The 57,671-nt window shown below is 42.0% G+C and carries 55 protein-coding genes and 1 other annotated feature (1 of these 56 running past the window's edge); of the genes, 8 read left to right on the plus strand and 47 right to left on the minus strand.

Going from position 1 to position 57,671, the window contains the following annotated elements; translation table 11 throughout:
• The 5 genes from O0550_RS17415 to O0550_RS17435 form a co-directional block, all read right to left on the minus strand.
• Positions 1-907, minus strand: a 907-nt coding sequence (locus O0550_RS17415) for an HlyD family secretion protein (RefSeq protein ID WP_258426935.1), incomplete at its 3' end; no start/stop codon positions are given.
• Between the two features lie 744 nt (positions 908-1,651).
• A complete protein-coding gene (locus O0550_RS17420) occupies positions 1,652-3,523 on the minus strand; it encodes an acyltransferase family protein (RefSeq protein ID WP_258426936.1) in 1,872 nt (623 codons plus the stop codon).
• Positions 3,524-3,699: 176 nt separating this feature from the next.
• Positions 3,700-4,440 carry a P-loop NTPase family protein gene (locus O0550_RS17425; protein WP_258426937.1) on the minus strand — a complete coding sequence of 247 codons (741 nt, stop codon included), beginning with the start codon at positions 4,438-4,440 and terminating at the stop codon, positions 3,700-3,702.
• Positions 4,437-5,876 carry a sensor histidine kinase gene (locus O0550_RS17430; RefSeq protein WP_258426938.1) on the minus strand — a complete coding sequence of 480 codons (1,440 nt, stop codon included), beginning with the start codon at positions 5,874-5,876 and terminating at the stop codon, positions 4,437-4,439. Before O0550_RS17430 ends, O0550_RS17425 begins: the two co-directional genes overlap by 4 nt.
• A 3-nt stretch (positions 5,877-5,879) precedes the next feature.
• Positions 5,880-6,536: a response regulator transcription factor gene (locus O0550_RS17435; protein ID WP_003337857.1), complete on the minus strand. Its 657-nt coding sequence runs from the start codon at positions 6,534-6,536 to the stop codon at positions 5,880-5,882.
• Positions 6,537-6,877: 341 nt separating this feature from the next.
• Between O0550_RS17435 and O0550_RS17440 the strand changes: the two genes are divergently transcribed.
• Complete coding sequence (locus O0550_RS17440; protein ID WP_258426939.1) at positions 6,878-7,864, plus strand: LCP family protein; 987 nt, start codon at positions 6,878-6,880, stop codon at positions 7,862-7,864.
• A gap of 245 nt (positions 7,865-8,109) precedes the next feature.
• Positions 8,110-8,745, plus strand: coding sequence for a copper amine oxidase N-terminal domain-containing protein (locus tag O0550_RS17445; RefSeq protein WP_258426940.1), 636 nt, complete (start codon positions 8,110-8,112; stop codon positions 8,743-8,745).
• A 75-nt stretch (positions 8,746-8,820) separates the two neighbouring features.
• On the opposite strand, the gene O0550_RS17450 is transcribed toward O0550_RS17445, so the two are convergent.
• The 6 genes from O0550_RS17450 to O0550_RS17475 all read right to left on the minus strand — a co-directional run bounded on the left by O0550_RS17450 (position 8,821) and on the right by O0550_RS17475 (position 19,186).
• Positions 8,821-9,687, minus strand: a complete 867-nt coding sequence (locus tag O0550_RS17450) for a hypothetical protein (RefSeq protein WP_258426941.1) — start codon at positions 9,685-9,687, stop codon at positions 8,821-8,823.
• A gap of 184 nt (positions 9,688-9,871) precedes the next feature.
• Positions 9,872-10,867 (minus strand): tryptophan--tRNA ligase, encoded by a 996-nt coding sequence (gene trpS, locus O0550_RS17455; RefSeq protein WP_258426942.1) that lies wholly within the window; start codon positions 10,865-10,867, stop codon positions 9,872-9,874.
• Between the two features lie 196 nt (positions 10,868-11,063).
• Positions 11,064-11,347 (minus strand) — a binding site (T-box leader).
• 60 nt (positions 11,348-11,407) lie between these two features.
• The gene (locus O0550_RS17460; protein ID WP_003343884.1) at positions 11,408-12,085 is read right to left on the minus strand and encodes an MgtC/SapB family protein; all 678 of its coding nucleotides are present in this window, start codon (positions 12,083-12,085) and stop codon (positions 11,408-11,410) included.
• Positions 12,086-12,207: 122 nt separating this feature from the next.
• Positions 12,208-15,882 carry a non-ribosomal peptide synthetase family protein gene (locus O0550_RS17465; protein WP_258426943.1) on the minus strand — a complete coding sequence of 1,225 codons (3,675 nt, stop codon included), beginning with the start codon at positions 15,880-15,882 and terminating at the stop codon, positions 12,208-12,210.
• A gap of 130 nt (positions 15,883-16,012) precedes the next feature.
• On the minus strand, positions 16,013-17,752 hold the full coding sequence (locus tag O0550_RS17470; protein ID WP_258426944.1) for a methyl-accepting chemotaxis protein: 1,740 nt from the start codon (positions 17,750-17,752) through the stop codon (positions 16,013-16,015).
• Between the two features lie 444 nt (positions 17,753-18,196).
• Positions 18,197-19,186 carry a P1 family peptidase gene (locus O0550_RS17475; RefSeq protein WP_258426945.1) on the minus strand — a complete coding sequence of 330 codons (990 nt, stop codon included), beginning with the start codon at positions 19,184-19,186 and terminating at the stop codon, positions 18,197-18,199.
• Positions 19,187-19,404: 218 nt separating this feature from the next.
• On the opposite strand from O0550_RS17475, the gene O0550_RS17480 reads away from it, so the two are divergent.
• Complete coding sequence (locus O0550_RS17480; protein ID WP_276565044.1) at positions 19,405-22,593, plus strand: bifunctional cytochrome P450/NADPH--P450 reductase; 3,189 nt, start codon at positions 19,405-19,407, stop codon at positions 22,591-22,593.
• A gap of 915 nt (positions 22,594-23,508) precedes the next feature.
• Here the strand turns inward: O0550_RS17480 and O0550_RS17485 are convergent.
• Positions 23,509-24,489, minus strand: coding sequence for an HRDC domain-containing protein (locus tag O0550_RS17485; protein WP_258426946.1), 981 nt, complete (start codon positions 24,487-24,489; stop codon positions 23,509-23,511).
• 717 nt (positions 24,490-25,206) lie between these two features.
• On the opposite strand from O0550_RS17485, the gene O0550_RS17490 reads away from it, so the two are divergent.
• Complete coding sequence (locus O0550_RS17490) at positions 25,207-25,392, plus strand: hypothetical protein (RefSeq protein ID WP_003343892.1); 186 nt, start codon at positions 25,207-25,209, stop codon at positions 25,390-25,392.
• Between the two features lie 661 nt (positions 25,393-26,053).
• On the opposite strand, the gene spo0A is transcribed toward O0550_RS17490, so the two are convergent.
• The 29 genes from spo0A to O0550_RS17635 all read right to left on the minus strand — a co-directional run bounded on the left by spo0A (position 26,054) and on the right by O0550_RS17635 (position 49,916).
• Positions 26,054-26,836, minus strand: a complete 783-nt coding sequence (spo0A, locus tag O0550_RS17495; RefSeq protein ID WP_003337874.1) for a sporulation transcription factor Spo0A — start codon at positions 26,834-26,836, stop codon at positions 26,054-26,056.
• A 289-nt stretch (positions 26,837-27,125) separates the two neighbouring features.
• A complete protein-coding gene (gene spoIVB / locus O0550_RS17500; protein ID WP_003337875.1) occupies positions 27,126-28,451 on the minus strand; it encodes a SpoIVB peptidase in 1,326 nt (441 codons plus the stop codon).
• Positions 28,452-28,560: 109 nt separating this feature from the next.
• Positions 28,561-30,285: a DNA repair protein RecN gene (gene recN / locus O0550_RS17505; RefSeq protein ID WP_258426947.1), complete on the minus strand. Its 1,725-nt coding sequence runs from the start codon at positions 30,283-30,285 to the stop codon at positions 28,561-28,563.
• Between the two features lie 12 nt (positions 30,286-30,297).
• The gene (gene ahrC, locus O0550_RS17510) at positions 30,298-30,747 is read right to left on the minus strand and encodes a transcriptional regulator AhrC/ArgR (RefSeq protein ID WP_003337877.1); all 450 of its coding nucleotides are present in this window, start codon (positions 30,745-30,747) and stop codon (positions 30,298-30,300) included.
• A gap of 4 nt (positions 30,748-30,751) precedes the next feature.
• Positions 30,752-31,609 carry an NAD(+)/NADH kinase gene (locus O0550_RS17515; protein ID WP_258426948.1) on the minus strand — a complete coding sequence of 286 codons (858 nt, stop codon included), beginning with the start codon at positions 31,607-31,609 and terminating at the stop codon, positions 30,752-30,754.
• Between the two features lie 253 nt (positions 31,610-31,862).
• The gene (locus tag O0550_RS17520) at positions 31,863-32,165 is read right to left on the minus strand and encodes a hypothetical protein (RefSeq protein WP_254068538.1); all 303 of its coding nucleotides are present in this window, start codon (positions 32,163-32,165) and stop codon (positions 31,863-31,865) included.
• 184 nt (positions 32,166-32,349) lie between these two features.
• Positions 32,350-33,177: a TlyA family RNA methyltransferase gene (locus O0550_RS17525; RefSeq protein ID WP_003337880.1), complete on the minus strand. Its 828-nt coding sequence runs from the start codon at positions 33,175-33,177 to the stop codon at positions 32,350-32,352.
• 8 nt (positions 33,178-33,185) lie between these two features.
• Positions 33,186-35,072, minus strand: coding sequence for a 1-deoxy-D-xylulose-5-phosphate synthase (gene dxs, locus O0550_RS17530; RefSeq protein ID WP_035318886.1), 1,887 nt, complete (start codon positions 35,070-35,072; stop codon positions 33,186-33,188).
• Between the two features lie 154 nt (positions 35,073-35,226).
• Positions 35,227-36,123: a polyprenyl synthetase family protein gene (locus tag O0550_RS17535; protein ID WP_003343904.1), complete on the minus strand. Its 897-nt coding sequence runs from the start codon at positions 36,121-36,123 to the stop codon at positions 35,227-35,229.
• Between the two features lies 1 nt (position 36,124).
• Positions 36,125-36,376, minus strand: coding sequence for an exodeoxyribonuclease VII small subunit (xseB, locus tag O0550_RS17540; RefSeq protein ID WP_258426949.1), 252 nt, complete (start codon positions 36,374-36,376; stop codon positions 36,125-36,127).
• Positions 36,366-37,721, minus strand: coding sequence for an exodeoxyribonuclease VII large subunit (xseA, locus tag O0550_RS17545; RefSeq protein ID WP_258426950.1), 1,356 nt, complete (start codon positions 37,719-37,721; stop codon positions 36,366-36,368). Before xseA ends, xseB begins: the two co-directional genes overlap by 11 nt.
• 25 nt (positions 37,722-37,746) lie before the next feature.
• Positions 37,747-38,598 carry a bifunctional methylenetetrahydrofolate dehydrogenase/methenyltetrahydrofolate cyclohydrolase FolD gene (folD, locus tag O0550_RS17550; protein ID WP_003337886.1) on the minus strand — a complete coding sequence of 284 codons (852 nt, stop codon included), beginning with the start codon at positions 38,596-38,598 and terminating at the stop codon, positions 37,747-37,749.
• 95 nt (positions 38,599-38,693) lie between these two features.
• The gene (locus O0550_RS17555; protein ID WP_003337887.1) at positions 38,694-39,671 is read right to left on the minus strand and encodes a tRNA (adenosine(37)-N6)-threonylcarbamoyltransferase complex transferase subunit TsaD; all 978 of its coding nucleotides are present in this window, start codon (positions 39,669-39,671) and stop codon (positions 38,694-38,696) included.
• A 16-nt stretch (positions 39,672-39,687) separates the two neighbouring features.
• Positions 39,688-40,098, minus strand: a complete 411-nt coding sequence (nusB, locus tag O0550_RS17560; RefSeq protein WP_003337888.1) for a transcription antitermination factor NusB — start codon at positions 40,096-40,098, stop codon at positions 39,688-39,690.
• A gap of 15 nt (positions 40,099-40,113) precedes the next feature.
• A complete protein-coding gene (locus O0550_RS17565) occupies positions 40,114-40,326 on the minus strand; it encodes a DUF2273 domain-containing protein (protein WP_003337889.1) in 213 nt (70 codons plus the stop codon).
• A 12-nt stretch (positions 40,327-40,338) separates the two neighbouring features.
• Complete coding sequence (gene amaP / locus O0550_RS17570) at positions 40,339-40,908, minus strand: alkaline shock response membrane anchor protein AmaP (RefSeq protein ID WP_003337890.1); 570 nt, start codon at positions 40,906-40,908, stop codon at positions 40,339-40,341.
• A gap of 105 nt (positions 40,909-41,013) precedes the next feature.
• On the minus strand, positions 41,014-41,445 hold the full coding sequence (locus tag O0550_RS17575; protein ID WP_003337891.1) for an Asp23/Gls24 family envelope stress response protein: 432 nt from the start codon (positions 41,443-41,445) through the stop codon (positions 41,014-41,016).
• A gap of 65 nt (positions 41,446-41,510) precedes the next feature.
• Positions 41,511-42,866 (minus strand): acetyl-CoA carboxylase biotin carboxylase subunit, encoded by a 1,356-nt coding sequence (accC, locus tag O0550_RS17580; protein ID WP_003343914.1) that lies wholly within the window; start codon positions 42,864-42,866, stop codon positions 41,511-41,513.
• Between the two features lie 15 nt (positions 42,867-42,881).
• The gene (gene accB / locus O0550_RS17585) at positions 42,882-43,394 is read right to left on the minus strand and encodes an acetyl-CoA carboxylase biotin carboxyl carrier protein (RefSeq protein WP_003343916.1); all 513 of its coding nucleotides are present in this window, start codon (positions 43,392-43,394) and stop codon (positions 42,882-42,884) included.
• A gap of 178 nt (positions 43,395-43,572) precedes the next feature.
• Positions 43,573-44,259 carry a SpoIIIAH-like family protein gene (locus O0550_RS17590; RefSeq protein WP_003343917.1) on the minus strand — a complete coding sequence of 229 codons (687 nt, stop codon included), beginning with the start codon at positions 44,257-44,259 and terminating at the stop codon, positions 43,573-43,575.
• A 15-nt stretch (positions 44,260-44,274) separates the two neighbouring features.
• The gene (spoIIIAG, locus tag O0550_RS17595; RefSeq protein ID WP_003337895.1) at positions 44,275-44,913 is read right to left on the minus strand and encodes a stage III sporulation protein AG; all 639 of its coding nucleotides are present in this window, start codon (positions 44,911-44,913) and stop codon (positions 44,275-44,277) included.
• Between the two features lie 29 nt (positions 44,914-44,942).
• Complete coding sequence (gene spoIIIAF / locus O0550_RS17600) at positions 44,943-45,659, minus strand: stage III sporulation protein AF (protein ID WP_022585086.1); 717 nt, start codon at positions 45,657-45,659, stop codon at positions 44,943-44,945.
• Positions 45,660-45,669: 10 nt separating this feature from the next.
• Positions 45,670-46,854, minus strand: coding sequence for a stage III sporulation protein AE (gene spoIIIAE / locus O0550_RS17605; protein ID WP_003343920.1), 1,185 nt, complete (start codon positions 46,852-46,854; stop codon positions 45,670-45,672).
• A gap of 19 nt (positions 46,855-46,873) precedes the next feature.
• A complete protein-coding gene (gene spoIIIAD / locus O0550_RS17610) occupies positions 46,874-47,263 on the minus strand; it encodes a stage III sporulation protein AD (protein WP_003337898.1) in 390 nt (129 codons plus the stop codon).
• Between the two features lie 14 nt (positions 47,264-47,277).
• A complete protein-coding gene (gene spoIIIAC, locus O0550_RS17615) occupies positions 47,278-47,481 on the minus strand; it encodes a stage III sporulation protein AC (protein ID WP_258426986.1) in 204 nt (67 codons plus the stop codon).
• Positions 47,482-47,497: 16 nt separating this feature from the next.
• Positions 47,498-48,016 carry a stage III sporulation protein SpoIIIAB gene (gene spoIIIAB, locus O0550_RS17620; RefSeq protein ID WP_003343923.1) on the minus strand — a complete coding sequence of 173 codons (519 nt, stop codon included), beginning with the start codon at positions 48,014-48,016 and terminating at the stop codon, positions 47,498-47,500.
• Entirely contained in the window at positions 48,004-48,966 is a 963-nt protein-coding gene (gene spoIIIAA / locus O0550_RS17625; protein WP_258426951.1) for a stage III sporulation protein AA, read from the minus strand. The genes spoIIIAB and spoIIIAA overlap by 13 nt, the downstream gene beginning before the upstream one ends.
• Before the next feature lie 137 nt (positions 48,967-49,103).
• Positions 49,104-49,595, minus strand: a complete 492-nt coding sequence (locus O0550_RS17630; protein ID WP_003337903.1) for a CD1247 N-terminal domain-containing protein — start codon at positions 49,593-49,595, stop codon at positions 49,104-49,106.
• A 54-nt stretch (positions 49,596-49,649) separates the two neighbouring features.
• The gene (locus O0550_RS17635) at positions 49,650-49,916 is read right to left on the minus strand and encodes a YqhV family protein (RefSeq protein ID WP_003337904.1); all 267 of its coding nucleotides are present in this window, start codon (positions 49,914-49,916) and stop codon (positions 49,650-49,652) included.
• A 154-nt stretch (positions 49,917-50,070) separates the two neighbouring features.
• Here O0550_RS17635 and comA point away from each other — a divergent pair, with 154 nt between their 5' ends.
• The 3 genes from comA to O0550_RS17650 are packed head-to-tail and all read left to right on the plus strand — an operon-like array spanning position 50,071 to position 52,111.
• Positions 50,071-50,892, plus strand: a complete 822-nt coding sequence (gene comA, locus O0550_RS17640) for a phosphosulfolactate synthase (protein ID WP_163244278.1) — start codon at positions 50,071-50,073, stop codon at positions 50,890-50,892.
• Positions 50,883-51,602, plus strand: coding sequence for a 2-phosphosulfolactate phosphatase (locus tag O0550_RS17645; protein ID WP_258426952.1), 720 nt, complete (start codon positions 50,883-50,885; stop codon positions 51,600-51,602). The genes comA and O0550_RS17645 overlap by 10 nt, the downstream gene beginning before the upstream one ends.
• Positions 51,603-51,640: 38 nt before the next feature.
• The gene (locus O0550_RS17650; RefSeq protein WP_003337908.1) at positions 51,641-52,111 is read left to right on the plus strand and encodes a DUF441 domain-containing protein; all 471 of its coding nucleotides are present in this window, start codon (positions 51,641-51,643) and stop codon (positions 52,109-52,111) included.
• Positions 52,112-52,254: 143 nt separating this feature from the next.
• Here O0550_RS17650 and O0550_RS17655 read toward each other — a convergent pair whose 3' ends face one another.
• Both O0550_RS17655 and O0550_RS17660 read right to left on the minus strand, forming a co-directional pair.
• Positions 52,255-54,432 (minus strand): YcdB/YcdC domain-containing protein, encoded by a 2,178-nt coding sequence (locus O0550_RS17655; protein ID WP_258426953.1) that lies wholly within the window; start codon positions 54,430-54,432, stop codon positions 52,255-52,257.
• The gene (locus O0550_RS17660) at positions 54,423-54,992 is read right to left on the minus strand and encodes a sigma-70 family RNA polymerase sigma factor (protein WP_003343938.1); all 570 of its coding nucleotides are present in this window, start codon (positions 54,990-54,992) and stop codon (positions 54,423-54,425) included. The genes O0550_RS17655 and O0550_RS17660 overlap by 10 nt, the downstream gene beginning before the upstream one ends.
• A 109-nt stretch (positions 54,993-55,101) precedes the next feature.
• Here O0550_RS17660 and O0550_RS17665 point away from each other — a divergent pair, with 109 nt between their 5' ends.
• Positions 55,102-55,308: a DUF1349 domain-containing protein gene (locus tag O0550_RS17665; RefSeq protein ID WP_258426954.1), complete on the plus strand. Its 207-nt coding sequence runs from the start codon at positions 55,102-55,104 to the stop codon at positions 55,306-55,308.
• Positions 55,309-55,442: 134 nt separating this feature from the next.
• On the opposite strand, the gene efp is transcribed toward O0550_RS17665, so the two are convergent.
• The 4 genes from efp to O0550_RS17685 form a co-directional block, all read right to left on the minus strand.
• On the minus strand, positions 55,443-56,000 hold the full coding sequence (efp, locus tag O0550_RS17670; protein WP_003337912.1) for an elongation factor P: 558 nt from the start codon (positions 55,998-56,000) through the stop codon (positions 55,443-55,445).
• A 41-nt stretch (positions 56,001-56,041) separates the two neighbouring features.
• Entirely contained in the window at positions 56,042-57,115 is a 1,074-nt protein-coding gene (locus O0550_RS17675) for a M24 family metallopeptidase (RefSeq protein WP_035318889.1), read from the minus strand.
• Positions 57,116-57,142: 27 nt separating this feature from the next.
• Positions 57,143-57,592, minus strand: a complete 450-nt coding sequence (gene aroQ, locus O0550_RS17680; RefSeq protein WP_003337914.1) for a type II 3-dehydroquinate dehydratase — start codon at positions 57,590-57,592, stop codon at positions 57,143-57,145.
• Positions 57,593-57,666: 74 nt separating this feature from the next.
• Positions 57,667-57,671, minus strand: partial view of a YqhR family membrane protein gene (locus O0550_RS17685; protein WP_258426955.1) — the 3' end only. It continues 520 nt past the right edge of the window; 5 of the gene's 525 nt are visible here — the last part of the coding sequence; its start codon lies beyond the right edge, outside the window; its stop codon occupies positions 57,667-57,669.

The following is a 57,671-nucleotide window of genomic DNA, read 5'->3' on the forward strand; positions in this document are numbered from 1 at the left end:
GAATCTTTGTAGCCAGCGGCGAAATACGGGTTACCGTAGCTGCTACTTTTTCTTTGCCCATAGAAGTGCCGCTTACAAGTGCTTTTTGTCCCAATTGAAGCTCTTTTACATCTGATTCGTTAATATCAGCAACCACTTGTAATTTTGTCAAATCACCCATCGTAATGATTTCTGTACCCTTCGTCACGGCTTGACCATTCTTAGCATCCACCTTTAAAACAGTACCGGAGAAAGGAGCCACCACGGTGGATTGAGAGCTTTGCTTCGCTAGCTCCGCTTTTTTTACCTGTAGCTGGTTAATCTGTGCTTGAACGGAAGCAATATCTGTGCTTTTTGGACCTTTTTTATTGAGGGCTAATTCGCTCTGGGACATTTTAAGAGATGATTGCGCTTGGGATAATGAGTCCTTAGCCTTGTCCAAATCAGTGGCAGGAGAAGCACCAGCCTCTACCAATTGTTTGGTACGGTTGTATTCCTTCTCGGCAGAGTCAACCTTTTCTTTCTCTTGACGAACACGCTCTTCCTGTTGGGCAATCGTTTCAGGTTCTTTGCCTGATTTAACACGATTTAGTTCAGCATGCTGCGAAGCGATTTGCGCATCAATGGATGCCATTTCGCTTGATAGATCGGTAACATCTATACGAGCAATGACTTGATTTGCTGTAACCTTGTCCCCTTCTTGTACGTTAAATTGCAGCAAGGTCCCATTATTTGGGGAGAAAAGCGTAACCTCTTGCTTTGCTTTAACCATTCCTGATGCCATTACTTTGTTTTCAATGCTTCCTTTTACAACAGGAATGACGGAAACAGGAAGGCCTGTTGCGTCGACAGCGGTCAATTTCAAATAACCATAGGCGCCGGCGACTAGTACTCCAGCTGCAATAACACCCCACCAACGTTTCTTCATAATAGCCTCCTTACAAATATCTTTATAAAGGATTTACGTATAAATCTTGCAATAGTTCTATAGATTTTACTCATTTTTTCAAAAATCATCACCTCTCTACATCATTCATTTTTACATCATTTACTTGAACAACTTGTATTCTAGGCTAAAGGGAAAATGTTTACTATTTAATTAGGTGACACTAATATTACAAATTTGTAAGTTGAGGATTGTTTTGCGCTTCTATCTTGTTTTTACATACATCTCATTTGTGCCTGTGTAGTTGAAAATGGACTGGTTTTTGAACATTCGAAATTATAGGTCGTTAGGATGGGAGCGATTCGAGAAAATGCTAAAACGAAACAGCTGTCAGAAGGCCTGCTCTTTCGCTCATGTTATTTAGTAATAACGTTCTGCTGTCAACATCTGTATCAAAGGAACATAAAAAAGCGTAATTTGACATTATTATATTAAGGCTTATCCGTTTTACATAACGTTGTAATATTGACCATCCCATGCAACGTTTTAGAGCTAGTTTTCCCAAGATGAATTGTTTCGCTATGCGTAAGTTAAGCGAAAAGTGGAGCAGTTGCCGCGGCACGCTACTCCACTTACGTTCCGCTTTTGATAAGAAACTTGCTTAGAACTTGGAGTCTAGCTCCCCCTATCAGTAAACCAGTCAGCAAGCGTGCTATCTGTCCTTTCGCTGCTTCAAACAAGTAGCAGCATCTTGCATAGCCTTGTCCGATAAAGATACAGTCTGCCTTAATTACTGATCGTTTCGGCGACCAGCGAGGCGTATGCTTTTGCTCCTTCAGGTTGTAAATGAATTCCATCTTTAGTTAGCCAGCCCGATTGGTTCGCACTATAGGAATACCAATCGATTATCTTAACATTGGAACGCTCCTCACCTGCCCTGCTCAGCTCTTGGTTCACCTTATCCTGCCAATTCCGCGGAACTCGTGTATTAATAAGAATAATCTGTCGTTCTGCACCAAGGGAATCGAGTAGGTTAGTTAGCGTATCCGATGTAAAGGGACCATTCGTACCAAGCTCGACGATGACACACTTCCCAAGCCGGTTTTCAGATTCAAGCTGTTGTACAATAGCTAGTGCATCTTTCATTTGCCGGCTGACCTTCGCATCGATGATAATACCTGGTACAAGCTTCTCTATTTCTGGAGCAACACCGAGCAAGACCGAATCCCCAATAGCAGTTACCCCATCGGATAGTAAAGACGGTGTCTGGACATCCTGCGACTGTATCAGCAATTCATGTAGCTCTGGTTCTTCCTTCGGTTCCTCCTTAAGCTTGTCGGTAGTTTCGCCTTGGATCATTTCTTGTTTCACTTCTTTGGATGAAGCTCCCGTAGTCTCGCTCTCACGCTGGGCACAAGAGACGCATAAGAGAACAATCATGCCAATTGACAGTAATACAGATAATCTTCGACGTCGAATGAAGGCGGTCTGGTTTACCCTTTTCCGTAGTTCGATCTTACTTCGTTTCCAGCCTTCGATTAAAGTAGATGACTCTACAAAAGGTGACTCTACGAATTTATAAGACAGCGCTGCTAGCCATATCATCACCACGAGTAAAACAAGCTGAAGGAAAAAGCCGGCTTTCATATTAGGATTTGCAGGAGCTGTTAAAACGATAATCGGATAATGCAATAGGTAAATGCCATATGATCGCTGACCGACCCACCTAAGAGGTTTCCATGCAAGCAGTTTGCTCACAGTAGTGAACGGGCTTACAGCAGCGGCAATGACCAATGCCGCCGCGACTGAAAGGACAACCATGCCTCCCCTATACAGCCACTCGTCATATTCTCCGGTAAAGACAATCATGTAAGCGACAATAGCTCCACCGATAGCACCTACAACATCGAGGACAACGGTACCCTTACGTGACAAGGGTGTGGCAAGAATACGACTTGGCCATGCAAGCGCGAGTGCAGCTCCGATCAAAAATCCGAATGCTCGTGTATCCGTACCATAATACACCCTGCTCGGGTCCGTATTAGGATCGTATAGCAGTACCATCGTACCAAAAGATACTGCTGCACCGATCAACAAATACAGCGCAAGTTTTCCACACGTAGGGTTTGTGAATCTTATGATGCCAAACAGTAACAATGGTAGCAATAGATAGAATTGCTCCTCGACTGCCAGTGACCAGAGATGACCGAAAGGAGAAGCTGGACCAAAGCTCTCGAAGTATGACACATCGTGATAAATAAAGTACCAGTTACTCATGTACATGATCGCAGCCCAAATATCTCCCCGAATCGAGACGAATCGACTGCTATCCGATATAAACAGAATGACGGAAACAACAAGTAGCATAAGTAGCAGAGCTGGAAGTAGTCTGCGTGCGCGACGGAACCAGAATCGTTTCAGATCGATCCGCCCTTTGCTCCGATACTCTTCCACCAATAAATCCATGATGAGGTAACCGGACAGAACGAAGAACACATTAACTCCCAGTAGTCCTCCTGAGGCTCCTCTCCACCCAAAATGATATGCCACAACGACAAGGACAGCTAGTGCCCGTATCCCGTCCAATCCCGGCATATATCGTCGTTTGCCATCCTCTATATTTACATGCGATTTATTTAATCGATACGTTGCTTCCACTGAAACTTGACCTCCCTCTAATTATTTGTAACACACCATAACTTGGAGTATGCATTCAGTGTAGTACGGGATTATATGATAAGTGAGATGGACTTGTAATCAAGTTGTAAAATGTTGAGATGTAAGGTCGATACGCACAAAAAAAGACCAGCCACAACTAGCGGCCAGTCTTAGGATTATCGATAAGAGGTCGATCCTGAATAATAATTGAGTATTGCCATGATATCTTTGGTAAAGCCAATCACTTTCATTGTTCTTTGATTGATCATCACGTTATATTTCCACGTTTTGTTCGTCTTGCTCTTATAATAAACTTCCGTCTTGGTGCCAAACCGCACAGCATCCTGGTCCAATGTCAGATCGGACGCCAGCTCAGAATCTCCTTTTTCTTGGATAAACTGATCAGCAAGTTCAAACAGATTACGACCGGGAGATGTGTCACCAAAGAAGTTCGCTCCGTTTCCTTTCAAGATTTTAAGAACATCTCCGTCTCTGGCATTCAAGATGATATCGTAAATATCATTGGGACCGTTTGAAACCGTTAGCGTCATATAGTACAGGCCACTGGGAATTTTGTTTAGCTCCTTTTCGACATGTTCACTTACTTCCTGATTTAGTCCCTTGAATACTTTTTCGACTAGATCCTTCAGCTTGTTGTGGTCAATCACCGATAGCTCAAATTGGACATCGTCTACAGTAAGCTTCTCATTAAAATATTTGTTGACGGCATTTACGCTGAGCATCCTCACGGCATCTTGCGAAAGCGTACCTTCATATTTCACCTCGTTGCTCTTGTGCTCGCTATTTATTTTTTTAACCATGACAGTGTCCTTCTCGATAGCATTGTAAAATCCAGTGCAACCTGTCGTCATTAATAAAAACGCCATGCTTACAATAGAAAACAGATATTTTTTCATTGTTGCACCCCAGTCTTTTGACCCGTTCCATTAAAAATAACCTGAATTGTCGTACCTTGATTAACCTCGCTAATCACTTTGATACTGGCTTTATGAATGTCTGCAATACTGTGACATATGGAGAGACCTAAGCCCGCTCCATTATTGCTTCTCGTTCTTGCTATATCCGTCATGAAAAACGGTTCAAATATTTTATCCTGATGCTCTTTGGCAATCCCTATGCCCTGATCAATTATTTCGAGGATGTAATGGTTATCACTCCAGTAGGTACGAAGTGTAATGCTCTGCTGTTTGGCGGAAGCTTTAAGCGCATTATCTACAAGATTGAAAATTAAGCTTTTCATTACATCCTTATCCATAAGCAGAGACCCTTCTTCGCAATCAATAACGATGCTAATCTGCTTTTCTCTCGCTTTCATTTTCAGCACAGGTTCCATTTCGGCAATTGTGGCCTTAAGATCATGTTCCTCCATTTGAAAATGGTGCTCCTCTAGGAAAACCAAATCCATCAGCTTTAACGAAAAGGATTCTAGCCGCTTTCCTTCTGAATAAATGACATCCAGAGCATCTAAAAATATATCTTCTTTGTATTTAGTTGTTCTCAGAAAATTGGCGAATCCGATAATCGAGGTCAATGGTGTTTTTAATTCGTGAGTAAAGTTATTGATAAACCTTTGCTTCTGTTGGTTGTGTAGCTCCAAGTCATTGATTTTATCCTCGACCACCGAAGCCATTTCGTTAAAATTTTTGGCCAGCACGCCGATTTCATCCTTTGTTGTTATCTGAACTCGTTCTGAAAAATCCCCCTGTGCAATAACCCGAGCCGTTCGATTTAGACGATCGATCGGCTTCGTCAGGCCTTTGCTCACAACATACATAATAAGCATATAAAGAATGCAGGCGGCCACATCCACTTTGACGAAAAAGCTGTATTGATCTACGCGCTCCTGATACACCGGCGTAAGATCCTTCATGTAAGTGAATACGTAACTTTTATGATTAATGTACGTTATATTCGTTGCAAACAATATCGTACGTTCATCAATATCTCGTAAAATATATCTGATTTCATCCGTACCTAGCTTGTCCAGCTCCTTACGCTCAAATGGCATCTTGAAATCGGTATTGCTGAAAATCGCCTGATTGCTATCATTTAGAATCTGCAAATAGGTTCGTTGCTCGCTGTTCTTCTCGACAAATTCGTTGGCAATATTCGTTAATACTGTTTTTTCGTAATCGACGGAATCATAGATACGAAGAATTGGAAGGATCGCATTTACGCTAGAATGAATGCTGATGTACTGGCTTAATGCGCTATTGATTTCCTGTTCTAGCATTTTCATGTGATTCCGCTCGATGACCATTATCGAAAAAATATGAAAGATGAGAACGAATGCAAGAATGGAAAACAAGTATATTTTCTGCCAAAACTTCATCCATCAATCCTCCAGCCGGTACCCAATTTTATAAATCGTCTTGATTTGGTCATGTAGCTGGAGTTTTTTGCGTAGCGATTTGATGTGCATATCGACCGTTCTTGTTTCACCATAGAAATCGCAGCCCCATACTTTGTCAAGGAACTGCTCTCTGGATAGTGCTATGTTCTTGTTTTTCAGCAATACGACCAGCAAATCGTATTCCTTTGGAGTCAGCTCTACCGGTTGGCCCTGGATAGTCGCCTCTCGTTTGTCCAGAGCCACTTCAATGTTTTGAAACTTGATGATAGAGTCTTCTTTGCCATATCTACGTAGCACTGTTTCGATTCGAGCCAAGAGTTCAATTGCTTCGAAGGGCTTAACAATGTAATCATCCGCCCCTAGTTTAAGTCCGTTGACTTTATCATACACAGAGTTTTTCGCGCTCAGGAAAATCACTGGTATGTGGTAGGATTTCATTTTTTCCATCAGCGAAAAGCCGTCCAGCTTCGGAATCATAACGTCCAACAGGATAAGATCAAACTTCTCTCGCTTCACCGCCTCCAGTGCCGAAAGACCGTCATGTACCTCGGTCGTTAAAAAGTTCACGAGCGTAAGATTCATTTTAATAATTTTGGCTATATGAATATCGTCCTCGACAATCAGTATCTTCTTTTGCATCTTCGTAATCACCTAACATTTCATGAATGGTTTATATGTTTTGTTACTGATATTACATGATAAAAGAATATTTTTATAGAGATAATATATATCTTTGTGAAACATGCAACAAGTCAAATAGGAATTGGATTGTTTCTTGAACGACTCATTCCCCCTATCAACAGCTGCAAAAGAGTTAATCTATCACTGCTCATGTAATTTATATAAATTCGACAATTTACAACTTCATTACAAGTCCATCTTATTTATCATATATTCGCAGACTACACTGATTGCATCCCCAGACGCAAATAACAATGTGAACATTAACGAAAAATGGATGAGATTATTGGAGGAGCAACATGTCATGGATTTTGGAAAAAAAGCAAAAGAATCATAAAAAGAAAACATGGAGGTTCGTGCTGATCAGCTTCAGAGTTTTGCTTTTGAGCATCATCATTTTTTTCGGCTATCAGCTCATTGGCACCTACTATGTACTTGACAGTCTGGACAAACCAAAGGATACCATTCTAATCGACGAGCAGGAGAATGACGCGCTGAAGCCTGTCATATGGGAAGGCACCGAGCGCGTCAGCATTCTGCTTATGGGCGGCGACAATCGGGGGGTGAAGAAGAACGATCAAGCGCGTTCCGATTCCATGCTGGTAGTAACGATTGACCCCACCACGAAAAAAGCACATCTTATGTCTGTTCTTCGGGATACTTATGTCGAAATCGAAGGTCATGGCAAAGGAAGAATCAACACCGCACTCGCACTAGGGGGACCTAACCTTGCCATGAAAACGATAGGCGACTTGCTCGGTCTTGATATTCAATATTATGTATATACCGATTTCGAAGGATTCAAATCACTCATCGATGGAATTGGCGGCATTGATTTTTATGTCGAGAAAAACATGGACTACACCGACAAAACCGACGGTAACCAATACGACATCCATCTGCGAAAAGGGCAACAAATGCTGGATGGAGATAAAGCGCTGCAATACGTGCGTTTCCGCCATGACGCAATGAGCGATTTCACCCGGACCGAGCGACAACGTAACCTGTTGCTTGCCATCGCTGAAAAGCTGAAATCCGACTGGAACCTTTTGCGGATGAAGCAAATTTTGGAAAGTGTAGCACCTTACATCCAGACAAATCTGAATATCCCCGATATGCTGAAGCTGGCAAAGCTCGGTGTGGAAAGCCACATAGCCGGCTTAGCACAAGTACCGCCGATGGAATTAATTGATGGCACATCAGTGAAAGGGGCCTCTGTCCTGAGTGTGCGAGATAATAAGAAGCTTCGTGAATTCGTGCAGGAATTAGTGGTTCAGGATAGGTAAAATAAAAAAATGACTTGAGTCCTGCTTAAGGAAACTCGGGTCATTTTTCTTTTGCGTTGTATGTCGTGCTGGCTTGAGGAACCATTTGTATAGCCATGCTGAATAGACCAGATTTCGTGAGATGCAGGATATTAGGAAAATACAGCCAGATTTGATGTTTGCTTTTTCTCTTGAATATTCTGTATGCTTTAGATCTAAAAAGTTGTCAATAAACAGAGATTTACACTAAAGGAGACAGACACAACATGAAGATGATAGGGAAAAAAGGGATGTTTTGCGGCGTATTAGCTACAGCACTGCTCGTATCAGGCATGACTTACGCTGCTCCAGCCATCAAAGTGATGGTCGATGGGAAAGAAGTGAAAACGGACGCGCAAGCTCAAATCATTAATGGTCGGGTACTCGTACCTGCACGGGGTTTGGCAGAATCTCTCGGAGGAGAGGTGCAATGGGATCAAAAAAACAAGATCGTGAACGTAAAAAGCAAATCCTCTAGCCAAAATGGAGCAATAACTGGCAAGGATGCATATGTGATTGAGGATCAAAAGGCTCTGATCAGTCTCCCTTCTGAACGGAAGGATAAGATCAAAGTAGAAAAAAAAGCAAATGAAGTTATTTTTCAATATGTACCGAAAAATAAGGCAGTAAAACCTGAATTTTTCTTCAGAGTGCTCATCATTACTAAAACCGTATGGGATAAAGATGAGTATGCAGATACAGGACTCTTTACGATGTTAGGAATGCAGGATGGAAAGGTATATGCATTGCAAACACCGAGTGAAGCACCTTATTTGGAGAAACCAGAAAGCCCGGAATTTAAAGAAAGCGTGGACATGCTAAATCAGCTTAAGCAATCCATTCAGTTTATGTTCATAAAGTAAGTAAGTAAATAATAAAGAAAAAATCCTTGAAGCTTCTCTTCAAGGATTTTTTGTCAGGATATAATAGAGATAGAACTAATATCTTTCCAAAATCAAAGCGGTTTTCAATGAGTCTTTTGGCAAAAACCATCCCTTTTCTTCTAGGTAAGCCTTTAGCCTCTTTTGTTCCTCTGAAGCTTCTCTGCTGTTGGTAGTTTTAAAGGAAGCTTCTACAATATAATCCAAATTGCCTCCAGAAGCAGATTTAATCGGCCAAATTTCCACATCAATCTTCAGCCCATTCCATGTTCCTGTGTATCGTTCTGCCAGAACAGGACCGTATATTCTTGCTTGTCCTACTTTTTCACTCCCCCATCCAGGGTACAGCCATTTATCCAGCTTTCCAGGTATATTGGCGGTTAGTAGTTTAATGGAGTCTGAGAGAGACGGCAATTGTGTTCCTTGAAAACCTGATTGTTTTATTTTTTTCTTTCTGGAAATACTTAATGTTTTTTGCTTGTAGCCCCATTCCACCTGCGCTTCATAATTCGTGTCTGTAGCATCAAAGCCTTCCTTATTAGCCTTTGTTAAGGCAGCATCAATGTTATTGTTTTCAATAGGATATCTTTTTTTATAGGTGATTTCCATATGCTCTTTACTGTCCGACTTGCGGATGCGACTAATCCAGCCTGCATGATTCAAATCCTGGTCTTCTGTATCCAGAAACTGTACATTCATTTTTATGGCGGAGTCAGGCAGATTGAACGCTTTAAGCACATCAGGCAACAGCTTATGCTCAGAAGATAGCACCTTATTCGAATCCAGTAATAGCTTCACTTCATAATCCGGCTCTAAATTACCAGCCGCTTGTGCGGATTCGGAAAGACCAAAAAGAGAGGAACAAAGACCTAGACAGACAGCAAATGCCATAGTTGCATGCTTGAGCGCAGGGATCGTTTTCACGTAAACAGCTCCTTTGTATTACAAGTACAAAAATTAGTTATCTTTCTTATACATCTGTTTATACAAGCTGCACATTTTTAGTCGTTAACAAGCTGTCTTTTTTTCACTCCGGTTACAAGATGATTTCTAACAGGATAATTATACCATAATTGTAAATACAAAGAATATAAAATCATCCACAAATTTACACCATTAGAATTCCTATGGCATTTCGTACCTCCTGAAGAACCTTTTGTGCAGACAGCCGAGCTTTCTCGGCACCCTGTTGCAGGGTATCGATTATTTGTTCTTCTGTAAGTTGCTGTTTGCGGGTACGGAATGGCTCCACAATTTGTTCGATTTTTTCAGCTAGTCGCTGTTTACAAGCTACACACCCGATTGATGCCATGGAGCATTGCTCTCTAAGCTGCTGTTGACCCAGCTCATTCGTAAAATATGTGTGCAGATGATAAACATTACAGCCTTGTACACTCGGATGACCTGGTTGTTGCAGATAGATACGAGTTGGATCAGAGTATGCCTTTTTTACTTTCTGAGCGATCTGGCTTTGCTCATCCTGTAAACTAATATACGTATCTACTCCGTCTGATTTACTCATTTTACCCTGACCATGTAGTGCAGGAATACGAACAGCATTCTCTGCCAACGGTTGCGGGTATGCAAAAACCTCACCATACCTATTATTGAAACGCCTAGCAATTTGCCGTGCCATCTCCAAATGCACTAATTGATCTTCACCAACAGGAACTACTTCACCTTTATGCAGCAGGATATCTGCTGTCATCAGCACAGGGTATCCCACTAAACCATAATTCACATTATCAGGATGCTTCTTCGCCTTTTCTTTAAAGGTTGGACATCTCATCAGCTCACCTAAAGGCATGACCATTCCTAGATATAAGGATAATTCCGCAACCTCGGCTGACAGAGAAGATTGTGTATAAAACGTACAATGCTCAGGATTCAGTCCTGCAGCCAAATAACTGGCGGCCGCTTCTAGAGCATTTTTAGACATATGCTCGCGGCTAGGATGTGTGGTCAATGTATGCAAATCTGCTATAAAAAAATTAGCATCGTATGTGTTTACAAGCTTCTCAATGCCTTTCATTGCTCCATAATAGTTACCCAAATGTAATTCACCAGTAGAACGGATACCTGATACCAGTTTTTGATTTTTCATAGATAATCAGCCTCTTTCGTTTTGAGAGCGGAGATCGTGGGGTATGAAAGGCATTGATCTCCCTCTGTTTATTTATCTCATTCAGTTGATAAAGCCACCACCAACCATCTTCCATTCTCATCACGCTCCTTGTCCTGATTACCTCTATTTTGTTTACAAGAAATACAAAAAGGGCTTCCCATCCTTATCTTTATAAAATAAGGACGAGAAACCCGTGGTGCCACCTTTATTCGCTGTCTACACAGCGCGCTCAATTGTATCGGAGCAAGTGCTAGCTCTGCATGCCTTTGCTCGAATACTTGTCTCTTCTATCGGTGAGACGCTCCGCCAGAGCCTACCTGTGTGTTACCATGTTCTGGTTCACACTATCGGTCTGGACGCTCAAAAGTCCATTCTGCAAGCTTCCCGCACTGATTTTCACCAACCATCAGCTCTCTTAAGCATTCTTGCCTGCATACTCCTCTTCATCATTGCGCTTGTTATCATTATGATCATGTATAGATTCCTGTAAACTTATCAATCAGTATACGTAACCTCACACTAGCTGTCAATCTCTACACGTGCCACCCCGTTTAAATTATGGACCATCTCATAAATGTCAGTAATGTAAATATGATCGTACACGACTAGACGTAAATCCATCTGTACCCTTTGCTTATCAACATCCTTTAACCAGACATTCTTAATCTTCATATCTTCTTCTTTGAATTTCTGGATGATCCCTGTCATATGGGAATGCTCATCTAAGAACAGGCGAATTTTTAATTCTTTTCCTTGTAATTTTCGAACCCCAATCATATTTACTAAATAAGGAAGCAACTGTACAGAGAACAAAATCATCGCAGCTCCTAACGCTGCCTCATAATAAAAGCCCGAGCCAACCGCAATTCCAATCCCTGCACTAGACCAAATAATTGCAGCTGTGGTTAGACCAGAAATAACATCATTATTTCGGCGCAAAATGACCCCTGCACCCAAAAAGCCGATTCCACTAACGATCTGTGCAGCCAAACGCATGGGATCTGTTCGATTGTTCATAGACGTTTCCGCATAAAATTGGGCAGATTCAATCGAAACAATCGTCAGTAAGCAGCTACTAACCGATATGATTACGCTAGTTTTTAATCCTAGTGGCTTCTGTTTTAATTCACGCTCAATTCCAATTACGATTCCAAGGAAAGCAGAAAGCATCAACTTTGCTAAAATAATTAATTCCATGTTATTCCACCTCTAACCTGGTTTGTCTGACGACTTTTATTACCTGTAGCTTATTATAAATCCTGATGAGCTATTCTTAAACCAACTGATAAGTAGAGGATGATTGACGGAGCACAACCTTGTTAGCAAATCGGCTCTGCAAGTGTTGGCATTGGGAAATATCCATTTTCTATTGCATACCTCACCATCGCCTGGAAATATGCTTTCGTCGGTGTTGGGCATGTAATCTGGAGCTTTTGTAATAGGGCTGTTGTTTTAGGGCATGCAAATCGAACATTCGAATCACGTGCGCCATCTCCCTCCAGTTGCGTAATAGCTAGCTCCATCCCTTCCCGATTTTTTTTCGTTCCATCAAATAGCCATTGCTCATATTCTTGTTGGGAAACCAGACTCAGCTGATAGCCAAAAGACTGAAAATGCTCCAATAGCTCCACATACGGAATCTGTTCTGGATTAACAATATGGAAAACGGCTCCGACTGCTTCCTCTTGTAATGCAAGGTTAGCAATCGCCTTTCCTGCAAAATCAATAGGGGTGAAGTCTACTAGCCAATCAACATGTGGGGCAACTCCCAGCAAAAACATCGCCCGACACATCCGATACATCGCATTTGTTTCCATGTTTCGTTGAAATGCACCAGATAACGAATGGCTACTCAAATTACCAGCACGATAGATTGTCACTGGTATACCTTCCTGTTCAAAAGCTCTCATCACCAGCTTCTCTGACTCCCATTTGCTATTGATATAATGATTGTCTAGCACAATGGAATAGTCCACTTGGTCTGCATTGCGCAATGCGTGCCATTTCCCTGCATAAGACAGTTCTTCAGGAATACCGATCGTGGAAACATAGTGAAAATGAATACCCTGTTTTTCCCTGGCCAGATCAAGTAACGTCTCCGTGCTTTGTACATTTACTCGATAGAAATGCTGAGAGTCACCAAAGTGAGCTACATCCGCTCCGCAGTGCATGATGGCATCAATATTTTGAACAAGCTCATGCCAATCCTCTTTGCCTAATCCCAAGCGCACTTCCTGCAAATCACCTATCATCACCCTCACACGTGAATGAAGCTGTCTACTCAGCTTATCTCCAAAGTAAAAGGAATAATTTTGATATAAACGTTCTGTAGCACTCTGAACATCTTCCCCACGTACCAAGCAATAAATTGTGCCCGATGCTGTTTGCAGCAATTCATTTAACAAATGAGAACCAAGATAGCCTGTCGCCCCCGTTAGTAAAAATGTATGCTGACCGCGTCTTAGAACCTTTTTGGTCGTTTGTAAACGCTCTGGATATTCAGCAAGGACTTCTTCTGTTTGTAAATTACTCTCAAGCAGCCCAGAATCAGTGCGTTCTGTGTTCTGCTCTTCTTGACTCAGCTCTTCAATTCGATGCGCTAATGCTTGGACAGTTGGATGTGTGAAGAAGTCATTAATTTTTAGCAGTGGATATTTTGGCTTTATTTCAACTAATATCTCTATAATTTTAAGAGAATGTCCTCCTATTTCAAAAAAATTATCATTTGCACCTACACGCTCTACTCCTAATCCTATTTCCCATACTCGGGCAATTTCCTGCTCAACCTCCGTTTTGGGCGCGATATACGTTTGTGTTCTTATCACCGGTTTTAGCTCAATAGTAGCTAGCTTTTTTCGATCAATTTTACCGGTTGGTGCAATAGGCATAGACGATAGATAACCAAATTGCACTGGAATCATGTAAGGAGGCAGCTTCTGCGAGCAAAAAGCTTGTAAAAGCGCCGGATCAATCTCCTGCTGTGTATTTGTTGTGTAAAAAGCGACCAATGTATTCTGATTATCATGGTCCTTTTTCACAATAACTGTTACGCTTTGTATCTCAGGATACGTAGCTAATCGCTCCTCAATCTCTCCTATTTCAATTCGATGCCCACGAATTTTGACCTGAAAATCTTTACGTTCTAAATACTCTACCTCTCCATCTTCTAGCAAGCGTCCCAGGTCACCTGTTTTATAAAAGATTTTTCCTGATCCTGGTGTGAAGGGGTCTGAAATAAAGGCTTCCTTCGTTTTCTCAGGCATGTGCAGATAGCCGTGCGAAATTCCTACGCTGCTAATCAGAATTTCTCCTGGAACACCAATCGGGCACAGTTGATACGATTCGTTAACCAGATATATTTCATAGTTTGCAAGAGGCTTTCCAATCGGGATGCTGGTCGTATCAGCTTTCACTGGTTTAGTCACAGCATGATACGTAGATGTCACAGTGCATTCAGTCGGCCCGTACAAATTGTAAATGATCGTATCACTCGAAAATTTAGCCTGAAAGGAACGAACAACCTCGCCCGCTAGAAGCTCTCCGCCTACTCCTATGCTTTTTACTGTAGCGAAGCAGTCTGCTTCTGTGCTTGGCAACGTTTTAACTAATTGGTTAAAGAAGGCAGCAGGAATGCCGGGAATGCACGTAACTCCTACACGCTTGACTGCTCTTGCAAACGAAATCGAATCCATTCTTTCTTCTTTCGTTAAAAAATGTAAGGTAACGCCGTTTAATAAGCCTCCAAATAACTCATGAACGGATGCATCAAAGCTAAACGTGATGAATTGTGTGAAGATATCCTGCTCTGTTACGTTCATCATTTTTCTAACAGCAAGCCCGTAATTCACTACCCCCTGATGGTGCAAAATAACTCCCTTGGGCGTTCCTGTGGACCCCGAGGTAAAAATGACATAGGCTGGATGCAACGGCGTAATAGCCGGTTTTATCGCTGTATCAGAATATATTTCAATGTCTTCCATCCATAAGACCTGTGCTTTCGGAATAGCTTGTACCACTAAATCTCGATAGGCAAGACTAGAAAGAACTACATGAGAATTCGTTTCCTGAATAATATGGGCATTACGTTCTTGCGGATGATGCGGGTCTAATGGAACATAAGCTGCGCCCGCTTTTAATATCCCAAGTACGGCTATGGTGGCTTCGATACTTCGCTCCATAAATAAAGAAACATATTGCCCTGGCTTAATCCCATGCTGTTGTAGCATTGTAGCTACCCGATTAGATGCCGTATCTACTTGTTTATACGTATACCTAGTCTCATCAGTCTGTAAGGCAAGCCTCTCACCATGCGCTTCTACTACCTCTTGAAAGACATCCAGAATCGTCTTTTCTGCTGGAAATGCTTCTGTCGTCTGATTCATGGATTGATACAGTTTCTGTTCCATTTCAGATAGCATGGGATAAGCAGTAAAGCTTGTCTGCGGATGCAGCACAGCTTGTTCTGCTAAACATTCCATTTGTTCCATAAATCGATCAATTGTCTGTTGACGGAAGCTGTTGGAATCATAATACATTTCCCAGCTAGCTTTTGCTTTGTTTACGATGATCCCAGCATGTAGGGGAGCAGCTGTATGTGCTTCAATCTGCATGAGTGAGTCTTGTTGCAGACAAAACGTGCTTGGGAATTGATCGAACGAATAAGAAGCATCAGCATCTTCTGTTCCATGCTTCCAAGCTTGTTCAACCTGATCTAGTACATCATTATAGTTCATTCCTTGTTGAACATTTATAGCTACTGGTACCCATTTCTCCTGACTAAGAGTACCCAACGTAATCTGCTGGGTTCCGCTGACTCTGTGCAGCCACATGATGTACAAAGCCAATAGATGAATTTCCTGTCCCTTTTCCCATAACTTTGTCATATATGGAGTCAAATCATACGAGCTTCTTGTAGTCACCGTATCTGTGAACTGACCGAAGCGATTATTGTCTAGTGGGAACGTTATAGGTTCGTATCTTGGTGTATTGTGCATGATAAACTCCTGCCTCCTAATAAAATATGAAAAGGTGAAAAAAGAAGAGAGACCAGCATCTGATCTCTCCTCTTTTGTACTCCATATTAGCATTCTGCTGACGACCCAACACTCTCTTAGAAATGAAAACCTACTTGTGTTCTTCTAATTTAAGTTGGGATAGCGCGCTATCTAACTCCTGCGCTATTTTACTTAATCCGTCAACAGAAACTAAAATTTCTTGGTAAGAAGCTAACTGATTATCTGACTTGACCTGGATGTTTTCTGCTGATTTTGTGTTTTTACGTGCATTCTCCGATACTTGTTTTACCACAGAGGTAACCTCTTCTGTTTCAGCTGCCATTTGTTGCGTGGAAGCAGATACCTCTTGCATACGGTCGGATACCTCTGTACTCGCCTGAACCATATGGCGGAATATCTCACCTGTTTCTTGCACGATTTTCACACCATCCAACACGTGCGCAGAACCTTGGCGAATAGAGATTACTGCTGTATTTGTACGTTCCTGAATCTCTTTGATGAGCTGGCTGATTTCTTCTGCCGATTGCTTAGATTGTTCCGCTAGTTTTCGTACCTCATCTGCAACAACTGAGAAGCCTCGACCGTGTTCACCTGCTCGTTGGGCTTCAATAGCTGCATTTAAAGCAAGTAAATTCGTCTGGTTTGCAATTTCGGAAATCATTTTGACAATCTCACCAATTTTACCTGACTGAGATTGTAGAACATCAATAATATTTTCAGATTCCTCTACAGAGTACTGAATGAGCTGCATTTGATCTGCCACTTTAGTGACAGAGTATTGACCGGACTCTGCCTGATCTTTCATGTTCAAAGATGTGTGATGAACCTCTGTTGAATTATTGGCGATGCTTTCAACACTAACCACCATCTCATCCAACGATTTCACACATTCTGTTGTAGCTATATTTTGCAGATTGGTGTGCTGGAACATTTCTTGGATGTTATCTGTAATGGTTGTAGCATGCTGATTATTTTCTTCCATAATCGTATGTAATTGCTGTGAGTTTTTCACTAGCTGATTCGAGGATTCGCGGATCGTCATCATAATCGTGCGCATATTTTCTGCCATTTGATTAAATTTGTTATTTACCTGACCCAACTCGTCCTTTCCTTCGCGCAAACGAACATCTAAATTTCCTCTGCTCATTTCATTAATACCACGCATAAGCTCTTGAATGGGTTTAAAGGTACGATTCACAATCAAATATTGGAAAACTACATTGATAAGGAGCAAAAAGAACAGCAATATGGAAGAGTTCAGCAATAGCGCGTCCTGCCCATTGGTCACCATACTAGCATCAACATCCATACCAAAATAAGCAACAACGTTTCCACTGTTGTCCATGATTGGATGAAGAGCCGAGATCCAAGTACCTAACTCATCATCATAAATAGAAGTTATCGTATCTTGTTTGGCATTGACAAGATTCTGAACTCCCTTCACAATGACGTCTGGCTGAGGGAGCATATCTCCCAATTTAATTCCTTCTGATTTCATAAACTCGTGAATTGGAGTTGGCTGAGCAATAATAGAAGTCTGATTTCCCTCTTTCAATTCCACTCCAAAAACATACGCCTGTTTAATCTGAGGATGCTCTTTACTGATCTGGTCAAGCCCCTCTGTCAGTTTCTTCTGGATGGAAGCATTCAAATCAGGATTTCTAACAGCCTCATCTATGTCTTCCGCAGAAACATGTACAGATTGTGACTGTAACAAGGCTCGCGTATCTTTTTCTAGCATTTCAATAAGGACTTGCCCTTGAATAACGAAACTTGCTAGGATTAATACAGCACCGATCAACATAGTATTAAGAACTGTAAACAATAAATTCCTAGTAGATATTTTCATGTTGGAAAACAACTCTTTCCCCTCTCTTTCTTTTCCCTGCTTCTAGAAATATGTAAAATAGGGCGCTATCCCTAGTATCGGTATGAAATCACAAAAGCTTTAATTTCTATATGTTAAAAAAATCAAGTCTTTTTTCACTTACACGTACCATTTTTGCCATTGCATAAAAAATTCACTGGTAGGATGTATAGGACTAGCTATGGAGAAAAGAGCATAAAGGCTTATTTCATAACGATTTAGCTTGATGTAAAGCAAGCCAAATAGCACAAAGACAAAGTCAGTGTGCTTGGTTATTGAAGCTTTTCCTAAATGAAAGATTGATAACATTTCATAAAAATGACAAAATTACACTGCACTTTTTTAGTTACAGGTTACGATAGGTGATCCTTTTTTGGATAGGTTTAACATAAACCTTTCGCTCCTTTAATGAGTATTTTCATCTCATCAAAATATCATTTCTGCTTTCTCACCTTGTCGACTCCGGTAAGATGGAATCGTACCTGCTGGCTCCGCTGCCTTTATCGCTCTTACAACCGCTTCTGCCAGTACTTCTGCTGCTAATGCACCGATTACATCCACAGAAGCCTGTACTTCTCCTGTTCCAATCGCAAATATCGTATCCCCGTCATGCATGGTGTGAATGGGATAAATTGTGCGGGCTAGTCCATCATGTGCCATTTGAGCAACCTTATTCGCTTCTGATTTGGTTAAGGTAGCATTACAAGCTACTACGCCAATCGTGGTATTCGCTCCAGTTGGAATGAAATGAAAGCTAGCTTTTTCCATACAATCATAGATATCTAGTAACTCCTCGTTTTCCCCGCGCACACCTGCAAGTCTTTCTCCAGTTACAGGACACCGTACCTCTCCAACTGCATTCACAGCAACAATTGCTCCAATTACTAGCCCGTTACCCAGCTCACGGGACGCCGTGCCTAGCCCCCCTTTCATCGCGCGTTCAAAACCGGCCATTTTTCCAACAGTAGCTCCACAGCCCGCTCCAATATTTCCCTCAGCAAACACCTGTTCACTCGCCTGCTTTGCCGCTTCATAGCCCATAGCCATGGTAGGTCGGATCGAAGCATCCCCGATAGCAAGATCAAATAATACTGCTGCTGGTACAATCGGCACTTTTGCAACTTTCACATCAAGTCCAATTCCCTGCTCCTCTAAATAACGCATTACCCCACTAGCTGCATCCAAGCCAAACGCGCTTCCCCCAGACAAGCATATCGCATGGACTTGATCTACTTTATTGATCGGTGAAAGCAAATCAGTCTCACGGGTACCTGGAGCTGAGCCACGAACGTCGACTCCGCATACTGCACCTTCCTCCATTAGAAGTACGGTACAGCCTGTCAGTGCTTCCTCATCTTGTTGATGACCTACCTTGATTCCTTTTATATCGACAATTGAACCTATTGTAGCAGTCATAGCTTACATCTTCTCCCTTTGTATATGAAATAACTCTTAACAGACGAGTAAAAAGCCCGTTTCTTGCAGAGCTTTCGTTTCTCTAATTTTTTAGACGTTATTTTATTACTTGTAATCTTTCCTTACAAACCGAATAAAACCAGACAATCCTTGTAAAAATAAGGTAGAAATCTCTAAAGAGGATGCGAGAGTCATCAAGAAATATGTATTAGAGAGGATTGATTACGATTTCTCACTTACAAAACATTCCGCAACCAAAAACCTTTGGTCCCCTTGGAAATTTACCTTTAATCAATCCAGAGATGCCAATTCAATCCATCATGAAGCTAGCCAATGAACTTGGTCCTATCTTCCGGCTGGAATACCCTGGAGGCCGCGTTAGCATCTATATTTCCAATCATAAGTTGGTAGCAGAGGCTTGTGATGAATCCCGTTTTGATAAGAATGTATGGCCTCCCTTGCAAAAAGTAAGAACATTTGCAGGCGATGGTCTGTTTACTAGCTCAACGGATGAGCCCAATTGGCAAAAAGCTCATAATATCCTGCTCCCAAGCTTTAGCCAAAGAGCCATGCAAGGGTACCATTCCATGATGGTAGACATTGCTGTACAGCTTATCCAGAAATGGGCGCGCCTTAACCCGGATGAAAGCATTGACGTACCTGAGGATATGACAAGGCTTACTTTGGATACCATTGGGTTGTGCGGCTTTAATTATCGGTTTAATAGCTTTTATCGAGAACAACCGCATCCCTTTATTACCAGCATGGTTCGTGCGCTGGATGAAGCAATGAGCCAGCTACAGCGCCTAGAAATTAAAGATAAATTGATGGTTATTACAAAACGTCAATTTAAACATGATATACAAGCCATGTTTACCCTTGTGGATAAAATAATAGCAGAACGTAAAGAGCACGAGGATCATGATGCAAACGATTTACTTTCCCATATGCTAAAGGGAAAAGACCCCCAAACGGGCGAAGGCTTGGATGACGAAAATATTCGCTATCAGATTATTACTTTCTTAATTGCTGGTCATGAAACCACAAGCGGTCTCTTATCCTTTGCTTTATACTTTCTATTAAAGAACCCGGATAAGCTTCAAAAGGCATATGAAGAGGTAGACCGTGTCTTAACTGGTTCTACTCCAACTTATACTGAAGTGCGAAATCTTACGTACATATCGATGATTTTAAATGAGTCTCTTCGTCTGTGGCCAACAGCTCCTGCCTTCTCTCTTTACGCGAAGGAAGACACACTGCTGGATGGAAAATATCCTTTGAAAAAAGGCGAAAGTGTCAATGTACTCATTCCTACACTTCATCGGGATACAAGCGTCTGGGGAGATAATGTCGAGGAGTTTCGCCCTGAGCGCTTTGAAGACCCTAGTCAAATCCCCTATGATGCGTATAAACCATTTGGAAACGGGCAGCGAGCCTGCATAGGACAGCAATTCGCGCTTCAAGAGGCGACCTTAGTACTTGGTATGATTTTAAAGTACTTTGACATCATTGACCATAATCATTATCAGCTAAAAATTAAAGAAACACTAACTTTAAAACCTGAAGGCTTTTCCATACGTGTCCGTTTACGCACGAATGAACTCTCCTTTCAAATTACCGGAAAAGAGAAGGAACGCGAAAAAACACAAGCGCAGCCAACAACCTCTACCACCGTTGACGCACATAATACGCCCTTGCTAGTGCTATATGGTTCCAATCTTGGCACTGCAGAGGGGATTGCAAGAGAACTTGCAGAGGATGCACGTTTCCAAGGATTCAAGAGCAAGGTTGCTCCTTTAAATGATTATTTAGGTAAGCTACCCAAAGAAGGAGCCGTATTTATTATTACCTCCTCTTATAACGGAAAACCACCGAGTAATGCCAAAGACTTTGTACAATGGCTAAAAGAAGCAGAGCCTGGAGAATTTACAGGGGTCAACTATACTGTATTCGGATGTGGCGACCATAATTGGGCCAGCACATACCAGCAGGTTCCTCACCTGATTGATAAGCAGCTCGAAACAAAAGGTGCGACACGGCTAATGAAGCAGGGAGAGGGTGACGCTAGCGGAGATTTTGAGAAACAACTTGAGGATTGGCGTCATCAATTGTGGCCTAGTGTCATGAACGCTTTAGGGCTCAAGATCAACGAAAATCGGGAGCGAGAGCGCAGCACGCTTTCTGTTCAATATGTTAATGGAATTGCGGGAGTTCCACTCGCTGAGTCCTATGATGCTCTTCGTTCGTACGTTACAGAGAATAGAGAGCTTCAGGGAGAAACTAGCGAACGTAGCACTCGTCATATCGAGATAGCTATTCCAGCAGGAGTCCATTACCACGAGGGGGATCATTTAGGTGTTCTGCCCAAAAACTGTCCTCAGCTAGTGGAACGTATTGTACATCGGTTTGGTTTGAATGGTAACGATTATCTAATTCTTAGTGGCAGTGGACGCAGTGCAGCGCATCTTCCGCTGGATCGTCCGGTAAGTGTATATGATCTGCTAAGTCATAGCGTAGAATTACAGGAAGCAGCAACCCGTGCTCAACTACGCGAACTTGCTGCTTATACAACCTGCCCACCTCATAAACGGGAATTGGAAGCCTTACTTGAAGAGGATACCTACAAAACCAATATAATGAATAAACGCATATCCATGTTTAATCTTATGGAACAGTATCCCGCCTGTGAATTACCTTTCGAACGCTTTTTAGAGCTTCTTCCACCTTTAAAAGCTCGTTACTATTCCATTTCCAGCTCCCCTCATCTCTTGCCAGATCGTACTAGCATAACGGTGAGCGTAGTGCGCGGCCCAGCCTGGAGTGGGCATGGGGAGTATCGAGGTGTTGCCTCAAATTATCTAGCCGATCTAAAGCCAAATGATCCTGTTGTTATATTTGTACGCACACCAGAATCTCACTTCACGCTACCTACAAATACAGAAACACCTCTTATCATGATCGGACCTGGTACCGGGGTTGCACCATTCCGGGGATTTCTTCAGGCACGAAAGCACTATCAGCAACAAGGAAAACAGCTTGGTGAAGCCCATCTTTACTTTGGTGCCCGCCATCCGCAACAGGATTACTTGTATCAAGAAGAGTTTGCGCAATATGAAAAAGAAGGTATCGTGACCATTCATACCGCTTTTTCACGAGTAGAGGGCCAGCCGAAAACCTATGTTCAGCATCTCATGAAACAAAATGAACAAGAGTTGATTCGTCTTCTAGATCAGGGAGCTCGACTTTATGTATGTGGGGATGGGAGTCGAATGGCTCCTGATGTGGAAGCCACGCTGATTTCATCCTATCAAGCAATTCATTCGGTAAGCAAAGAAGAAGCCCAAGCTTGGCTCGATAAGCTTCAACGGGATGAACAATATGTAAAGGATGTTTGGACAGGTGCATGATAAGGGCTTTTAAATCCCTTCTTCCCATCAGATAAAAAGATAGACCATTAACACCCGTGAAAAGAAGCACTCAGCAAAAAGTAGCTGGGTGCTTTTCACATTGCATAGATATTCATTTGGGACTGGGATTAACTCAACTGAGTAACACCTACTCTTTTCGACCGAACAGAGATAAGCCCCCAAAAAAGGGATAAGATCTATAGATAGGACAGTGATAGTAGATCATGTAATACACAGAGCCTAGGCGAACGTCATCACTACAAGTATTTGGGTGAAACACCCCGTTAATTCGTTTAGTCAGGACAGGGCATAGCGTCATTTACTATAAAGAACATATTACTTCCAAAGTGGGGGGGTAAAAACATGAAAAGAAAAAGTAAGAAGCCAATTATTCAACAAGTATATTACGACGGGTATGTGAATCCATACGATGATCCGTATTTCCAATTTGACCCATTCGTACCACGGCATCCTGACCACCGTGAGAGATGTATCAGAGAATGGCGAAGATGCGAAAGACGCTGTCACCACATGTTCGGACACGATAATGTCCGATGCAACAGAAGATGTCATCGAGAATTTCGAGATTGTTTACATTTCCATCACAGAAGATAACTTATCCAAGTTTTATTGTCTATCAATATGAAGAAGAGGGCGGTCGTCAAGTAATTCCCGCCCTCTTTTCATCGTAAAATAGCGTGTAAGCGTCCACAAATTTAGTAGACGAAGTACAACGAGATGTCCGTCCAATATGTGTAACAAATGTGGAGCTGTTGTAAAACAATCCTTTTTGTAAATATTATACATAATCAAGTTTTCACCATCAGTAAACCATCAAAAAAAACAGTGTAATGTTTCTTTTTTAAATGAGCCTGATCTGGCTTTTGATAGTAAATTATTGTAATAATAATCCAATTAGCCATTAAAAATATTCAATATTCGCTCGCCGTATTTTTCAACTTTAACTTGTCCAAAGCCTTTAACAGTAAGTAGCTCTTCTTTGGTTCTCGGATATTTCGCTATCATATCTTCCATCTCATTATTATTGAAGATGTAGTAAGCCTTGATGTTCTCTTCTCTTGAAGTTTGAAGCCTGTACGATTTTAGTTCTTCACGAAGTAAAGTTTCATCCCTCTTTTGAAAATCCTCTTGCGAAAACCGATATTTTGCAACGAAATCCATCTGCTTTGGTGTATGTAGCCTGACTAGCAAATTTGAAATTGCATACATATCCTTCTCAGCTAAGTCATATGTATTTGATTTATCATTCTGGTATTTTTCCAGCGTTGCTTTAATTTGATCGTATTTGATAATTGAGTTTTCTATCTCAGCAGGGCAACTATATTTATTAATAATGGTTTTGGGATTAGCCATGACTACAAGAGATAAAATTGGTATATTGCTGATTTTCAATTCTTTTGACAAGACATGTTTTATAATATCGATATGCCTTGCATTTTGAGTTACAGGACTATAAATTCCCTCTACAATTTCTTTTCCATATCTAAGTTTTATGGTTCTTACAAAGTTACCTTCTTGGTCAATCGAGATATTTCCACTTAATTTCTTCGTTTCTAAAATACAGATAAACTTATTAGAAATGACAACGAAGTCAAGCTGAGCAACATAATCCTCATACTCTACCCTTACATCGTGTAAACACAAAATTGGCAGGAATGAATTTTTTAGTTCAAAGTAGACATTATTCTCGCCAGCAAGTCCATATGTAAGAGACTTAATATCCCTCTCAATGTAATCCTTCTTTTCTCCATCTGCAACCTTGTTTAAAAGCTCATTAAGGGCAGAAAGCTGAGGATTATCTTTTGAGAAATCCTTAACAAATGTCGGACTTTGGATTGTCCTTTTTTGACCAAATAATTTATTGAATATAGACATATACGCTTCCCCTTGAAAATTTGATTAATTTTAGGACAAAAGTAAAAGCATTATCCTTATTTGATAGTAAGATTATACCATATAATTACTAATTAAGTTTGTTATTCCCATCTTATATAAGCCTGCTGTACTAATTATTTCGTAGCATTTAAAATCGAAGGACTTCTCTTCTAATTGATTACCCTAATTTTGTCACACACATAGAACCTATGACTAAAAGGTATCAATCCCACAGAACCCTATAAAAGGATAGCTGAGGTTCTTTATTCTACTTGACTATTCCCTAAAACTGTAGCAACGATAAATAAGCGAGACTATTTAGCATGCTCTACCTCTTGGTAGGGCGTTTTATTCGCGTAAATCGTCGATGATCTCTATGACCTCTATATGTGTCCAATACTCTTACGGTTTTCCGTGGAGGTCAGTGATAAACGTTAATGCTTTATCTTTAGGCGCCCCGAAGCTTCGTTCAATCCGTTTACGATACAATCGTTCGTTCAGTTCGCTTTAATGCCGCTGTCTGCTTTGGGTCAAATAAAACGTAGGGTCTTCCGCATACTATAGTCATCGCGATACCTCCCACCCGATTTATCTTTTTTTAGATTTTATACTATTAAATTATTGCTCTTTTATTCGAAAAATTTGAAACACAGAAAATAATATAATAATATAAATAATGCTTAATACATAATTTAACAGCAGAGGAGATCATTTTTTATGAAGAAACTAATGGGTGTATTTCTTACAGCTACCTTAATCGTTGGAGGCTTGGTTACAATTTCTCCTAAGCCTACTTTTGCAACTTTGTGCAATCCTAATGGTAAGACGGATTGTCCAGTAGGTCCTCATCCTAAATGCCCACCAACTACTAGAGGGAATATGCAAGAGATTTGTGCATGGTAACCTTTTCTGAAAATTAAATCACTACACTTCTAAGAGGGATCGATTATATGAAAAAGATATTTACTATAGGAATTAGTGCCTTGATGATCTTATCAGTTTCTAGTGCCGCAATCGCTGCTGAACAACAAAGTTTCTGTCAGGTTGAGCAATGTGATCAAATAACTTAAGCTAATGCCTCCTTTAAAGGGAGGCTCTTTTATTCTTTTAGTTATTTACATTTATTTTTCTTTACTTACTATGGTCTCTCACTCCATTCATACGTACATAATCTGCATGCGGACTATAGCTCTCCATTTCCAGCCGTATCTCTTCTACAGTTTGAATGTAGATCAATAACCACTCTCACTAAATTCCCCAGTATAATCCAAATAAAAAACGCCAGCCCCGAAGGACTAGCGCAATGAAATCGTGAGTTTTATCCGCGAAGGTATTCTACTATTTTCTAACTTATCCTCCAGTTAAAGTTGATTCGCAATAAATATTCGGGGACACTTTGGGTCAAGCGATCTTTCCGACTAACTACGTAAAAAATACGGAGGTGAAAAGACCAACTTTATTGGAATGACGATGAAAAATTTATTGGAATCTCGACCGAGCCACAAGTAAAAATTGACGGGAACAGGACGCTTAGCTTAACGTGAAAACAGCGTAGGTATCGTCTTCAGCTAATCTTCGCCTCAATCCGCAGCTTATCCGCCACCATCGCGATAAATTCGCTGTTCGTAGGTTTTGCCTTGGTATTAGAAACCGTATAGCCAAACAAGCTAGAAATGGAATCCAGATTACCTCTTGACCAAGCCACCTCAATCGCATGACGGATTGCACGCTCTACACGACTGGCTGTTGTATTAAACTTTTTAGCAATATCCGGATATAGTACCTTTGTGATAGAACCCAATAGTTCAACATCGTTATAGACCATCGTAATCGCTTCTCGCAAATATAAATATCCTTTAATATGAGCAGGCACTCCGATCTCATGGATAATGCTGGTTATGTTGGCATCTAAATTACGTCCTTTATTTTGTATCATAGAAGAAGTTTTCATTACGGGGATAAAAGAGGTCTTGCTACCGATCATCTGACGAATTCGCTGTGCAAGAATGTCCATGTCAAAAGGCTTTAATATATAGTAAGATGCCCCAAGTTCTACCGCGCGCTTTGTAATCTCTTCTTGGCCAAATGCTGTCAGCATGATGATTTTAGGTTGAGGTGTTAGTCGCATCGCTTGAATTTGTTCTAATACAGCCAAGCCATCCAGATGAGGCATGATAATGTCCAAAATGATAATATCTGGAACGCGCTCTTGGACGATCTTTAATACATCATTTCCGTTATAAGCGACACCGCTTACGCTCATATCACTCTGAGTGTTAATATACTCTTCAAGAAGACCTACAAACTCACGATTGTCATCAGCTAATACTACGCTTATCTTACTCAAATTCGTTCCTCCTTACGCATTCGATCACAGTGCATGATCTAACACTTCTTTCCTGTGAAGAAGTACGTTTCTCTTGATTCCTTATGGTAAATTATTCGACAGGTCATTTTTAACTCCTGCCCATGACGAAAGATTGAATGATATCTCTGATGATTCGACAAATAAGAGTAAAAGGACCAATGATCAGATTTTTATAGAAGGGGTATCGTGTGATTTGCTGTAGAACTTTTGCTATCCTCCGTATTTGATTCATCAAAAACAAGAATGTAAAAAGGTCTCAAGCAAGCATTTAGCTCGCCTTGAGACCCATAGATTGTTGTTGTTTTATCGTCAAACCCGCATCCTGAAGCATCCATTCAATAAAACAACCATAGCCGGAAGTAGGATCATTGACGAATACATGCGTAACTGCTCCAACCACTTTCCCATCTTGAATAATAGGGCTGCCGCTCATACCTTGTACAATTCCACCTGTTTTTTCTAATAATCGCTTGTCATTAACCTTAATGATCATCCCTTTAGTTGCAGGAAAATGCTGTTTTACAACATTGACAATTTCAATCTCAAACTCTTCTACCTCTTGTCCATTCACGACTGTTAAAATTTTTGCTGGACCTTCTTTTACCTGCTCAGCTAATGCTACCGGCAATGGTTCATTTCGCTTTGCTCTTTTGGGTTTGTCATACATTTTTCCGAAAATGCCAAACGGGGTGTTTTTAGAAATGTTGCCTAACACTTCATTTTCATTGTAAAAGCGGGCGAATTTCTCACCTGGATTACCACTCTGCCCTTTCTCAATGGAAGTAACACTAGCCTGCACGATTTGTCCATCTCCCACAACGATAGGCTGTCCTGTATCTACATCTGAAATGACGTGACCAAGAGCTCCATATGCCTTTGATTCTGGCTCATAAAAAGTTAACGTACCCACACCTGCTGCGGAATCACGAATATAAAGTCCCATGCGATACTGATTATCTTTTTTGTCTTGTGCTGGTTTAAGTGTCAAAACGATCTTTTCTTTTCCACGTACAACCATGAGTTGAATAGATTGGTTCTTTGCACCAGCTTCATTTACAATCTTTTTGACTTCACTCATGTCATTAATGTACAGATCATTCATTTTGACAATCATATCTCCAACATGAATGCCAGATTTTTCACCAGGTGAAACTTTTTCTTTACCTGTATCAACCAAATGATGGCCAACTACAAGAACGCCAGCAGTCTGTAGCTTAACACCAATTGATTGTCCGCCAGGTATGACTTTCAGATCAGGGAGCACATTAACCTTAACTTCTTTAATGGGAAGCTTGCCAACTCGCCATTGCAGACGAGCCTGCCCTACTTTTTTGGGTGCCACTTGCAATGGTTGGCTAAAATCGACGTGTACTTCACGGGCTTCTATTCCGTTTACTTGCAAAATTTCGGGGTTACTGTTTACTAGTGTTCCCATTACAGGTACGGAAAGCTTTAATTGGCTAAGGGAACCTTCAAACAACCGTAGTTCTTTGGGTAAAGAGGTTACATCATGAAAGGGGGTTGAAGTAACAATAAACGCGGTCAAGAGTAAGAGCAGAGATCCAATCCATTTTCTTTTGTGATTTCGTATCACCCAGCAATCACTCCTAGCTTCCCTACCTACACCTACAGCTACACCTCACTTACTAATATTTAATGTTACCTGCACGCCACCTGTTTATAACACCAAAAAGCTGTCAATTTCAATTGACAGCTTTCCGCTCTTCTCCAAGGAGAATCATTTCCTTAGCATGTTCTTTTGTTTTCTCTGTAACTTCAGCTCCGCCAAGCATACGAGCAAGCTCGTTCACACGCTCTTCCGAAGACATGAGGACAACCGTTGTGCTGGTCTCCTGTTCATCCATCTGCTTTTGAATATAAAAATGGGCATCCGCCATAGAAGCTACTTGCGGTAAATGCGTAATACATAACACTTGACGATGTTTCGCTACTCGTGCCAATTTTTCCGCAATAGCTTGAGCAGCTCGACCGCTTACACCCGTATCTACCTCGTCAAAGATCAGAGTACCCACCTGCTCGGTAGTAGCTAGTATGCTTTTAATCGCGAGCATGACACGGGATAATTCCCCTCCAGACGCAATCTTAGTTAAGGGGCGCAGAGGTTCACCTGGGTTCGGCGCAATCAAAAATTCTATCTCATCAATCCCGCGAGAACTCACCCTAACTCGATTCCCCTCAACCTCAATACCTCGCTCGTCTGGAATATGCTTAATCTCAATTGCAAAACGTGCTCGCTCCATATGCAATTCTTTTAGCTCATGCTCAATTAGGTTAGCAAGCTCTACTGCTAACTCACGGCGCAGCGTACTTAATTCCAGCGCCTCAATAGCTACATCAGCTTCGGCTTCACGGAGTGTTTTTTCCATTTGTTGCAAACGATCATCATAATGCTGGATTTCATCTAGTTCATCCTGTATGCCTGCTGCATATTCCAAAATCTCATCTACGGACTTACCATACTTGCGCTTTAATCCAGATAATTGGTCTAATCTGCCTTCTACTTCAGCTAGGATAGCAGGATCAAAATCCAAACGGTCCTTTATATGACGCAATTGTTGAACAGTGTCCTCTACCTGATAATAGGCACTTTGAATCGTTTCTACGATCGGAACTAGCTGTTCATCATATTGTTGTACCCGCTCCAATTCTCCCATAGCGTGCCCAAGCCAATCTTGTCCCCTCTGATCTCCATAAAGGGACATGTAAGCATCCTGTACACCAGCAAATATTTTTTCAATATTAGCCCACTTCTTACGTTGCTGCATGAGCTTCTCATCTTCACCAGGGATTAATTTTGCCGCTTCAATTTCATTTAACTGATAGCTTAATAGGTCAATGCGCTGCATTAATTCGCGCTCGTTTTTAGCCATTCGTGATAAATCCTGCATGGCTTTGCGATATTTTTGATATAAATGACTGAATTCCTGCTTTGTTCCAGCCAAGCGAGATTCTCCATAAGCATCGAGCCAGCGAATATGCTTATCTGATTGCATAAGCGCCTGATGATCATGCTGACCGTGTACGTTTACCAGCCACGGTCCTAATTCTCGTAACATGGCTAACGTAATTAGCTGGCCATTAACGCGAATGATGCTTTTACCCGTAGAGGAAATATCCCGACGTACAACCAGGATACCATCCGGGTCAACCTGAATGCCGAAGCTCTCACAGACGGCGTAAGCAGGGTGCCCTGGCTTACATTCGAACAGACCTTCTATCTCTGCCCGTTTTTCTCCGTAACGGATAAGCTCTGCTGAACTGCGATCACCGAGCAATTGCCCTAGCGCATCGATAATAATAGATTTACCTGCCCCTGTCTCTCCTGTCAGGATATTAAGCCCATGCCCAAAAGAGATCGTGGTGTGTTTGATAATCGCAAAATTGCGGATGGTTAGTTCGTGGATCATGCATACCCTTCCTTATAGCATGTCTAAGAAGCGTTGGGACACTTCTTTTGCATTCTCTTTGGTTCGACAAATGATTAAAATCGTATCATCACCGCAAACACAACCCATTATCTCATTCCAATGTAAATTGTCAATCAGAACAGCAACGGAATTAGCATTTCCTGGCATTGTCTTTAGTACGATCAGATTTTCAGAAAAATCAATGCTCACAAAGGAATCCAATAGCACGCGCTTCATTTTTTGCAATGGATTAAACTTTTGGTCCGTTGGTACAGAATATTTGTAACGGCCGTCACTCATCGGGATTTTTATCAAATGCAGTTCTTTAATATCACGTGAAACAGTTGCCTGTGTTACACTGTACCCGTTTGAACGCAGGTATTCTACGAGCTCATCCTGTGTTTCTATATCATTATTCATGATGATCTCTTTGATTTTGATGTGTCGTTGGCCTTTATTCATACATTTACTCCCATTCACCTTGTAATTTAGTTCGAATTAATTCATAAAAATTGCCCTGTGTCCATTTGATCAGCGGTGTAACATGCTTGGATTGCTCAATAAAAATCTCATCTCCGCCCTCTAAACGAGAACCAAATTGACCATCGATCGAAAGTCCAATCTTATCATGCACAGCATCTACCTCAATTCGAAGGCGCTGGTCTGATGCCAGTACGATAGGTCTCGCCGTCAAAGAATGAGAAGCTATTGGTGTAAGCAAAAGCATGGCAACATTTGGAGCTACAATGGGACCACCCGCTGCTAACGAATAGGCCGTAGAGCCAGTCGGGCTGGAGACAATAATCCCATCTCCACTAAAAGTTCCTACATAAAATCCATTTGAATAAACGGAACACTTAATGATCCGACAGAATGATCCCTTGGTGATCCCAATATCATTCATAGCTGTATAAGTGGCAAGTCGTTCACCTTGTCGGTACAACTCAGTGGTGAGCATACTTCGTTCTTCTGTATAGTATTGCCCGGATAGTAGCTTCTCTACGGCATCGGTTAGATTATCTGGCTCTGCCTCTGACAAAAAGCCTAATGTACCAAGATTAATACCGAGCACTGGTAAATTATGACCTGCAAGCTGCCGAGCGATACCGAGTAAGGTGCCATCTCCCCCAAGCACGCAAAGAATCTCCACATATTTTGAAAAGTCATAAAGGGGTATAGCCACATCTTCTCGACCGATCACTCCTGCTAAATCTTGTTCCAAATAAACTTTTGCCCCACGCGCTTCCAACAAGTATAATAACTCACGGGCGACCACGCGGGCTTTAGGCTTGCCCTTGTTCGCGATAATTCCAATGGACTTCACAGTGTCACCCCAGTATCTTTGATCATCTGCTCCTAGCAGGGATATTACGCGAATCTGATCCCCATGAATTCTTGCTGATCATCTCAGATGAGGGTTACTCGTTTGATTAATTTGAAACGAAGGATTCGCTTTAACATTTGTTCATCTTTATACAATTATACATATTTTTTTGCATAATGGATAGGGGGAGTAAGGCTTCCTTCCCATATTCAACAAGCTAAACATCGCATAAACCTGTTTCTTATTATGCAGATTATAATCTTTCCACATATTCCTTTGCTTCTTTAAGAGACAGCCCCAGTTCTATTCTTGCCTCTTTGATCGCTTCTATTTGTTTGCCTTCAGCAAGTAACCTATGTAGCTTTGCATTTATCGGATGATTCAGAACGACATTGTTATTTGGTTTTGTACTCTCAGAATAATTTGTAACTCCAACCTGAGCAGCAATTTGCTGTAGGATAACATTCATTCTTTTTAATTGATTTTGTAGCCGATTAACCTTTTCGACTAACAGTAATACAATGCAAACTAAAACCATTATTATCGTAAGTTCCATAACCTTCTCTCCTATTTTCTTTTTTAAGGACAACACTTAGCATCCTTATAAACAATGTAACATGGACAAATCAAATTTTCTTGTAAGAAACGTCTTTCAAAATGATTTTTATGACTTGAGGATAAAGAAAAAACCCCAAACTCATTAGAAAATGATTTGAGGTTCTGTTATTCATTTGCTTAACCTAACTCAATTGCCTATGTGCTTCCGCGACAACTTCTTCAATACGTGAAAGCCACCACGGCTCATCCTGTTCTACTACACGTTCATCAGCTTGCGGTTTATAAAGATGGAGCAGAAACTCAATATTTCCCTCTCCTCCCGTAATTGGCGAATAGCTGACACCATTTACTTGGAAGCCTAATGTCGTAGCAAATCCGGCGATTTCTTCTACGACTTGACGATGCACACTGGCATCCCGAACGATTCCATTTTTACCCACTTTTTCTTTACCTGCTTCAAATTGTGGTTTTACCAATGCTAGTACATGTCCACCTTCTTGTAAAAACGTGTACAGCACTGGCAGAATCAGCCTTAATGAAATAAATGATACATCTATCGAAGCCATGTTTGGCATTTCGTGTTCAAAAGTAGCCGGGTCCATATGACGAAAGTTCGTACGTTCCATGACAACGACTCGTTCATCCTGACGTAATTTCCATGCTAGTTGGTTGTAGCCTACGTCAATGGCATAAACCTTTCGTGCCCCATTTTGCAGGGCACAGTCCGTAAAGCCTCCTGTGGATGAACCAATATCCATCATAATCCGATCGGTTAAGTCAATTTGAAACTCTTTAATAGCCTTTTCCAGCTTAAGCCCACCCCGGCTTACATAGGGATGAATATTACCTTTTACTTGAATAGCAACATCCTCTGGAAATTTTGTACCTGGTTTATCGCATCTTTCACCCGCAACAATAACAAGCCCTGCCATAACAGCTCGTTTTGCCTTTTCTCGGGTCTCATACAGACCTCGATCTGCAAGTAAGACATCTAATCGTTCTTTTTTCATAGTCGTTATTAAGCCCTCTGTTTATTTACTGGTAGCAAGGAGCGTACACGTGCAGCGATCGCTTCCGCTGTTAAACTGATTTCTTGTCGTTGCTCCTTAACACTTCCATGCTCAACAAAATAATCGGGAATCCCCATCGGTTCCACTACCATATTATGGTATCCTTGTTCAGCATAAAATTCCATGACTGCACTGCCAAAGCCGCCTTGTACACAGCCCTCTTCTACAGTAACAATATCCATATTTTCCTTAGCAAGACGCAAGAGCAATTCCTCGTCTAAGGGTTTACAAAAACGTGCATTGACAAACATCGGCATGATGCCATCCATTTGCAGTAGATTAATGGCTTTTTCAGCAACGTCATAAATATGCCCAAATGAAAGAACAGCTACGCCTTTCCCCTCTCTAACTACTTCCATCTGACCGATTGGAAGGGCCTTGAGCTCTTCATCCATTTTGACACCTAGACCGTTTCCGCGGGGATAGCGGAAGGAAATAGGGCCATCATATTCTGCCGCTGTTTTCATCATATGCTGCATTTCATTCTCATCTTTTGGAGCCATAATGACCATATTGGGAATAGCACGCATAAAAGCGATATCATAAACACCTTGGTGCGTCTCTCCATCAGCTCCAACCAAACCAGCACGGTCTACCGCAAAAACAACAGGTAGCTTCATTCGAGCAACATCATGGATTAACTGGTCATAGGCACGTTGCAAAAAGGTGGAATAAATTGCTAGGAACGGCTTTATTCCTTGTGTCGCCAGCCCAGCCGCGAATGTACAAGCATGTTGTTCAGCAATCCCTACATCAAACATTCGCTCAGGATATACGGAAGCATACTTTAAGAGACCAGAACCATCTGGCATAGCCGGTGTAATCGCTACAATACGATCGTCTTGCTGTGTTAGCTTAATTAACGTATCAGCAAATACACTCTTGTAGGCAGGCGCAGCAGCAACGGCTTTAATCATTTCACCAGATTCAATCTTATAGGTATCTGTTCCGTGCCATTTCATTGCGTTTTGTTCTGCTGGCAGATAGCCTTTTCCTTTTTTGGTGATCACATGTAATAAGACCGGTCCACGTGTATTCGCAGCTGTACGCAGTGAATCAATCACAAGCTCTAGGTTATGTCCATCAATAGGACCAATGTACGTAAAGCCCAGCTCTTCGAATAAAATACCGGATACAAGCATGTATTTCATGCTATCCTTGACCTTTTCAGCCAGTTGAGCCAATTTTCCCCCTACAGCGGGAATCGCCTTGAGTAGGCTTTCTACCTCATCCTTAGCTCTATTATAAATATGATCTGTACGTAATTTGCCCAGATAGTTATGCATAGCACCTACATTTGGCGCGATGGACATTTCATTATCATTTAAGACCACGATTACATTCTTCTTCTCATGACCAATGTGATTTAAGGCTTCAAAAGCCATACCACCTGTCAATGCACCGTCTCCAATGACACCTATCACATGGTAATTTTCCTTCTTCAAATCGCGGGCGCTCGCCATGCCCATGGCACCTGACAACGAAGTGCTGCTATGCCCTGTTTCCCAAACATCATGAGCACTCTCCGCCATTTTTGGAAAACCGCACAATCCCTTATATTGACGCAGTGTCGGAAAATCATCTTTTCGTCCAGTTAAAATTTTGTGTACATAGGCTTGATGACCAACATCCCATAAAATTTTATCCTTTGGACTGTTAAAGCAATAGTGTAGTGCGATCGTTAGCTCCACAACTCCTAGGTTAGGAGCTAAATGTCCCCCTGTTTTAGAGAGGTTTTCTATCAGGAACCGACGAATTTCTTCGGACAACTGCTGTAATTGGGAGATTGTCAAATGCTTGAGATCATCTGGGCTCTTCATGTTTTCAAGCAACACTGTAACCCCTCGCTTTCACTAAGTCGCAAAACCTTCCATACTAATCATACATCATGCTTCACAAAAAATTACACGTACACGCATTATATCCTTTTCTTATGTAAAAAACCATAAGAGAGTAATGATATCTCTCTTTAGGCAAAAATCCTTTATGCTAGCTTACACGCTCCATCACATACTCCGCTAGTGCAAAGAGAGCAGGATGATTAATCTTTACTGCTACAAGCTCAGCTTGAGCCTCCTTCACAAGTAAAGCTAGACGTCGTTTGGATTCAGCAAGTCCAAGTAACGCAGGATAGGTTGCTTTCTCTTTACTCGCATCACTTCCTACAGCTTTACCAAGCAATGCCGCATCTCCCTCAACGTTTAAAATGTCATCTTTAATCTGGAAGGCTAGTCCGATCTTAACAGCATAATTAGTTAGGGCCTGCAATTGCTTTGGTGTTGCTTCTGCCAAATATCCTCCGCCTCGCAAGGCCGCAATCAGCAGATCGCCTGTTTTATGTAAGTGGATATACTCTAATTGCTCAAGGGAAAGCTGTTTGCCCTCTCCCATAATATCAGCCATCTGACCACCTACCATCCCTCGTTCACCGGCACGTTGCCCAAGTTCAGCTATCAATTGGACAGTTGTTTCAGCTTTAACCTCAGGATGATGTACATAAGAGCTAGCCACTAGGCCAAACGCTCTTGTCAGTAGGGCATCTCCTGCTAAAATAGCAGTGGCTTCACCAAATACCTTATGATTAGTCGGTTTACCCCTACGTAAATCATCATCATCCATAGCAGGGAGATCGTCATGGATCAATGAGTAAGTGTGAATCATTTCTAAGGCTATCGCATATGGAAGGCCACGTTCAATTGGTTGTTGAAACGCTTCCAGTACCGCTAGAACAAGAATGGGACGTAACCGCTTCCCACCAGCCATCAATGAGTAGTGCATTGATTCGTACAGTTCGCTAGGAACGCCTTCTGTAGATAGTGCTCTTGGTAATTCAGCTTCCAGTAATGCAATTTTTTCATTTAAATAATCCTTCAAACGAAAACTCATGCTAGTCCTCCTCTACATGGAACGGACGCTCGGATATGCTGCCGTCTTGGTCTACAAGCTGAATTACCTTGGCTTCAATTGCATCTAGCTTTGTTGCACATTGACGAGATAATTGAATTCCTTCTTGGTACAACTCAATCGCTCTCTCTAAAGGAACATCGCCTTCTTCTAGCTGACGCACCACATCTTCCAGCCGTTGCATTGCTTCTTCAAATAAAAGCTCTGTTTCCTGTGCTGCTTTTTTACGAGCCATGGTTCTCTTCCTTTCGCTCTATGTCTGTTACCGTTGTCATGATCTTCCCATCTTGATATCGTATCATGAGCTGATCTCCCACTTCAATTCCTTCAACAGATTTGATTAATGTATCGTCTTTATAGGATAGGCTAAAGCCACGTTGCATAACCCTTAACGGACTCAAGGCATCCAAATGCTGGACCAAAGACAGCCATGCTTGCCTTGATCTTTCCGTTTTTTGTTTCATATACTGTGTTAATTGGCTCTCCATTCGATTGACTTGGCCTCGTCCTTCTGCCACCTGTCGCTCCAATCGAATTTGTTTTAACCGTTTTTTCACATGGCTGAGTTGCTCACGTTTACCGACTACTTTCATTTTCACCATAGCACTAAGACGTAGCGTTACTTCGTCAATTCGTTGTCGTCGCTCCTCTACTCGGCGCAATGGATTTATTAGTCCATACGATTGCTGTAATCGTTGTAAATGGGTGCGCTTCTCTTGAAGCTGAGTTTGGAGAGCACGAGCCAGTCGATGATCTAGCTGTTTAATTCTCTCCAGCCACTCTAAATAATGAGGTACGGCTAACTCGGCTGCCGCCGTCGGAGTGGCCGCTCGGATATCAGCAACAAAGTCTGCAATTGTATAATCTGTCTCATGGCCAACTGCTGAGATTATAGGTATTTGAGAAGCTACAATCGCTCTGGCAACGGCCTCGTCATTAAATGCCCAAAGCTCTTCAATTGAACCTCCTCCTCGACCCACGATCATAACATCTACTTGATACTGATTGATATGTCTGATGGCACGGATGATAGAAGCAGGGGCCTCAACACCTTGTACAATTGCTGGAGCAAGCATAATTTCTGCTTGAGGGTACCTGCGCTTAATTGTAGTAATAATATCTCGTATTGCTGCTCCTGTAGGTGAAGTAACCACTCCGATTGTTTTCGGAAACAGCGGTAAAGCCCGCTTTCTTTCAGAAGCAAACAGACCTTCCTGCTGTAGTTTTTCTTTTAATTGTTCAAAAGCAAGGAACAAAGCCCCTATCCCATCGGGTTGTAATTCCCTTGCATATAATTGATATGCTCCGTCCCTTTCAAATACAGAAATGGAACCACGCACAATCGCTTTGGTTCCATTCTTCGGTATAAATGTAAGGAAACGGTTATAGCTAGCAAACATCACGATTTTAAGCCGTGAATCCTTGTCTTTTAACGTGAAGTACATATGACCGCTGTGATGATGCGTAAAGTTGGATATCTCTCCACGAACCCAAACATCAGCTAGCCTAAGATCTCCCTCCATCATACGCTTCACATAGCGGTTTAACTCCGCAACAGACATGACCTCTGCTGGCTTCATAAACGATCCCTTCCTCTATCTACAATTATACAGTTAGTTTACGCCTTGCCGAGATGACCGTATTCTGCATGAGCATTGTAATTGTCATTGGACCAACGCCACCTGGAACTGGAGTGATATGACTCGCTACTTCCTTCACTTCATCAAACAAAACATCTCCAGTCAGCTTGCCATCTAGGCGATTCATTCCAACATCAATGACAATAGCGCCATCTTTTACATGCTCTTTCTTGATTAAGTGAGCGATTCCTACTGCAACCACCAATATGTCTGCCTGACGAGTATGTTCCTCTAGGTTTTTCGTACGAGAATGACACATAGTAACCGTAGCATTTTCATGTAACAGTAATAAAGAAACAGGTTTCCCTACAATATTACTGCGACCGACTACTACAGCATGCTTACCCTCCATACTAATTCCTGTACTTTTAATCAGCTCAATTACACCATGTGGCGTGCAAGGAAGAAATGTCTCTTTGCCAATACATAAGTTCCCTACGCTGATCGGATGAAAGCCATCTACATCCTTTTCCGGGGAAATCGTATCAATAATCGCTTCCTCGTTCATATGCTTTGGTAAAGGTAATTGTACCAAAATACCATGAATGTTCGGATCTTGATTTAATTCCTTTACTAAATCTACTACTTCCTGTTGTGTTACATTACTTTCAAGACGAAATGACTTAGAGTAAATCCCCGTTTCCTCACACGCTTTGATTTTACCGTTCACATACGTTTGAGAAGCAGGATCATCACCAACTAAAACAACAGCCAAACCAGGTTGAATCCCTTTATCAACTAGTTCTGCCACCTCTTGTTTGATTCGTTCACGATATGATTTTGCAAACTCTTTACCATTGATTACTTGGGCTGTCATATTTGTCACTCCTCCATATTCGTTCATCTGTATACAGTAAGTGTAGCGGAAAGAGGATACAGGTGTAAAGACGAATTTTTTTAACAAAAAGACTTTTAATGTTCGCCTTTAGCTTTCATCCACCCTAGCATAGCCACACCATAGGCATTATCACCTGTATAAGCAGGATCACAGAAAAAGAGTTTGCCCTTAACCGCTGGATGTTCGAGTCGCTTAATCAAGCGTTCACGTATGTATAGGTTAGCAGCCACACCGCCTACAATCAGAACTTCTCGACCGTGGCCAGCCTCCATCGCATTGCGCAAGGCTTTTTCTAAACTGTTAGCCACGCACTGCTCCGTTGCACGTGCAATCTGAGCTGGTGTTGCCATTTTCTCTTTGATTGCTCGTAATAAAGCATTTTCTGGACCAGAGAAGCTAAAGGTAAGTTCTTTTACAGAAGAGGATACCCTGAACTCCTCTGTTGAGGTCTCTGCGCGATCTACCTCTTTTGCCAGTTCCTCCAGATAAGGGCCTGCAGGGAAAGGCAGTTTCAAAGCTACTCCTATACGATCTACTAGTTGTCCTGCATGCAGATCGATCGTTCCTCCAATGATATCTATCTGGTAGCCTGTTTCAATGCGTTTGCACGAAAGAATTTCACTGGTTCCTCCAGATAAATGGACAGCTAAAAATCGGTCATTAGCTGGTCGGTCATCAGCAGTAAACTCGCCTGCCGCGATGTGACCTTCCTGATGCGTTGTCAGATAAAGAGGGACACGCAAAAATAAAGAAAGTGATTTACCTAGACCTTCACCCACTTTAAAAACTGGCATGTAGGACCCGTCTTTCGGACGAGGTTTTTCACTCACACATATCCCCTTTACTTGATACTCTTGTAATTTTAGTTGATCACAAAGTTCAGGAAGGTTCATCACATGCTGAAAGACGGCTTCCGATTGTTGCAAACCCCGTTCTCCCTCTTTCACACGCAAGAGTTTTTTGGCTTCTGCGACAATCTCACCGTCTTCTGTAGCAAGGCAAAGCGATGTCCGATAATTGCTGGTGTCAATTCCTACCATCACGTTTTTCATTCGCTTCACCTATCATTTATTCTTGAGTTTCTACTCTTTCATTGCTTTGCAGATAATTAGACAGCACGCCATTCACAAAACGATAAGACTGATCGTCGCTAAACAGCTTCGCTAGCTCAATCGCTTCATTCACTATTACGCGGGCAGGTACTCCATCTTCAAACATCAATTCAAAAAAGGCAAGGCGTAAAATCGCTCGATCTACATTTGCAATACGATCCAATTGCCACCCACGCAGATATTGTTTTACTGCTTCATCAATGGAATCTAAATTATTTAATGCGCCTTCTACCAGGTACAAAAGGTATTTATTATCTTGTGAGCTGTCTTCCATTACCATCTGTAAAGCATGGTGTAGCTCAACCTCAGCCATGTCGATTTGAAAAAGGATTTGAACCGCTTTTTCGCGTGCAATTCTGCGTTTCATGTACTTAGTCACCTACTATTTAAATTTGCCAGGTAAAATCCGATCGAGAATTTCTCGCAGGTCTTCTTTTCGATCCAGTTTTTGTCCGATAAAGTAGCCTGTCCCAATAAACACAATGAAAACTAGCGTGTTCCAGAAGCCTACTATCAAATAAATGATACCAAAAAGAAAACCAGCCAGAACTCCTAACAGTTTCCCCTTATGTTCCCATAATAACTCCCAAAGCATCCTATTCACCCTCTAATCCAACTTTCTGTTTCGAACGGCGACATTATTTTCCTTTGAGACGACTTCCGTTACCACAACAGTCACCTCTGCGATGTCAACGCCAGCGATGCTTTCCACTTGCTGTTTTACTTCGGTTTGCAACGTTTGCGTCATTTCAGGAATTGGGGACTCACCATCTACAGTGATTTTCAAAATGATCGCATTCCCGTTTTCCATGGAGCGAATTGTGGTGGTAAGATCGCGAACCCCACGAACCTTTCGCCCTGCGCGTTCTGCAATCGCTTTGATTGTTGCAAAGCTGATATTTACCATTCCATTCTCATTGCGTTGATAAATCCCTTTTTCTTCTCGTACCCTTCGCTGTGGAAACGCACTGAAAATAAACCGAACGCTAATCACCAAGAAGATGACAGCTACAATTAGATAGGGAATGTTAATCATATCCGCATTATACAATTCACGAAGCACCGCTTCTACATAGTACGGCTGAATTAGACGAGTAATGACACCAATCGCAATAATTGAGCCCGCTGTGAGCGCAATACTGTAAATTGTTAGGATAAACCGGTCAAAAAGATTCATGCGCGCCTCTCCTTTGTAGGAAACATCAACCAGCAAAGAACTCTGATCAGCATGCTCGACCAGTAGGAAAAATGCCCCCTAAGCTGGGGGCACTCCTAATAAGGTTTATCGAACCCGCTGATATTCTTCCGTTTGTGTAGCAGGTGGAGTTGCTGCTGGTTGTACTTTTTCCTCGGATTTTAATTCAACATCGATGATATGTACATTTACTTCCACCACTGATAGCCCAGTCATCGCTTCAATCGCGTTTCGCACGCTATCTTGAATGTTTCGAGCTACCTCGGGAATTCGATGGCCGTATTTTACGATAATGGAAACGTCAACTGCTGCTTCTTTGGAGCCTACTTCTACACGAACTCCTCGGGCTGCGTTTTTTTTCCCTAACTTTTCAACGAAATCTCCAACCAATCCACCGCTCATATGGGCAACTCCCTCAACTTCAGCAGATGCCATACCAGCAATAACTTCCAAGACTTCGGGAGCGATCTGGATTTTTCCAAGCTCTGATTTTGTCTCTTCTGCATCTATGAATTCCACGCTTCGCACCTCCCTTTTCAATTACACCTCATTATAACAGCGGGGTGTGATTTTTTGCAAACATCCTAGAGATCATTCAAATGAAGATCGTATGTCTCTAAAAATTTTGTATCAAATTGTCCACTGATAAAAACATCATGCTCTAATAATTTTAAGTGGAAAGGAATTGTCGTATGAACGCCTTCGATCATTAATTCCTGCAAAGCGCGCTTCATGCGCTCGATCGCTTCCTCACGCGTTTTTCCCCAAACGATTACCTTGGCAATCATGGAATCATAGTAAGGCGGAATCGTATATCCAGGGTATACAGCGCTATCAATTCGAACACCAAATCCACCCGGTGCTAGGTAGCCCTCAATTTTACCCGGTGATGGCATAAAGCCTTTTGCCGGATTTTCAGCATTGATACGGCACTCAATGGACCAGCCGTCCAAGACGATATCGTCCTGTGTAAAGGACAATTGGTTGCCATATGCAACATTGATTTGTTCTTTAATAAGGTCGATCCCTGTAATCATTTCAGTTACCGGATGTTCTACTTGAATACGAGTATTCATTTCCATGAAGTAGAATTGGCCGTGTTTGTCCAATAGGAATTCTACCGTACCTGCACCATGATAATTTACAGCTTGAGCAGCAGCTACAGCAGCCTCTCCCATCTGTTTGCGCAGCTCTTGACTTAGCGCTGGAGATGGAGCTTCTTCGACTAATTTTTGGTGGCGTCGTTGAATGGAGCAGTCACGTTCTCCAAGGTAAACCACATTACCATGCTTATCGCCCATGATTTGAATCTCCACGTGCCGAGGACCTTCAACGAATTTTTCTAAATAAACGCCAGCATTTCCAAATGCGGTTTTTGCTTCATTTTGAGCTTGACGAATTGCTTTCTCTAAATCCTCGTCATCTACAGCTACTCGCATGCCTCGACCGCCGCCGCCTGCCGTAGCCTTGACCATAACAGGATATCCTATCTCTTTTGCCGTATCCAAAGCTTCAGCAATGCTTTCGATCAGCCCGTCCGTACCCGGTACAGTAGGAACCCCTGCACGCTTCATGGTATCTTTAGCTGTGGATTTATCTCCCATACCAGTTATTGCTTCTGGATCTGGTCCGATAAAAGTGATGTTACAAGCCGAGCAAATCTCAGCAAAATCAGCATTCTCTGCTAAAAATCCATATCCCGGATGAATCGCATCTGCTCCCACTTTGGTCGCAACACTCATGATACTTGCCATATTTAAATAGCTGTCTTTCGAAGCAGTAGGTCCTATACAGTAAGCCTCATCCGCGAGCTTTACATGCAAGGCTTCTCGATCTGCCTCAGAGTATACAGCAACCGTTTGGATACCTAATTCGCGGCATGCACGGATAACGCGCACGGCAATTTCACCGCGGTTGGCAATGAGAATCTTTTGAAACATCGCGTTCTCCTCCAATTATTGTGCCTTTACCAAGAATAAAGGTTGACCGTATTCTACTAGTTGTCCATCTTCTACTAGGACTTTAACGATTTCGCCAGTCACTTCTGCTTCGATTTCATTAAATAATTTCATTGCTTCTACAATACATACAACCTTATTTGGCGTAACTCGATCACCCGGATTTACATAGACTGGTGCTCCTGGTTCTGGAGATATGTAGAATGTACCTACCATTGGAGAAACAATTTTATGCAAATTAGCCTCATTTTCTACTGATGGAGCCGCAACAGCTGGTGCTGCAGGAGCTTGTTGTGGTGCAACAGCAGCTTCCATTTTCGGTGCGTGTTGCTCGGCTGGAGCTGATGTATAAGCAACAGGCTCAGTGCATACAACAACTGGTTGAGATGCTTCTACTCCGCCGCTTTTTTTAATAGAGAGCTTAGAGCCATCCGCCTCAAGCTCAAATTCTTTAATGGAGGATTGGTCCAGCAATTTGATAATTTCACGGATCTCATGCAGTTTAAACACTACCTAGCACCCCTTTGTTCATTCAATAATTCAGCTCTTTTGTCGATTAGAATGACGATTATGATTGCATGTTATGAGCTGGTCATAAAATTTATGGTAACTTTTTGTCACGCGAACGTCAAGAAAGGATTTCTTTCTCATTCATAACTAATTTCGAGAAAGAAATCCTATTTCCCCCTTAGGGTTGAAAACTAACTGTAATATTTTTGCCTGGAACATTTAAATGTTGTTTGGCAAGAGCAATCAATTTAATTGCTTCCTTTGAATCGACCTTATCCTTCTGCACAATAATGCTGACGCTGTCCTTTTGGGTATTTACTACGCAATCCTTATAGCCCTTTGTTTTGATTAGCTCTTCTAACGCTAGTGTTTGTTGCTCAAGCGTGGATAATTCCTCTAAACGTGCATTTGCTTCTGCTATCGCTTGAGGAGTTGAATTGGAGTTGGTCATAATAGCTGTTTGCTCATCCTTTTGCAATTGGGTCATCGCTTCTCGTTTCAGCTTATATCCTTGGAAAACATCGGCTGATTCTGGTGCAGGTAATGTCGTCGTATCGGGTGCTGTGGCTGGAGTTTTATTGGCGGCTTTTTGATTCGGCTTCTCAACATCTTTGCCAGAAGACTGTGCTGTAGCTTTATCTACTTCACCTTTGCTTTCAACAGGTTTTGCATCTTGCATTGGCTGGTCTAATTGCTTGGTATCTACTTCAATCCCTGTAATCGATTGATCTTCCTTTTGTGCTTCTTTATGATCAGTGGTTGCCGGCACCTGATCATTTGGACCTTTAACCATATAATATCCGGACAACACGACCATTACCGCAAGCATTGTTAACAACCAGACTGTTTGTTTACGTAAAATCATTTGAAATCCCTCCTACTATTTTTTGGGCAAAATAGAAATTTTATAAGCAGGTACTTCTAATGTTTTCTGCACGGCTTCTGTAATCCACGCTTTCACCTGAATGTTTTCGGCTCCTTTTGCTACAACCAGCACTCCTCTCACTTTAGGTTTTAAGGTTTTCACTACGACAGGCTGTTCTTGTTTGGAACCATTCATGATCACTACCTGTTCGTTGCGGGATTGGTCACTTTGAGCGCGAGTCGCTTTTTCTTTATCGGTTTCATTTGTAGTGGCTTGTCGTTGTTCTCGATTTTTCTCTACCACCACTTCCGGAGTCGAATCGAGATTCACCATCACTTCTACAGAGCCTACTCCTGTTACCTTTTCTAAAATATCCTTGAGCTGGGTCTCAAAACGATTCTCGTATTCCCGAATTAAATCGCCACCTGTTGCATGAGAAGAGAAAGCGGGAGCACTTTTAACCGGATCATCAGGAGGCTGTACAGAACTATAGGTACCTTCTTGTTCTCGTGCTATATCTGGGGTGAACGACAAAAAATCTGTAAAGATCATGAATGCCGCCCCTAAGCAAAGCAGGATAATAAAATAATGAAGCGGCTTCATCTTTTTTGGCTCGTCCTTGGATTGAATCAGTTTCTTTAATGAATTCAGCATAATGGGTCCCCCTTTCAGATACCGCCCAATCAGCGCTTTTCCGCTTCCCGTTTGGGAGCAATTATTTGGACCTGCTTTATTTCCACACCGCATTCCTTGGCAAGATACGCCGCAATCTCTGCATGAAGCGGGTCTTGTTTTGCCACCGAAGCAGAAGCTACAACGGCTTCATCCTTTCTCTCACTTCTTTCTTGTTGATTATTTAGATTTATTTCAACAGATTGGATCGGCGTAATTTTTTCAATAGGTGGATTTATCCCTTCCTTCCGTTCTTGCCGGGCTTTATTTGTAGGAGGTTGATCGGGCCCAATCGTTGCCGTAATTTCTTTTATTGCTTGTTCTCTGGTGCCATGCGATGCAAACCGAATCGCTACATCTGAGAGCGTCACTCCAAAAGTCAGCTTTACCTTTTCAGCAAGCAGATTACTTAATTGTGAGGAGACATATTGGTTCATTTGATCATCTTTAGCTTGAATTAATTTCTGGGTTAATTGCTCCCACTGTGACTGTTTCTCTTGCTTTTTCTTGTTCTGCTCGTTTTGGTACATGCCAATTTTTGTGGCTATTTCATCTGGAGTAATTTGAAATATAGAGAAGACTGGCGACATGATTGTTAGCAAAATAATAAGACCCATCACCATTTTCACGTATTGCTGTATCTTCGTATTGGGCAGAATAAGATCCAGAAAGGCGGCTAACAACACTAGCAGAACAACCTTTCGCAACCAGAGATTCAACCATTCCATTTCATTTCACCTACCGAACCATCAAGGATATGTTTCCAGCTGCAATAATGATGGTGATGGCTAAAAAGAACATCAATCCAACTGTTGCTAGGGCTGCAAAAACATACAGCAGACTTTTACCGATTGTACCTAGTGCTTTGATAATCGGGCTATTTCCCAACGGTTGCAGTATCGCTGAGGAAAAATTATAGATAAGGGCCAATATCAGAATTTTCATAGCTGGAAAAGCACATAAGAGGAGCAGGATGATCACACCAGCCAGTCCCACTGCATTTTTAACAAGAACAGAAGCACTTACGACGGTATCTGCTGCATCCGTGAACATTCGCCCTACCACAGGTACAAAATTACCTGTGATATACTTTGCTGTGCGAATCGTGACCCCATCTGCCATTGCTGTGGTAGCTCCCTGAATGCTCAAGATGGCAAGAAAGATTGTTAAAAAGGAACCCATCACTCCCATGGCTACATTTCGAAGCAAGATCGCGAGCTGTGTTACTTTATATCTTTCTGAAAATAGACTCACAATAGACAGCATGGCTGAGAGAAATAAAAGCGGAAAAATGATCGTGGAAATGAGAAACCCGCTTATATTGATCATGAAGACAATAATAGGATGGAACATAGCTGCTGAGGCCATGTTACCCATGGAAGCAAGCAAGGCAAGTACAAGCGGTATCATGGCAAGCATAAAGTCTGACATCCCTTGAATGGCATCCTTGGCATAGGTAATCGCCACATGAAAGCTATTCATCGCAAGCACCATCAGAACCAGATAAGCAATAGCGTAAGCTACGACGGATACTGTATTTTTTTCAAAAGCATTTTGCATGGATTCTAGTAGCATCGCGAATACCGTAATGATGATGATCGAGCTGAGTAGCTTCCCATTCATCAGAATTTCATGAAAGAAGAATTTTAAAATACCTTTAAGCATCCCTGATGGTGACAAACTGCCATCCTCCATCAGCAGTTGCATGAAGCCTTTTTGTTTCAGATCTGGCAGGTACCCCTCATACTGGTCCAATGTCTTTTTCCAAAAAGTCTCAATTTGTTGTAGATTTAAATGCTCCGTCTGCTGCTTGACCATTTTTTCTACTGGCGAAAAATTCTCGGGATTTGATGATGCTGCGATGGCACCATTTGCAAAGAATAGCAGAAGAAACAGGAGCAAGAGGGTACATCTGTGCGCCATCGTTCATCCTCACCTCCCTTTAAGCAGGCAGTAAATTGACGACTGTTTCAATAATGATTTGAATAATGGGAACAGCCATGACAAGAATTAGCACTTTGCCAGCCAATTCAATTTTGGAGGCGATTGCCCCTTGTCCAGCATCTCTTGTCACCTGCGCTCCAAATTCGGCAATGTAAGCAATCCCAATAATCTTTAGAATCGTGCTAAGAAACACAAGATTGAGGTCTGCATGGACAGCTAACTTTTCTAAAACACGAATAACATCAGATATCTTTCCAATTAAAAAGGTAAAAATGATGACACCGCTTACGATAGCCAATAAAAAGGCGAATAAGGGTTTTTGTTCTTTGATAACAAGGGCGAGAAGCGTTGCTACTAAGCCCAGACCGACAATTTGTACGATGTCCAACGGCTCCTCACCCCCTAATTAAAAAGGAAGACTCGTTTGACCTCGGTAAATAAATCACCTAGATAATGCGCTACCATAAACAACACAATGATAAATCCGACCAACGTCGCCCATTGAGCAATGTCTTCCTTTCCTGAGGCTTTTAGCACCGTCTGAATTATCGCAATGATAAACCCAACGCCGGCAATTTGAAACACTGGAGTCAAATCAAAGCCCACGCCCCACACCTCGCTCTTACATCATTAATATGACAATGAGAAGTCCGCCTAAAAATCCTAAATTTTTGTACATTTTTTCATACTTGAGCTGTTCTTCCTTGGCCTCTTCTTCTAAACCTCGTAAATGAAAGACTGTTAGTTGCAGATGTTTCTTCTGGTCCTCTCGATCAGAATTTCCCATCACATAGCCTAGGTTCTTTAAAATTTCCTTCTCCTCTTTTCGCAGTGCAGTTAAGCTCCACGTCTGCTCTAATGCGGTTTGCCAGACCATTTGAGTGGATTCGCCTGCATTTGTTTGCAATAGCTCACTAGCCCGCTTGTACAGATTCCCAATGCTGTGGGTCACTCGATCAGAAATTTTTTCAAAGGCTAGCGAGAGGGGCGTAGCTCCATACACGATCTCCGTCTCTAGCATTTGCAAGGAGTGAAGCAAAGCTCTTAATTCTTTCACTCGGTCGCTATAACGCTTTCCGAGCTGGATACCAATGAGAGAGGCTGACACTAGCACTACAATGGCTGCCCCTATCTTAAGCATATGACCTTCTCCTTTTGAATCGATCGCAAGTGTTCATCGTATAGTCCATCCATTGTGCCAGCTCCGTGCTTGCGACTAAGAATCACGTACCTTTTAAAGACCCTTTCCTTGATTAAACGAGAAATCGTAGGCCGCTTCGCGATATCTTCAAGCGAAATTCCGTGAGCGCTGCATAACACTCCCACCCCTGCATGCAAAGCCTCCCATATCGCTTCGCTGTCCTCCTGTCTTCCGATTTCGTCCACCACAACCAGGTCAGGTGACATGGAACGAATCATCATCATCATTCCAATCGCTTTCGGACAAGCGTCCAACACATCGGTGCGCGGCCCTACGTCTCGTTGAGGAATACCATTGTAGCATCCAGCTATTTCGGAGCGTTCGTCCACAATCCCTACTTTTTTGCTAGAAGACCACTCATTCCCGTAACTAATGCTTCTTGCCAAATCACGAAGTAATGTTGTTTTGCCACATTGAGGAGGCGAGATCACCAATGTTGATTGGAATTGCCCCTGATCAAATAAATAGGCTAGAATGTCCCTGGCAACTCCCTTTTTCTCGCGGGCAATCCTTATATTAAAACTGGTAATATCTCGAATTCCTTTAACATCTCCATGCTCTAACACCACCCTGCCGGCGATACCGATACGATGTCCTCCGACAACCGTAATGTAGCCACGTCTTAATTCTTCCTCCAGCGCATAAAGCGAGTGCTGACTAATCTGATTAAGCAATTTCACGCTAGAATCCTCACGAAACATCCACCCTTGGCGAAAATTGGCTGTTAGCTGGCCTGAAGGTGTTACATAACTAGCCTGATGTCCGTAACGAATCTCGATCGGTAAATTTTGTCGTAGTCGAATCTCTTCTACATGTTCTTGCACGTTTACAGGCAGAGCGGCTATCACGGCACGAATCTCTGTCGGCAACAAAGACAAGATATGTTTCATAAAGTCTCCCCTTTGTCCACTCAGACTTATCTCATCCTATGCAGGAAGGGACAACATTTATGACTATCAAGCCAAGGAAAACTAGTACAACTTTTTCCCTTACTAGAGTGACCTACTCTTATGCATGTAGAAGTGAACTAGGAAGGGTTATAAACATCCCGATGTGAGCGATTGGTTATTTCATAGGAATGATAGCCCTCAGGATCAACCTCTTCTTTCACCATTAAAACCTCTCTGCATTGAGGACATTCTAATTCGTGGACATGTGAAACGGTCCCTTTTCTATCTGTATCGTGTAGCGCTTCGTAATAATACGCTTCGTCCGAGTCATCCAAATCGGAGAATCGCTCTCTGTAATTCATCGCTTCTTGATAGTCTTCGTATACCGTTTCATAAAATTCATCATCATCGTATAACAGGTACTCCAGATCGGTTAAATCTTCGTCTACAGCCTCAACATATTGTTCACATTCTTCTACACGTACATGGATCGTTCTCATTTCCGCTACCAAATCATCACAAAGCTGTACAAGTCTGTACAAGGCTTTTTCTTCCAACCCTGCTAGTTCTGGGTCCAGTCCCTCCAGTAATCCTTGTAAATAAGCCAAATGCTGTTCCACATGTTCCATATGAATACCTCCTCACGTATGCTAGTGGGTAGTATTCCCCAGAACCCTCAAGCACTATTTACTTTTTACGCCAATCAAAATGCAAGTTACCCCAATAAAAATCCATAGTATTTTCGTAAGTGATAATTTGTCAGATATACCTACCATTCCAATCGTTGTTGTTGTGAGTAAGATTAAGGGACCAATCAACGCTAAGCTGGAATTATAGATCAATGCTTTTTCAACTTGGTTTACCTTAAGGATGAGCAAGGCTACAATAATTTCCATACTGCCGGACAACAATCGTAGGGACGCCATCCCAATAATTGCCTTTTCCCACATGCACGTCTCTCCCTTCTCTTACCCACTCTATGCAACTTGTCCGCTGTTATGTCCTTTTCGCAATCAAAAATAGATAGGCTTATACCCCTTCGACCATGTAGACACAGACTGCATATGGTAAAACAAATGCCTATGGATTGGAGAGAGCTTACGAATGGAAAAAGAGACTGCGTTCTGGCCGACTCAATGGGTAGATCCATCCTGTACCCGAGAATGTAAGCCACGTCATACCGGAATTACCATGGTAATAGACAAAGGATTAGGCTTGCACGCCATGAAAGATTTGCTACACACTGCTTCCTCCTACATTGATATTTATAAACTAGGCTTCGGAACCTCTGTTCTCTATCCTTTTTCTGTGCTAGAAGAAAAGCTAACATTAGCTCTCTCTCTAGATATTGCGATTATGCCGGGCGGAACCTTTTTTGAAATAGCCTATACACAGGATGGGATTAAGACATATCTGGAACGAATTCGCGATGCTGGATTTAACGCAGTAGAAATTTCAGATGGAAGTATGCCTATTTCCACTCAGGAAAGGCATGACGCGATTTCGATGGCTAGAGAAATGGGCTTTCGCGTATTTTCAGAATATGGTCAAAAGGCGAGTACCTTCCGTGCTGATCAGGAAATGCTCCTGTCAACACTCGTGGGAGACGTGAATGCTGGTGCCGACTATGTCATTGTAGAAGCACGTGAAAGCGGTAATGTGGGAATTTATAACAAACAAGGCGAAATTGATTCAGAATTCGTACGTCAAGTCATACAACAAGCCTCTACGCTAGCAACTAGGCTAATCTGGGAAGCTCCGCAGAAACCCCAACAGGTCGGCTTGTTAAAGACAATCGGACTTGACGCTAATCTAGGAAACATTGCTCCTGTAGATCTCTTATCTCTTGAAACTCTGCGTCGTGGGTTGCGTGGTGATACCGCCTATCAGGTATTAGAAGACAGGAGAAGATTGGTATGCGAATAGAGCTGGTCCCCACCGTTGAAGAAATACGAGTAGAACAGATCATCCATCGAACCGTCATCGTCATTGATGTACTCCGCTCCACTAGCACGATTGTCAGCGCTCTGGCTCACGGTTGTCGGTCCATTAGTGCTACTGAGACAATTAGGCAAGCACTGGCTCTACGGACATCTGAATCTATTCTAGCTGGGGAACGCCATTGCAAAAAAATCACCTCGTTTGATGAAAATAATTCTCCGATTGCTATGAAAAAGGTAAATTGGGAACAGACACCTCATCTAGTGTTAACCACTACAAATGGTACCCGTGCCATGCAAAAAGCCGAGAAGGCTGAGAATTTGTATATCGCTTCTTTTCTAAATGCATCAGCTTGTATAGCTCAAGCCCTTCAATTAAAACGCGATATCACCTTATATTGCTCTGGGACCCGAATGGAATTCGCTCTAGAGGATGGTCTGTGTGCTGGCTACTTAGTGGAGGAGGCGAAGCGTTTTCTCCCCTCCATCGAGGTATGTGATTTAGCGGAAGCAATGCGAGGAGCCTATCAGACATTTGCTCCTTCCCTCTTACAAGTGATAATGAATAGTAAAACGGGAAAACGTCTACAGCAGCATCATTATCAGGAAGATATCGAAATGGCTAGTCAGCTCAATCTTTATAAAATCGTTCCAGTATGTAAGGAAAAATGCATACTCCCCCTGCTTGGCTCATAAGTTTGAGAGGAAGACACAGGACAGGGGTTCGATGAAGAATGCATGTCACAAGCGGTGAAATTATGTTGGTAGTACTCATCATTATTGGCCTGATTGGTCGTTCTCCTATCATTGCTACCGCAGCTAGCTTATTGTTGGTCTTAAAATTAACTTCGTTAGAACGCCTATTTCCGACTGTGGAGAGACGTGGTCTGGAATTGGGCCTTCTCTTTTTAACCGTATCCGTTCTCGTGCCGTTTGCCAGTGAAAAGGTATCGCTTAAGGATGTAACTCCACTGTTTACCACCGTTGTTGGGATTATGGCATTGATAGGGGGGATATTAGCTACCCATCTAAACGGAAAAGGACTGGATATGCTACGTGCTGACCCTCAGTTAATTGTAGGTTTAGTTATTGGTTCTATTATTGGGATTGTATTCTTTAGAGGAGTGCCTGTCGGTCCTTTAATGGCTGCTGGTATAACAGCTTTTTTCATGAAACTATTGGACTGGATAGGCAAAGCAATGTGAGGGTTAGTTATGACAAGAAAAAGGTAAAAATACACCCGCTTATCTGACGTTGGTTCTTAGGAGCTCGGTTTGTCTCTTCTAAGCTTTCCAATGCCATAGGATCGGGTGTATTTTTGTATGATCAGCTACATGTTTCTATGAGTTTATCGCACTTCTACTTTTCCTGTAATGGCGTTTAAATAAATATGTTTATCAGCATTCTCTTTTGTGCCTATTGAAACGTAGATTAATTTTGGCTCTGACAATTTCTCTCCATCGACTCCCTTCAGGGTATATGCTAATTGAAGCGGCATGACTTTGAGGTATTCCTGTACAGCCTCCTTTACTGGAACTACTTGACTCTTATCGGGCAGAACAATTTTGTCCTTCCATTGTGTAAGATTTTGGAATCCATTAACCTTTCCCGTAGACGGGTCAACAGAAACCTGATAAGCCAAATCAGGATATTGTTCGATAACCGGTACACCATCCTGACTCTTAAAGAATGAAAAATGCCAGTTACCTGAATTTACAGGGTTAGCCTCTTGCGGCTCTAGAATTTGGCTAATTTGTACTTCGGTAACCCCTGGATCTACGTATTTTTCCAGAGTAGCGATCGCTTCCTTTAAGGCGTCTTGTTGAGAAACGGTGATCTTACCATCAATTCTGGGGATATATATTTCCTCCACCTGACCTGTTTTGGCATTCGTAACCACCTCAAGGCGCTTCTCATTGTTTGTTTGCCATTGGAATACATGCTGTTTTGCCCCAAACCTAGATTTCCCTTCCCTCTCACTCACTGGAAGGCCAGTTACCTTCACTCCAAATTGATCCGTCAATAGACGCGCCGCTTCTTCCTTCGTTTTGATCATCGTTGGTTTTACGGCTTTGAGTCTGATTGGCTCATGTGTCATACGACGATCATAATCAATTCCATTATTACCCATTCCATGCTTTACTTTTCCAGTACCTGCATCTATATACCAGTTAAGTGTGCGAATTTCACCCATTTGTACATGTGAAACGGTTGGAGTATAGTCAAGCAACGGGCGTTCTTCGATTACCTGATGTGTTTCTGGATCACGCTTGACTACTGAACGCTCAATGTAGCGTAGTTTCATATTTTGCGTTAATGCTTCTTCCGCTTTTTTCTGAGAAATTGCTTTTGAACGATCAGGTAAACTAGCTAGGTCGTACAAGCCTGTTGCTCTGGAGTAATAAGTGATACGTCCTGCTTTATCTACCACAACGGTAAGATTATCCTCTAGTACAGGCAATCCGTTGTAAAAGCGCATGTAGCTAGCTCTGTCAACTGTTCCTTCCTCTTGATAATTGGTAAAATCGTCTCCAAGCATATGCTGTAAAAATAGATTCGCTTTTTCATTCATCAACGACTTTTGTGCCCATTCAACATTCTCATTTCTTGGGCTTTCCAGTCGGTAGTTTTTCAATAATTCGCCTTTTCCCTCCGTTCTGATCATTACCGTATTTCCTTCTTTATCAGCATTCGCTAATGAAAAATGGTATCCAGAGGACTCTACCTCTTTGTTTGTCAAAGCTGCTTCGGTATTTAACTCAGGAATGGCTTCCTTCAGCTTGATAAGCATCGCTTGCTCTGCTTTGTTAAGCTCCCCGTAGGAAACAATTCTCCCGGAACCATCCACCCATACTGATAGCTTAGCGAAAGGAACAGGTTCTCCATTTTTCATCTGTTGATAGGAGACATTCATTCCTTTCACATCCAACTGTAGGTATCCACTTTGTGGTGGCTTTATCTCACTTATCGCAATCTGCTGATATTCTTCACTATGATCACCGAGCAGAGATTTCAAAAATAAATCCGCTTTTTCTTTAGCGATCTTTTTGGATGGAATTTGCTCAGAGGAATCTCCCTTAAACCACTTAAATACTTCTACACTCCCAGTTTCCTTGTTGATAGCCACCTTCGCAAGCTTACCATCCTTTGCTCGTAGCTGAACATTAATTCTGTTATCCGTTGTTTCCCTGATGTTAACCTGATAGCTACTTAAATCAGGGATTGCTTTTTGAAGGGACTGTAGAGCTTTCTCAACGATGGCGTTCGTCTTTTTCTCCGTCAAAGCAGTTGCCGACTGTTTCAACATCTCCTGTAATCCTGCAGGTGTCAATTTCCATACCGTTATCGCCAAAGCAAGACAGGCTACTGCTGTGGCCACTGTATAAAGTCTGCGATGACGTTTGCTCACACCCCTGCTGGCCTTGTCTTTAATCCTTTTTTCTAAATCAGCGGTAAAACGCACATCCTTAGCTGCATTCCGGCTTACAGTCTGGACAGATTCACGAAACTCTTTTTCTACATCCATTCTACTCCCTCCCTTTCTAATAATGACTTAAAGCTCTTTCGTGCCCGATGTAGCTTCGTGCGAACGGCCTCTGCGGATATTTCAAGCACCTGCGCGATTTCCTTTACTGTAAAATCCTCATAGTAATGCAGTAAAATAATCTGCCGGTACTGAGGAGACAATGACATAACCTTCTCTGCCATTTCTGCCTTTGTCAGTTTGCCAATTACCGTCTCCTCTACTCGTTGTTCGGTTTTTTCATATTGATTATGAAGAACATCTTCTTTTTTGAAGGTAGAGAAAATTCGCCGAAAGGACCATGAACGCAAGTATTTTTTTGCTTCGTTAATAGCAATTCGATACAGCCACGTTTTTACATTACTTTCTCCTCGAAATGAATGTAGCCCACGAAAGGCCTTTAGAAATACCTCCTGTGTGATATCCTCCGACATATTACGGTCTTTTACGATGAGATACACCAATTGAATAATTCTCTCTCCGTACTCTGCCATCAGGAATTCCAGATATGCCTCTCTCGTCATAGCAAGATCCTGATCCGCCTGCTTTATATCCTCATACACAATGAAATGCCTCCCCCTTTTCGTTTTGTATGTCTATTTGATCCCGCTAAATCAAAAGCATGACAGTTAATTGTAAAAATTTTATTGATGATGTAAACGTGAGAAACAAATGGCTAGAAAAGGGGATACCTTCGCCTTGCATTTTTCCTTGAATGGAGGAAAATTTCAAACAGTTAGATATTTCCGTTTACCAGTTAGCGCTACCGTAAAAGTAGGGATCGTTTCTCAATCTCCCACAGGTGAAGGCTTAACCAGTGATTTTGCTTTTCTCCAGCTTGAACGAATTACATTACGTGACATTCGAGCAGAGAAATAATAAAAAAACAAGCCCTAGATTCCTTCAAACTAGAGGCTTGTTTTCATGTATTCCTTAATGATGCTAGCATCAGACAGCAAAAAAACTACCGAAAATCGGCAGTTTCTCTTTGCTATTCTGTGTAGTTATTTTACTTATGCACGAGACACGTACGCTTGAGTACGAGTATCAATGATCAACTTGTCACCTTGGTTAACGAACAATGGTACGTTTACGATAAAGCCAGTTTCCAACGTTGCTTTTTTAGAAGCACCTGTAGCTGTATCACCTTTAATACCTGGTTCTGTTTCTGCAACTTCCAATTCAACTGTGTTTGGAAGCTGGATACCGATCGTCTCACCATTATATTGCATGATTTGAACATTCATGTTTTCTTTAAGGAATTTCAACTCATGCTCAATTTGTTGTTTGGTAAAAGTGATTTGCTCATACGTTTCTGTATTCATGAACGTATAATCATCACCGCTAGCATACAAGTATTGCATTGTGCTTGATTCAATACGAGCAGGGTTTACTTTTTCTCCACCACGGAAGGTCATTTCCGTTACGTTGCCATTGCGCAGGTTACGCAGTTTGGAACGAACGAATGCCGCACCTTTTCCTGGTTTTACGTGTTGGAATTCAAGTACTGAATAAATATTACCGTCAACTTCAATAGTTAAACCAGTGCGAAAATCGTTTACAGAAATCATGCTTTTCCTCCTAAATATAACTCAACCTTACATAGTATAATTTATACCGGCAAAATCAGCAACTCTTTTGGAGTTTTGTTCAGAATCTCGATTCCATTTTCAGTTAATACCACATCATCTTCAATACGTACTCCACCAAGGCCCTCGACATAAATGCCAGGCTCAATTGTTATCACCATACCCGGCTCAAGCACCGTATCTGAAAGCATCGAGACTGCAGGCGCCTCATGGACGTCCATTCCTAAGCCATGACCAGCAGCATGACCGTAGTAATCCCCATATCCTGCTTCTTTAATGATATCACGCGTCAATGCATCTACTTCTTTACCGGTCATCCCAACCTTTACCCGATTCACACCTTCCAGCTCTGCCCGTAACACAATCTCGTAGATTTCCTTCATCTTCGGATCAGGTTCGCCAACAGCAAAGGTACGTGTCATGTCAGAGTGATAACCCTTATAATGTGCCCCAAAATCAATCGTTACCATATCTCCGGCTTCTATCACTTTTTCACTAGCACGACCATGCGGCAAGGCCCCGCGTTTTCCTGAAGCTACGATGATATCAAAGCCGGAGCCTTTTGCCCCGTGCTTACGCATATAGTATTCCAGCTCACTGGCTACGTCTATTTCACGAATTCCCGGTTTAATCATTTTGATCACATGGGCAAAAGCAGCATCAGATAATTGGGCTGCCTGTCTCATAATAGCTATTTCCGCTTCGTCTTTGTATAAACGCAATTTCTCCACAAGACCCTTCGTAGCCACTAACTCTACATGGTCTAACGTCTGCTTCCAAGCTTCAAAGGTCGCATAGCTTGTATGTTCCGCCTCAAATCCAACCTTTGCTACCTTCATATCTTGGAGCACTTGTTTTATCGTCGGTAATGCTTGACGTTTATTATTAATGACTTCAAAACCTGTACATTCGTTCGTGGCTTGTTCGATATAGCGAAAATCTGTTACAAATTTAGCTTGGTCCAAAGATACGATTGCCCATCCTGTGGAACCACTAAAATTACTAATATACTGACGATTTACTTCGCTCTCAATAATGAGTGCATCTACATTTTGTTCCTTCAATACAGCTCTTAGTTTTTCCAAACGATGTGACATCATGATCTCTCCCATTCTGGTTGACTTCTATGTACTTCTGTTGTGTTGCAAATGGCGAACCATGGCCCGTAATGCCCATTCGTATCCATCGTTACCCAGCCCGACAATCTGTCCTAACGCTACAGGAGCAATGACAGACGTATGACGGAACTCTTCGCGCTTGTGAACATTGGAGATGTGAACCTCAATCAGAGGCAACGACACACTGGCTACTGCGTCACGAATCGCATAGCTATAGTGAGTAAACGCCCCAGGGTTCATAATAATCCCATCGTATACATCTCGTGCATCATGAATAGCATCGATTAATACACCTTCATGATTGGATTGAAGATGTCCAATTGAGACATGCAGTTCATTTGCTACCTCTTGCAAATGCGCTACAATATCTTCTAACGTATCCTGGCCGTAAATAGTAGGCTCACGTTTCCCTAATGCATGTAAATTGGGTCCATTTAATACCAAGACAGAGATCATAGTTGGTCATCTCCCTTCCCCCTTAATCTCTGTCTATCTTATCATATTCTTTTCATTGCTACATTATTGGTCTCTTACG

This window comes from Brevibacillus halotolerans (assembly GCF_026891775.1).
Taxonomy (GTDB): Bacteria; Bacillota; Bacilli; order Brevibacillales; family Brevibacillaceae; genus Brevibacillus_B; species Brevibacillus_B halotolerans.

Coding starts and splice junctions, on each gene's coding strand:
- spoIIIAF (WP_022585086.1), bottom strand. CDS start 45,659: ATGGAATGGTTGAATCTCTGGTTGCGAAAGGTTGTTCTGCTAGTGTTG.
- O0550_RS17520 (WP_254068538.1), bottom strand. CDS start 32,165: ATGGAACTTACGATAATAATGGTTTTAGTTTGCATTGTATTACTGTTA.
- O0550_RS17465 (WP_258426943.1), bottom strand. CDS start 15,882: ATGCACAATACACCAAGATACGAACCTATAACGTTCCCACTAGACAAT.
- spoIIIAA (WP_258426951.1), bottom strand. CDS start 48,966: ATGAAACATATCTTGTCTTTGTTGCCGACAGAGATTCGTGCCGTGATA.
- O0550_RS17435 (WP_003337857.1), bottom strand. CDS start 6,536: ATGCAAAAGAAGATACTGATTGTCGAGGACGATATTCATATAGCCAAA.
- O0550_RS17655 (WP_258426953.1), bottom strand. CDS start 54,432: ATGGATGTAGAAAAAGAGTTTCGTGAATCTGTCCAGACTGTAAGCCGG.
- O0550_RS17445 (WP_258426940.1), top strand. CDS start 8,110: ATGAAGATGATAGGGAAAAAAGGGATGTTTTGCGGCGTATTAGCTACA.
- nusB (WP_003337888.1), bottom strand. CDS start 40,098: ATGAAACGCAGAATTGCACGCGAAAAAGCGGTTCAAATCCTTTTTCAA.
- spoIIIAB (WP_003343923.1), bottom strand. CDS start 48,016: ATGCTTAAGATAGGGGCAGCCATTGTAGTGCTAGTGTCAGCCTCTCTC.
- spoIIIAG (WP_003337895.1), bottom strand. CDS start 44,913: ATGCTGAATTCATTAAAGAAACTGATTCAATCCAAGGACGAGCCAAAA.
- O0550_RS17665 (WP_258426954.1), top strand. CDS start 55,102: ATGGCTAGAAAAGGGGATACCTTCGCCTTGCATTTTTCCTTGAATGGA.
- O0550_RS17430 (WP_258426938.1), bottom strand. CDS start 5,876: ATGAAGTTTTGGCAGAAAATATACTTGTTTTCCATTCTTGCATTCGTT.
- O0550_RS17525 (WP_003337880.1), bottom strand. CDS start 33,177: ATGAAAAAAGAACGATTAGATGTCTTACTTGCAGATCGAGGTCTGTAT.
- O0550_RS17630 (WP_003337903.1), bottom strand. CDS start 49,595: ATGGAACATGTGGAACAGCATTTGGCTTATTTACAAGGATTACTGGAG.
- aroQ (WP_003337914.1), bottom strand. CDS start 57,592: ATGATCTCTGTCTTGGTATTAAATGGACCCAATTTACATGCATTAGGG.
- amaP (WP_003337890.1), bottom strand. CDS start 40,908: ATGAATCTTTTTGACCGGTTTATCCTAACAATTTACAGTATTGCGCTC.
- accC (WP_003343914.1), bottom strand. CDS start 42,866: ATGTTTCAAAAGATTCTCATTGCCAACCGCGGTGAAATTGCCGTGCGC.
- O0550_RS17475 (WP_258426945.1), bottom strand. CDS start 19,186: ATGACTGCTACAATAGGTTCAATTGTCGATATAAAAGGAATCAAGGTA.
- comA (WP_163244278.1), top strand. CDS start 50,071: ATGGAAAAAGAGACTGCGTTCTGGCCGACTCAATGGGTAGATCCATCC.
- O0550_RS17635 (WP_003337904.1), bottom strand. CDS start 49,916: ATGTGGGAAAAGGCAATTATTGGGATGGCGTCCCTACGATTGTTGTCC.
- xseA (WP_258426950.1), bottom strand. CDS start 37,721: ATGAAGCCAGCAGAGGTCATGTCTGTTGCGGAGTTAAACCGCTATGTG.
- O0550_RS17565 (WP_003337889.1), bottom strand. CDS start 40,326: ATGCTTTGGGAGTTATTATGGGAACATAAGGGGAAACTGTTAGGAGTT.
- O0550_RS17440 (WP_258426939.1), top strand. CDS start 6,878: ATGTCATGGATTTTGGAAAAAAAGCAAAAGAATCATAAAAAGAAAACA.
- spoIIIAE (WP_003343920.1), bottom strand. CDS start 46,854: ATGGCGCACAGATGTACCCTCTTGCTCCTGTTTCTTCTGCTATTCTTT.
- trpS (WP_258426942.1), bottom strand. CDS start 10,867: ATGAAAAATCAAAAACTGGTATCAGGTATCCGTTCTACTGGTGAATTA.
- O0550_RS17485 (WP_258426946.1), bottom strand. CDS start 24,489: ATGTCTATATTCAATAAATTATTTGGTCAAAAAAGGACAATCCAAAGT.
- recN (WP_258426947.1), bottom strand. CDS start 30,285: ATGATCCACGAACTAACCATCCGCAATTTTGCGATTATCAAACACACC.
- O0550_RS17675 (WP_035318889.1), bottom strand. CDS start 57,115: ATGTCACATCGTTTGGAAAAACTAAGAGCTGTATTGAAGGAACAAAAT.
- O0550_RS17555 (WP_003337887.1), bottom strand. CDS start 39,671: ATGAAAAACGTGATGGTAGGAATTGACACCAGCAATTATCGGACATCG.
- O0550_RS17645 (WP_258426952.1), top strand. CDS start 50,883: ATGCGAATAGAGCTGGTCCCCACCGTTGAAGAAATACGAGTAGAACAG.
- O0550_RS17490 (WP_003343892.1), top strand. CDS start 25,207: ATGAAGAAACTAATGGGTGTATTTCTTACAGCTACCTTAATCGTTGGA.
- O0550_RS17590 (WP_003343917.1), bottom strand. CDS start 44,259: ATGATTTTACGTAAACAAACAGTCTGGTTGTTAACAATGCTTGCGGTA.
- O0550_RS17535 (WP_003343904.1), bottom strand. CDS start 36,123: ATGAGTTTTCGTTTGAAGGATTATTTAAATGAAAAAATTGCATTACTG.
- O0550_RS17650 (WP_003337908.1), top strand. CDS start 51,641: ATGCATGTCACAAGCGGTGAAATTATGTTGGTAGTACTCATCATTATT.
- ahrC (WP_003337877.1), bottom strand. CDS start 30,747: ATGAATAAAGGCCAACGACACATCAAAATCAAAGAGATCATCATGAAT.
- folD (WP_003337886.1), bottom strand. CDS start 38,598: ATGACAGCCCAAGTAATCAATGGTAAAGAGTTTGCAAAATCATATCGT.
- xseB (WP_258426949.1), bottom strand. CDS start 36,376: ATGGCTCGTAAAAAAGCAGCACAGGAAACAGAGCTTTTATTTGAAGAA.
- O0550_RS17460 (WP_003343884.1), bottom strand. CDS start 12,085: ATGGAATTAATTATTTTAGCAAAGTTGATGCTTTCTGCTTTCCTTGGA.
- efp (WP_003337912.1), bottom strand. CDS start 56,000: ATGATTTCTGTAAACGATTTTCGCACTGGTTTAACTATTGAAGTTGAC.
- O0550_RS17425 (WP_258426937.1), bottom strand. CDS start 4,440: ATGAAAAAATATCTGTTTTCTATTGTAAGCATGGCGTTTTTATTAATG.
- O0550_RS17470 (WP_258426944.1), bottom strand. CDS start 17,752: ATGAAAATATCTACTAGGAATTTATTGTTTACAGTTCTTAATACTATG.